The sequence below is a fragment of the Pseudoalteromonas luteoviolacea genome (genome assembly GCF_021654285.1).
GTDB classification, from domain to species: domain Bacteria; phylum Pseudomonadota; class Gammaproteobacteria; order Enterobacterales; family Alteromonadaceae; genus Pseudoalteromonas; species Pseudoalteromonas luteoviolacea_J.
The window spans coordinates 1-57,671 of sequence record NZ_JAKFZS010000002.1 but is presented as its reverse complement, the minus strand read 5'-3'; the positions used below and the strand labels follow the sequence as shown (position 1 = coordinate 57,671).

Sequence of the window (57,671 nt, the reverse complement as noted above, 5' to 3'; positions counted from 1 at the left end):
GCAGCGTAACATGACGGTCAAACCGATCCCCTTTATTGATAAAAGTATTAATGTACGTGCTTTCTTTTCACAAAACTTCGATTACGATGATAAGCTTATCGAAAGCTTGACGGCGACCAGCAATAGTCAATATGTTTTGCTCAGCCAAATCACAGACTTGGCCAATACACAAAAGTTAAATAGTGAATATGCTTTTTGGCAAGATGATGAATATGTGAGAAGCTTTAAGATTGACTTTGCTGCATTTGATGCAATCAGTAAAGACAAAGTATGGCAGCAACATTATAGTGTTTCGGGTATTTGGCCTTATGAGAAAACCAAAATAGTCGACGTATACAGTGATACTTTTTGGCATACAGATTATGGAAAACGCATTCAAGGCGTTTTCAATAGCCTCGCTCAAGATCTAAATCAAGCATTTGCATGTTTACCTACACGAGGACGCATACTCCATAAAGATCAAGACCAGTTGGTGATCAACTTAGGGCGAGCACATGGTCTTAAGGTAGGACAAGTGCTGAGTATTGCACATCGTAGCGATGTCGCTGGCGGAAGAAATCAGTTCTTTACTCGCAGTATTCAAACCATCAATCGTGTCAAAGTCACACAAGTTAATGCACAAAATGCCATCGCGACAAATATTCAAAATAGGCCAATGAATAACATTCAAATTAATGACATTGTGGAGCTTATCATCACACCTGCTGAGGAATATGCTTTATAGCAGGCTGGTAATTTCGTATTGAAGAAGCATTATGGCGTCCCCGGTAGGAATCGAACCTACATCAAAGCCTTAGGAGGGCCCCGTTTTATCCATTAAACTACGGGGACACATACTTGTGTCAAAACACCATAAGCATTTGTTTATGAATTATATTTATAACAGTGTCATGGTATCAATGACAAGTCATTTTAGAAAATAGATGTAACAGTCATTAGATATTTAATTTGATCACCCTCAGGTGAAAACAGGCTAGCTGATGGCCACAACTGCGACCATCGTTGTCATTTGTAAGTGACTGTCGCACTTGGATGAAGAATAAAATAAGGAATAGTGACATTGCTACTGGCAACCACTAACCGATTGTCAAAATCAAGCAGCCTAGTATTTACCTCTACACCTCGATCACGGTAGATCATTGTTCCCGTTAACACATGGCTCGGTGACGGGCTTTTTGGCAGCCTTTTTGCGTCACGAGATAAAACGAAGTCGCCATTGACTGTCACCGCAATCCCACGATGGGACTTAAAATCAAGCGCTGGGTAGCCCATTTTTTGAAATTGGTGGATCATGGACTCAGCCAGTTGATTACCGAGCTGATTACTCCTTCTGAGGCTTCTATCAAAGCTAACAAAACTCGTTATCGCTACGGCTCTAGGTGAAATCCCAGTCATAGAATCTGTTAACTCTAATGCGATTTGACCCGCATAATTAGATAGCTGTTTATTATGCTCGTAGGTAACAAACCCTGGATCTGAATAGACAACATCCGGCTGTGAATCTAACTCATTAGCCAAAGCTGCCAACTGCTGCGCTTGCTGATCTTTTACTGATTGCTGACCTTGGGGAACAATTTGTGCGTGCCGAGAGCTTTCACACCCCGCCATAAGCGCTATACAGCCCAGTATCAATATACTCGTTCTCATCACCACTACCTACTTGCTCTTTCCAAGCGAATCCCATCGTGACCAATCCCATCACGCAGTGCATTGACAACCGATTGCGGTAAAAAACCTTGTGCAGTCCCAACAACAGCCTTGCTTTTTACCCCCACGATACGTGCATTCACCAGCACACCACCTTGATGATTTGCCAACGTGCCGGCAAGCACATAATTGAAAGTATGCTCATCAGAGAGCTCTAAAAAGTCACGACTAAAAATGAAATCGCCCTGTTTAGTCACACGCATAAAATCCGTGGTTTTAAAATCAACGACGGGGACCCCAAAGTTATGTAATTCATGGACAAAGCTCTCAGATAACTGATTCCCGAGTAAAGACCCATAGTTATAGTCTTCATCAAGAAAAACAAAAGTCGCAACCGCAATAGGCGTTCTATCGTTTACATAACGCAGATTCCCTATCATATCTTGCATCAAGTTTTGTACATAGTGGGTCACATTGCGACTCGCCATTTGTTGTGAGACAGTCATTCCATGCATTCCGCCTGGGTGAACTTGAAACTGACTCTCAGAGCTCGCAAATGCGTTTTTATCCACCATAACCGCATTGCCCGCATATTGCTCACTGTCCGTATTCATACAGCCAAATAACATAGGCAATAAAAGTGATAACGCATACTTTTTCATATCTTTCTCCGTTAATATTGGCTGCGATGCAGTAAGCCATCGCGCATTTGCACTTGCTCCTCTCCCCAGAGCGTTTCTTTGGGTAGGCTTATAGAAGCGGCAGATACAGTTTTACTACTGACCATATCTATTAATCTTGCATGTATCGTAAAGGAATCTATGTTTTCACTTACGCTACCAGTAAGGATCAGGTCAAACTTGTGTCGCTGTTTAAGTTTATCAATGTCGCGACTTAAAATAGTGTCAGCTTCTTCGGATAAATTAATCGATTTTTGCATCCGAAATTCAACCACCTGTAACCCCATTTGTGTCAGATAGGTGATAAAACTTTCTTGCACCTGATTGCTTAGACCCGCGCCTTGATTACTTAAGGTATCGGCGCCTAATTCATTATCTTTAAAAAAGCTTGTGACTGCGACTGAAGCACCAGGCTTTAGAGGTCGACTATACTGACTAAGCTGCGTAGCCATCTCTCCCACATAGCTGTGGACACTGCGCGCTGGGGGGGCTTGTTTTTCAACCTTTTCTGATTCTGGTTGTAGCCAGGCGCTCGTACTGCAGCCTGCTAACAAGCAAATAAACACCAAGATTAGAAATCGCATATTATCATACCTCTGAGTTAGTCCTCGATATCATGCAAAAATCGAACCACTTGATGACTATATAAGCAAAGAAGCACTTTATTATTCTAGCGAGTCATAGGTTGTTTATTCTTTTAGCTAACTTGATGCTTTCTATTGAACAACCGATATAGGCTCAACGTTACATGAGATTTGAGTACGCTGTAAATTAAGGCAAGCGCTTGCCGCCTGACCTTCTTGTTCAGAATAACCATAACCAAGTAGATATTTGTTACGCTTTTTATCATGCATAAAAAAAGTTTGATTGGATAAATCTGGCGGTATTTTTTTGGTAACAATCGTCGCGTAAGCTTTCAAGATAGTCAGTGAATCAAATTGTCCAAGCACAGCAACATAGCCGGTTAAGTTAGGCAAGTGTTCAACCATCATATCCACTTCAAGCAATACATCCCCTCGGCTTGAGAATGCCACTTCAACTTTTTCAGTTTGCTTAAATTGATCCGATGTATGCTTTTTGACTCTGGTCTCATAGTTACCAGGTCTGATCCCGCTAAATACATAATACCCATCATAAGCTGTCTTCACTGTATCTATCACTTGCTGGTACTCATTAACTAGCTCTATTTCAGCATAAGGCAATGGCACCTCATTGCCTTCAAGATCCTTCTGATATGCGATTCCCTCAAGCTCACCTGCATGTACAACTGGGTATTCTAAGTAGGCTATAAACCCTTTTCGCGGCGTAATTGAACGGCCATCATGGGCCGAGATATAAAAAGGGTCAGGCAGAGAATCCGCATCAAGCACGATGTCTGTTTGACGGTTTAAAGGCATATTTCCTAGCAAAGCAGTGCCTTTACTATCAGTAAACGCTTGCGCAAATCCTTGTAAAGACTTAATCCGAACGCCTTCAAGCATGACATCATTGCCATCGAACTTCGCATTATTGTTTTGATCTAAGTACACTTTTACCAACACTGAGCCTGAGCTCGCTAATCGCCTATCACTGATAAAAAACTCATTACTATAGCTCTCATAGCCAAGGCTAAACTGACCTGTTAGCCCAAATTGCCAATCATTATTTTGAAAGTAACTAAATTGACCTGTCAGCCTAAATTTGTCGTTATGCCAGTTTAGGCCAGCTTCAATTTCATAATTATCATCTAACAAAGATTTGGTATAATCTAAATCCATGCCTAGCTGGCTATTTATGACTCGACTCAGTTGTATATGGTAATCCGTTAATTGACTATCTGGCTGTGACATATAGCCAACTCCGACACGGCCATACGTACTCCCCACTCTCCCCTGCCAGCGTGCAATGCCGCGTATATTGGAAGCTTGCTCACCGTCAGGCTGAGTATAATCTAATTGATGGCTAAGCGTACCAAACCTCGTTGCCACCGAAAGCAAGTTAGATGCAATAAAATCACTGCCATAAAGGTTTTTTCGCCAATTAAGCGTATTTTGATAATTCAGTCGAATGTCGCTATTTTGGTACAAGCGACCTGATACGCGAAGCGCCAAATCTTGCACTCTATTGTATTGTGCATTTTCATTCTCAGTTCGGCTTTTTTTATCTGATACCACAGCGCTTATTGCATGTTGATTTATCTGAGTACGCCCTTGTAGTTGGTATATGCGTTCACCGCGCTCATCATGGCTGTAGTCAAAGTTAATGATGCCTTTTTTCCATACATCAAAAACTAACCCAGTATTCAACTGATATGCATTTTCTTGCCCCTCTAGCGCAATACGAGTACCTGAATAAAAAGATAAAGCATCACTAACTCCATAATCATAGCGACTGAGGAGATTCCAGCCTGTATAACTGTCAGTGCTTATACCTGTCCCTAATAAAGTTTTCCCCACATCTACAAGGGATGCATCAAAATAACCGTTACCTGCTGAGATACGACTGCCGGCCACATAGTATGAGCGACTATCTCGCAGAACTTGCCCTTGGGGCCCATACATGATCAACTCAAACTCATTGCTTCCAAAATAGAGTTCTATATGTTCAAAGTCATATAAACCAGATTGGACGCTTAACCTTTGATCAATCATCAAGCCATTATGGTACAGCTCGACGTCCCACCCCACCTGTATTGCACCACTTATTCTCACGGCTTGCGTATCAATCTCCTGAAAAAGCGGTCTATCCGAGATCCTTAAACCACGTGCATGTGTTGATACAAACTCTCCCCCTATACGCGTACCAAGAATATCCCCAGCTTCTACTTTATTTATTGTCAGCGGGCCAAGTGCAATACCTTCTTTCTCTTCTCTGGTTATATTCACTCGTCCTTCATCTAACAAATTGCCATTGCGACCACTTAAAAAGTAATTCGCATTCCAATAAGCAAGGTCTTGACTCCCTAACATAGAGACTGAAAGACGTGTGTCACTTTCATTCGTGGTATTCAGTGACGCTTGTATATCAAACAGTGGAGGGCTCCACACTTGATATGGCGTCTCTTTCCAAGGCAATACAGAAGATTGCCTCACAGACTTAGCTGCAAAGCGACGATCCTGTCTTGCTAAACGCATTTCAATGGGAAGCTTTTGCTCGCTAAAAACTTTCAGCTTGAGATCTTGGTAATTGATGTTGAAATGTAATTTGAACCACTTGGCCAGTAAGGTTGCATCGACATACACTTCGCCTTGGGTTTCCATGATGTCTTGTGCGTTTAATTGCTCCTCAGCCTGTCCAGTACGGACGCGAAGGGTCGTCAAATTTAAAGAGAAGACTTGTGCCTGTTCAATATACCACCCGGAATAACGTTTGCCGTCATCGTCAGATGTTATGGCAAAATCCAATGCAGAGAAAAAACTTTGTAGTTCTAGTAAAACGCCATTGTCACTCTTGATTGCAAACACTTCTGACAGGTAATATTTATCAACATACAGTGATAAAAAAAGTACTTCACCGCTTTGAATGCGGTTGCTCCCATAACTGAGCACCCTCTCATTGTGCGCATTACTGTCATCTTGGTTGGCAAAAGTAACCAGCGTCATTGCCGCACATATACTCAGTAGTGCGACAATACAAAGCCTATTTAGCACGATTTTATTGAGCAATCACATTGAAAATACGCTGTGAGAAAACCGTATCTCGATATTCCTCTTGACCGGTATACATCAGCTTTAATTGACCTGAACCACGAATAGCCTGACCTTGTAAAATATTCAACTCAACACTGGCTTCGTCTACCTCAGGATAAATTGCATAGTTATTGGCTATAGCGACTTTAGTCCACTCTTTTTTACCGTTCGGCTGCCAATGCGCTGTCAACTTCCCCAATGCGCTTGCTGCGCCACTTCTTTTTAATTTAACCGCGATAACTGGTTTCCCGTGAATGTTCGAAGTATATTGCGCAGAGCTAACGGTTACCTGCGGTACATCAACCCCTTTTCGATACATAACCGGAATACTGTAGCTCAATATCATATTGAGGCTAATCCCTATCGCTACTGATTGGTCTGGATTTTCTGTTGGCAATGCTTGAAACAGCAAGTGTGAGCGGTATTCGCCATCACGCATCCCTTGTTTACGCCTTAATGCTAACTTCACAACTTGTCGCTCACCAGGCGCTAAATAAACTTGTCTTGGCGTCATTCTCATTAACTCGCTGAGCTTCCAAGGCCCTGCTTGTTCAGGCGCTAGATCTTGATAACCACCTTTCGCCAGTGCGCGCTTCTCTTTCCAACCCAAGCGGTAAGTTTTTGCTTCAGAGCCATTATTTATTAAGAACACTTTCGCTGTGCGCTGCCGTTCATCAAACACAACACGGGTAGGTGAAATCATCAAAGAGGCATTTACTACCTGACTAAAAACTGACATCGCCATAACAGCAATACAAAAAATATATTTTTTCATAAGAGGTAATTAATAATTCAATTCAATATTTGCCCAGACGCGATATGTGCCATCTGGGAATTGGGAAGGCTGTGCACTCACTTCAATTGTACCACCAATTTTGAGGGCAGCATTTCCTTGCGAATCGCTGACAACACTGTTGATATGTTCTAACTGCACCAGGTTTATACCGGGGACATATAAGTTAGAATGCGACAGTAAAGGTGTAACAATGCTGGTTGACACAGAGATTTGATGCAAAGGAGGTAACGAAGATAAAGCAAGCTCCGCAGCATTGCCGCCAGAGACTAAATGAACCGCTCCGCTTGTCGTATTTTGCCCATTTACACCGATTTTAACACGACTCGTCTGGCTGTGATCTGAAATTAAAATAGTGCCAAAATCTAAAGGCGTAAGTACATCTATCCTACCAAGTACAGGAAGACTGACTATCAAGCATAACCCAAATACGGCGGCTCGTGATTTTATGCTCTGAACCGCTTTATATTTGGATTCTTTCAACATTTACTTACCAAGAAGTTAATAACTAACTTCGAGTGTAAAAGTGCCAACATAGTTACCATCTAAATAATTCGCAGCGTTATTATTTGTGGTCGACAACGTTGCACCTAAATTAAATACGGCATCGCCTAAAGCATCAACCTGAATCTTATTACCTACCACAGGCGTTGAGTTAGAAGCGCCCGTCTCAACAAAGTATGTGTATGAGCCCAAAGTAAAGCCTGCCGCCGAACCACTGGTCGTTAAAGAAATATTGGTCTCGACTGGGTCTGTGATTGTGAGTGTGGCAAAAGGAACAACCCCTGAAATTTTAAATTGCGCAGGACTACCTGCACTTAAAATCGCAATCTCAGCTGTACTTGGATTCGTTGTAAAAGGTGTTGGAGCCATAGTCTTATCTGCAGGAATAACCAGAGTCGCTTTATCTGTACCCACGTTATCCGCCAGAGCACGAATAGTACCGAAGTCTAAATCTTGCTGTTTTTGCAACGAGAATGCATTTTTTACTTCAACCTTAGCCTCAAATGTTGCCTGCTCACCCGCCATTGTCGTTAACGGTAATGCTGTAATAGTTGCCGCAAGGCCGAAATATTTAAACTTATTTTTCATAAAATTATCCTTTATAAATCACCGTAAGTAATTAAGAGTGATTTAAACTACTGCTCTCGCGATCGATGTAATAAGAGTCTAAGCTCTAAAACACATGCGCAAATTCCTTTGATGGACAAAAGCTTGTACCTATATATATACATTTATATATTATTTTGCAATTCAGCGCAACGCTTCGTCACACCCGACATCGCCTTACAAAAAACCCCAGCTTCTTGGTAAGATGAAAAGCCAGAAGCGATAACGTAAAATAGTGTGCGATTTGGATCTGGCTCCACAATTCGCGTATCCACAGAATTAAAAACCAGTGGATAGTTATGCCTTATCATATCAATACGAAACTGAATGGCCTGTATTTGTGAAAGTGCTGTGTGTTGCCTCAAATGCATACCTAATACAAAATCAGGTACTAATGAGCTCGCCTTTTGTTGTGATACTTTAACGTTATCCTTATCATTGATTTCTTGCGTTTCAATAGGCTCATGCGGGGTCACTTCAGCCTTATGTTGAACAACAGTTTGCTGTGGCTGCATATGGCTATGAATATCTGGCACTTCAGTTTGAACAGCGAGTAAGCTCAGTAATTGAGTCAAATCACCTTCCATTTTTGCTAACCGCTCAATACTGGCCTTATTCTTCGTATAAGACTCCACCATGACCTTATGCGCATGGATTTTTTCTTGATGGGCTATTTTTTCATTCAATGTTAGGTCTGAACTGGCACAGCCAGCCAAGCACACTATGATAAAAACTAATATAAAAGTTGATATTTGTAACTTGAAAGGCATACAACACATTCCACCTTAACCCAACCAAATAAACGCCACTTCCCTTAAGCTAGGTCATTAGACTGACTAAAAAAGACTGGTTTGTCCACTGAAACAAGACAAAAAGCATTTACTTTGAATACTTTATAGCCAGAATAAACAAATTGGGTAAAAATAGGAACAATACTAAAAGGTGATAAACAAAGGTGTGAGGAAAAGGTGAGACAAAATCATCTCACCGTATATAATTCATAGTTTTAAACAGAGAAAGGATACTGGATCGCTTCATGGTGTTGATAATTTGTCACTTCAAAGTCATCCAAAGTCACCCAAGTCTCTAAGTCTTCAAACGTTTTAATCTCAGGGTTGATATGAAGCTGAGGTGATTCAAAAGGCGTGCGCTTTAACTGCACATCACGCATCAATTCAAGCTGATCTTCATAAATATGCGCATTAACAATTTTATGGAATGCTTTACCTGCTTGAAGCCCCGTGATCTGTGCCACTAGCTTCAATAAAGTAAAGACTTGTATGGCGTTAAAGTTACCACCAAGTGGTACATCCTGACTGCGCTGGTAACTATTCAAATACAATACACCATCTAAAATAGAAAACTGATGTTGGAACATACATGGGCGCAAGCAGCCTAAATGAAACGATCCAGGGTGATAAAATGTGATGATTTCGCCTCGATTATCAATACCCTTTGATAGGTCATCGATCACTTGCTTGATTAAGTCAACGCTACCGCCATCTGGTTTTGGGAAATTTCTGGCAACCGCACCATAAACAAACCCCATATCATCTTCACCTTTACGGTTTGGATTATTTAACCAGTCTTGGTTTTCGTTTGCATTGGCATTCCAAGTATTACAGCCAATTTCTCTAAACTGGGCCGCACTGTCATATCCACGCAAATAGCCCAGCAGTTCAGCAATTGCCGCTTTCCAGAAGCTCTTTCGGGTAGTATCAAGTGGAAATTCATTTTTATCAACGTGATAGGTTAAATCCGCATTGATTACCGTGAGGCATCTTTTTCCTGTTCTTTTATTCTCAACCCATTTACCCTCATCAACAATGCGCTGACATAAGTCTAAATATTGGCTCATTACCCAACCCTATCACTCTACAAATTTCAACTGCGCCCTATCATACACTGCATATGGAAGCTAAACCATCATTGCTAGGGTGATAATAAATTGGTATCTGAACAGCAGCGCCTAGGGAATACACAAGATATCTAAATGTATTAGGGTCTAGCATTCATTATTTACTTTAACATTCAATTATTGCTAGATTAGTTATGATTTAGTTGAAAAAATAATAAATAAGGAAAATCATGAAACTGAAAATCAAGAAAAACTCACTCAAAAAATTATCTAACAGCAAAGTCCTACAGCCAAAATTAACAAACTTAGTCGCTGGTGGTGAGCCTGATTTATGCCCTACTGACGGTCAAAATGCGTGTTTCCAACTACAGTAATCAGCCGCTATTAATAAAATTGCTCCATAGTGAGTAAATTACGCAAAAGAAGTAATGCTTGCTAAGCATTACTTCTTGTTTAGATTAGCCTCGGCTAGGCACATCCATTTCAATCTCCTTATTTAACCTCGTCACCTCTTTGCGCTTTATTAAGGAATACAGAGCAGGCAAAACGATTAAAGTTAACACCACAGCACTCGTCATGCCACCAACCAAAGGCGCTGCAATTCGGCTCATCACTTCAGAGCCAGCACCGGCACCGTATAAAATGGGTAGTAACCCGACAATAATGGTCGTCACTGTCATCATAACGGGCCTCACTCTAAGGCCAGCGCCATGTAACAGCGCATTTTGATACTCTTCTAGCGAAATTGAAGCGCCGGTCTGCGAAGCGCGCTCTTTGAGAGAGTGGAGAGCTTGGTTTAAATACACCAGCATAATCACCCCAATCTCCACCGCGACACCTGCTAACGCTATAAACCCAACGCCAACAGCCACGGAAAAGTTAAACCCTTCAAAATACATCAACCATATCCCACCAATCATGGCCATAGGGAGCGTCACCATAATCATCAAAACTTCTGTCATGGCTCTGAAATTCAGATATAGCAAAATGACAATGATTGCCAATGTTAAAGGCAACACATAAGATAATTTCTCTTGTGCCCTTTGCATATATTCATATTGACCAGCCCAAGAAAGGGAATATCCGGTTGGTAAGTCTAACTCTTGCTCTAAAAAAGCGCGTGCGTTGTTCACATAAGAACCGATATCAACACCTTCGATATCAATGTAAGTCCAGCCATTGAGCCGCGCATTTTCACTTTTTATGCTAGCCGGCCCCGTATCAATATAAATACGAGCAACATCTCCAAGGGTGATTTGAGCGCCTGATGGTGTCACCATAGGCAACTTGGCTAAAGATCCAGGTGAGTCTCTGTACTCCTGAGGGTAGCGAATATTCACTGGATATCGCTCTTGACCTTCTATAGTTTGGGTAACAGTTGCTCCACCTATGGCGCTAGCCACGACCTGCTGAATATCAGAAATATTGAGCCCAAAGCGACTGGCCTGTATGCGAGAAATGTCGACTTTAATATAACGGCCTCCAGCAACGCGCTCAGAGTAAACGGAAGCGGTTCCCTCAAGTGCAGGTAAAATTGCCTCAATTTGCTGGCCGATCTCTTGAATGACGTCCAAGTCAGGACCTGCGACCTTTATACCCACAGGCGTTTTGATCCCCGTTGCTAGCATATCTATGCGCGTTTTTATCGGCATGACCCAAGCATTCGTTAAGCCGGGGAATTTAACCAAGCTATCCAATTCCGCCTTTAAACTTTCTGTTGTAACCCCCTCTCGCCATTGAGATTTTGGCTTTAATTGAATGAAGGTCTCAATCATAGTCAATGGCGCTGGATCGGTTGCCGTTTCTGCACGTCCCACCTTGCCAAATACATTGTTAACCTCAGGCACAGTACGGATTAGCTTATCAGTTTGCTGTAAGAGCTCGCGGGCTTTTGCAATAGAAATGCCGGGGTACGTAGTAGGCATGTACATCAAGTCGCCTTCATCCAGTGGCGGCATAAATTCACTACCAATCTTATTGATCGGATAAAAACCAGCAACCGTAATGAACACAGCCAATAAAATCGTAATTTTAGGAAAACGCATTACTTGCTTTAAGACAGGCATATACACTGCCGTTAAAACGCGGTTTAACGGGTTTTTCTTCTCGGATATCACCTTGCCACGAATAAAGTACCCCATCAATACAGGCACCAAAGTAATGGCTAAACCGGCGGATGCCGCCATGGCGTAAGTTTTAGTGTAAGCAAGAGGTTCAAACATCCTGCCTTCTTGTGCTTCTAAAATAAACACAGGTAAAAATGATACAGTGATGATAAGAAGGCTAAAAAATAATGCAGGCCCGACTTCACAAGCTGCTTTAGTCACAATTTCCCAGCGATTTTCATCCGTCAGTGGCGTTTTTTCCATATGCTTGTGCATATTTTCAATCATCACAATCGCCCCATCTGTCATTGCACCAATGGCTATCGCAATACCGCCTAACGACATGATATTGGCGTTTATTCCCTGTAAGTGCATGATGATGAATGAGGCTAAAATGCCAAGCGGTAATGAAACGACAGCCACCACCGAAGACCTCAAATGAAATAAAAACACAACACAGATCACAGCCACCACTAACAGTTCTTCAGCCAACTTTTGCCATAAGTTATCCACCGCGGCTTCGATTAACTGAGCGCGGTCGTATACCGGTACGACCTCAACGCCTTCAGGTAAAGCTCCCTTCAAAGAAGCAAGCTTTTCCTTTACTCCTTCAATGGTTGCCTGCGCATTTTCACCGGAGCGCATCACCACTATACCGCCGACCACTTCCCCTTCGCCGTTAAGTTCAGCGATACCACGGCGCATTTGCGGCCCCAAACGCACATCAGCCACGTTTGCAATGGTCAAAGGCACACCATTTTCACTCACCCCGAGCGGGATCTGAGCAATATCAGAGAGCTTATTTATGTAGCCTGTCGCCGTTACCATATATTCAGCTTCAGCCATTTCAATTACTGAGGCGCCCATTTCTTGATTACCTTGCTTCAAAGCAATTTCAATCAAGCTTAAAGGAATGCCATAAGCTCTCAGCTTGTCAGGGTCAACTTCCACTTGATACTGTTTAACCATGCCCCCGACGGTAGCCACTTCTGACACGCCGGATACCGTCTGCAATTCGTACTTCAAAAACCAATCTTGAAGACTTCGCAGCTGACTCAGGTCATGGCGGCCCGTTTTATCTGTCAATGCGTAGATATAAATCCAACCTACGCCAGTAGCGTCCGGTCCAAGCTGCGGCTTTGCAGAACTAGGTAAGTCACTGGCAGCCTGACTCAAATACTCAAGCACGCGGCTGCGTGCCCAGTACATATCTGTATCATCATCAAAAATAATGTAGACGTAAGAGTCACCAAAAAACGAAAATCCGCGCACCGTTTTTGCCCCGGGCACTGACAGCATAGCGGTACTCAATGGAAAAGTGACTTGATCTTGCACCACTTGAGGCGCTTGCCCTGGGTAACTTGTTTTTATAATTACCTGTACATCTGATAAATCGGGAATGGCGTCCACTGGGGTTTGCTTTAATGAATACAAGCCACCAAAAGTTAAAATAACCGTCAGCAACAGTACTAAAAACCGATTGCTCACCGACCACTTGATAATTGATTCAATCACATCGAACTCCTATCAATGGCCTGCATGAGCGTCATGCTCACCGCTGTTAACGTCTTTTATGTCAACGATGACTAAATCGTCTCTGACCTCAAAAGTAAACGTAATTTCCTGAGCAACTTTAATATCTGCTAGTGGTATTGATCCGTCCACCACAAAGTCCATAGTTGCAGCAGCTCTGTTCCACTTCTCAATCGCCTCGCGACTGATATTTACCGTACGATCACGGTGAGAAACATGATTAATTACGCCTTTGACAGTTGCCGTAGGAATTTGCGGTTCCGCCATAATGTGTATTCCTGTCACCAGGTAACTACCAGATCCAAGCTGTGTCACCTCAAAATGCAGTGTTTGGCCCGCTTTTAATACACCGAAATCAACCTCTTGTCCAACTTCAAAATCCATCGTCATCTCTGGCCAATTCCAAGCATCAACAGCTCCATGTGTCACATTTATCTGTCTGCTTTGCTCTGTTACGCTATGCACTTCCCCTTTCATCCACACTGATTTTGGTTTTTCATCGAACGTCATACGCTTAAAATCAGAGCTTTTACTTGACTCTGAATCAATCAAAAACTGAGCGGATGTGACCACCGTCTCGTCTTCATTTAGCCCTGATAAAATTTCAATATGCGTATCATCAATGCGACCAATTTCGACTGCAATCGACTTAAATTGTCCTTCTCCCAATGCTAATACCACACGATTTTGTGAACCGGTTCTAATTACAGACTCTTTTGGGACCAGAAGTGCATGTTGAGTACTCTCAGACTGAATCTGGACTCGAGCAAACATATTGGGCTTGAGGGCTTTATCCGTATTCGTAAATTTGAGCCGCACGCGCAAGGTGCGGTTTGACGCATCCAAACTAGGGTATACATAATCGACCTGCCCTCGCCACGACCTACTCGGTAAATAATCTAACGTCATCACAACCGGCAGCCCGACTCTGATAAGACTTGCTTCGCGTTCAAATACTTCAACCTCCACCCAAACATGGTCAAGCTGACCTATGCTCATCATCGTCGTACCAGGCTGAACATAGTAACCTTCACGGATCTTGAGGTTTTTAACGACACCAGATTGCGGTGTATAAAAGGTGACGGTTTGGCGGACTTGCTTGGTTTTTATCAACTGTTCAATAAAATCGGTCGACATTTTTAGCGCGCGTAACCGCTTCGTGGCTGCCTCAATCAATTGTTGATCAGCTTGATTTAACGCGACTAACATCTCTTTTTGTGCATTAACCAACTCAGGTGAATACAAATCATAAAGGGCCTGTCCTTGTTCAACCTCATCACCTACAGCCTTCACATATAGATTGTCTACCCAGCCATCTACACGAGGGTGAATGTGTACTAATCTATGTTCATCATATTGCACATAACCCACAGTGTTAATATTTTGTTGCAATGCGCCTAATGTCACTTTGGCTGTTCTAACCCCAAGGTTATTGACAACATGAGGAGAGATTTTTACCACCCCAGGGCCAAACTTGTCCTCACCTTGAGACTCTTCATAAACGGGAACAAGATCCATGCCCATTGGCGATTTACCTGGCTGGTCGCGTCGATAATTCGCATCCATTGGCGCAACCCAGTAAAGCGGCTTTTTTTCATCAGCTGCGTTTTCATGGGCATCGACCATCGTATGTTGACTATCGCGCAATGTAACAGCTCCTGCGCCAATCACAATACCTACTATTAGAACCGTTATTATTTTTACAACTGGCGTACTCATAATGATTTCCTCCAATCCATCATAGGCATTACTTCATCTGGCTGAAAATTTTTGAATACACCAGCAGTCGTTAACTGAACAATTAAAACCCGCATTAAAATTGCTCCTCATATTTACTAATTTCAGCAAATACTTGGCTGCTGCCGTCAGCCATCAACACCAATACTTGATATGGGTGAAAACGCTGACCGACTTCCATGCCCGGGGAACCAAGGGGCATAGCAGGCACTGATAAACCGATCGCACCTTTCAACGGTGTAGCTAAAAATTGCTTGATGAATTTAGCGGGTACATGACCCTCAAACACATAACCACCGCTGCTCACACCAGTATGGCAAGACTGATAACGCGGCTTAATGCTTAATTGACTTTTCACATCACCCAAATCCGGCAAGTCATATACTTGATGGGTGATACCTTGTTGAGACAAATGACTTAACCATTTAACACAACACCCACATGTCGGCGTTTTGTATACCTTGAGCTGAGGCTGCTCAATAACTTGTTGTGCTTGAGCTAAATTATGAAAGTTGCATATTGCAACGATGAATAACACGTACGTGACAAACTTAAATTTAAACATTCTGGAACTCATTTTTATTTGAAAAATGCCATCGCTGGTGTTTCAAAAGTAATTGAAAATACTTTTCGCACCATAAAACGCAATACAGCGGGATGGCTGAATATTAAAAAGCTATTTTTTGGGCACAATAACCCTAGAGTTAGGCCAGAATGGGGGGCTTATAGACCGTGTTTATTAACTGATTAGGTGAACCAGAATAGGCAGATAAAGGCTTTTCTGTTAACTGTTTAAACGTGGTAAATACGGAAGATTCACTCATAAAAAGAGAAAATGGCGCACATAAGCTTGTAGGACATGCGCACTCTGTTTCACAGCAATCCATTTCGTGGTGAGATGGCATAGTATGATTCATATTACTGTGCTGATGGTGGTTATCAGAGGCATCATGACTAGGCAAATGCATAGACATCGCAGCTTTTGCCCCTGGCATATCGTGATCACAGATCATCTCTGCTTGCGCAACAGGCTGAAACACAGACATCACAAATACAATAGCAACGAGCAAAAGTTGCAAGGCACTGTATGTTTTTTTTGATGCGGATGAGTAATTCAAGTGTTTCAACTTCATTTAGCGTAACTACTATTACTATAACGCTAAATTGACCATTAATAAATTGCTGTTTGTGTTTAGCGAAGAAGCTTCTTCGCTAAACACCCAGTTTTACTATGCTGTTTTTGTCGCTTCACGTCGGTGTGCCCACACCATCAAACCCAGACCACCGATGATCATTGGTAGTGATAAGATTTGACCTTGAGAAATCACACCTGCATACAAGCCAATATGCGAATCTGGTTCACGGAAGTATTCAATAGCAAATCTAAATGTACCATAACCCAGCAAGAACAGGCCTGCGATGCTGCCTGCTGGTCGAGGCTGATTGCGATACCAGACTAAAATCAAAAATAAGACCAATCCTTCAAATAAAGCTTCGTATAGCTGGGACGGATGTCTAGGTACACCACCAGCATCCGTGCCCGGGAAAATAACTGCCCACGGTACATCAGTTGGACGACCCCAAAGCTCACCATTAATGAAGTTACCAATTCGACCTGCTAAAAGCCCAATAGGCACCATAGGCACAACAAAGTCCCCCACAGCCAAAGGCGATTTATTAGTGCGCCATGCAAAAATGAAAATTGCGGTTATTACGCCTAATGCTCCACCATGGAAAGACATCCCTCCTTCCCATACTTTAAACAGCATGATCGGGTCAGATAAAAAGGCAGAAAATTTATAAAACAGCACATAACCAACGCGGCCACCTAAAATAACCCCCAACATACCGTAAAAAAGCAGGTCACTTACTTGGTCTTTGGTCCATCCCGAATTGGGTTTTTCCGCTTCTTTATTTGCCCACCACATTGCAAATGCAAAGCCGATTAAGTACATAAGGCCGTACCAACGGACACTTAAAGGCCCGACTGAAAAAATAATCGGATCGATTTCCGGAAACTGCAAAGCCATCGCTTTCCCTCAATAAAATAACGTTTTGCTTGTATTCATACTTGAGTTGAACACAAACACCTTTTTTTAATTGTTGCTACTGGTCAATTATGTGTGGCTTTCACACTCTGCCATGTTCAAAGCCAAGAAGTCAGTACCATACCAAATAAATCAGTTAAGTAAACATACCTTAAAAGGCTCTTATTAAAAGTTAACTTTTCACTACTGGGCATTTTGACAAAAATAAGCCACAAATCTCTCTTTTAAATTAAATCTTTTAGAATATCAATATCTCTGGGTTAGCAATAGCGCGTGCCGTATCTACTTTCAAAGCGGTTACTGGCAAAAGGTATGTAAGTGGTTACTTTGCTAAAATATGACAGCATTGTGAGAAGGCATTGAGTTGAGCTTACCAAAAGACTGTAATTGGCAATAAATAAAAGACTATACCATGATAAGTTATAATCTGAGCGTGAATAACCATCGTGACAGGTTAGAGATTATCAGCTCCGCTTTGGGTATAAATAATTTCGCTTAGGCCTTGCTCAACGATAAAATCTCTTAAATAGCGGTGTACTTGGATTGCATTAGATGCTTGCAAGCATTGCTCAAGCAATTCCTCCATATCCTTTACCTTCAATCTTCTAAGAACCCATTTAACTTTATTTAATGCTGATATATTCATACTTAACTTGCGATACCCCATCGCGATGAGCAAAATAGTCCCCTCAGGCTCAGAGCCCAACTCCCCGCACAAGCTAAACGGTAGCTCCAATGCTTGGCACTCTTTTGCAATGCGATTTAACGCCCTTAACACGCTGGGGTGATAAGGCTCAAATAATTTAGCCACCCGTGAATTCGCTCTATCTACCGCCAGTAAGTATTGAGTCAGATCATTACTTCCAACAGAACAAAAATCGACTTTATTGGCCCACTCAGGTAACAAAAATATACTGGAGGGGACCTCAATCATGACCCCGACTTCAGGTTTATCTATTTGATAAAACTGATCTGCCCACTCTTCTTGCAGTTCAAAGTAGGCTTGTTCCAGCAGTGCTAACGCTTCATCAACTTCTTCTGTGTGGCTGATCATCGGCAACATGATCCGTAAGTTACCTAAACCAGCATTCGCTTTAATCATGGCCTTCAATTGATCAAGGAAAAGTTCAGGGTGGTCTAAAGTAATGCGAACACCACGCCAACCTAAAAATGGATTCTCCTCTTCAATATCAAAGTAATCTAAAACTTTATCACCACCAATATCCAGTGTTCTCATCACAACAGGTTCAGGGTGATATGAAGACAGTACCTCTCTATAACATTGCTCCTGCTCAGCTTGAGATGGGAATTGTCCGCGCTGCATAAACCAAGACTCTGTCCGATATAGACCCACACCATCACTAAATTTAGCACTGGCATGCTCTGTAGAAAGATCAAGACCAGCATTTAACAATAAACTGATCCGCTCTCCGTCGAGAGTAACGGGAGGTAAATCATGCTCAGCATCAAACTTATCATGTAACTGGCTCTCTTTTTGCCGAAGCGCCTCATACTCTTTTTTCAATACTTTAGAGGGAGAGATATATACCTTGCCAGCATAAGCATCCAGAATGATGTGTTTATCTTCAAATTGTAAGAGCGGCAGATTTTCGATACCCCAAATCGCGGGTATCCCCATCGCGCGAGTCAAAATCGAAGCATGGGAATTTGCTGAACCGTGAACACTGACCACTCCCACTAAGTTTTCTTTAGGAACTTGTGCTAGCATCGCTGGGGTCAGTGTTTCAGCCACTAAGATAGTTTGTTCATGGTAATACTTTGAAACCGACTCTGTGCTTACAAGGTGATGAAGTACCCGCAGCCCTAAATCTTTTACATCTACAGCCCGCTCTTTTATATAGGGATCCTGCATTGCTTCAAATTGTGTGACTAAATCTTCTATCACATGTTTCAGTGCCGATTTAGCATCCCACCCAAGTTCCATTTCCTTTGTTACTTGCTGGCCTAGACTACGTGCATCTAACAGCTGTTGGTATACTTCAAATACCGCTAACGCCTCTTTGGGTAGCGTTAAAGAGAGTCGGTTAGCTAAAACATGAAATTCATGACGCGTTGCCTCAACAGCCTGCTTAAACAGCTTTTTTTGCTCCGAGAAATTGTCGCTCTGAGTAGATTCAATACTGGTGAAATCAAGTTTAGGAAGCATGACATAAGCTTTACCCAGTGCAATACCAGGCGTACTTGCGACGCCTTTTAATACCGATGTCTTATGATTACTGGCATCTTGTTTAAGTAATGTTTGCAGCTCAACATGAGCGAGTTGTGAAGCGAGCTGAGCAGATAAAGTGATCAAAAAAGACTCTTCGTCGTTACTAAATACTCGGGTATTTTTTTGTTGAACAACAATGACCCCTAAGACCTTACGCTGGTGGATCACAGGCACTGACAAAAAGGCATTATACCCTTCTTCTTGCACCTCAGGTGAATGCTTAAAGCGAGGATGAATTTGCGCCTGGGCAATGTTAATCGTTTCTTCGCGCTGGGCTACAAGGCCAACTAAACCTTCGGTAAAACCAATACGAAATTTTCCCACCGCATCTGGATTAAGGCCATCGCTGGCCATTAAAACAAAATTATCTTGACTGTAATCTGCAAAATAAATCGAGCAACAATCTGTTTGCATTGCGCTTTTGACCATTGCAACGAAAAGGTTTAACGCGTCACTTAAGTTGTCTTGCTGAGAGACCGATTGAGCTATTGACCTTAACGTTGCTAGCACTTTGATACCCTATTTACCGTCTTCGCCAATGATCTTTATGATTATGTTCTTTTCGGTTAAAAGGCATAGCAAAAGGCGCAAATTCCTTCATTACTCGACGATACACATCTCTTTTAAACGAAACAACTTGACGTACTGGATACCAATAACTCACCCAACGCCAATCATCAAACTCTGGATGATGCGTTCTGAGTAGATCTACCTCTTCATCTTTGCACCTTAACTTGAGTAGAAACCACTTCTGCTTTTGCCCAATACAAACTGGACTTGAGTCTTTGCGGATCAATCTCTTAGGTAGCTTATATCTCAACCAATGCTTTGAGCTCGCGACAATTTCTACGTCCTCAGGCCTAAGCCCTACTTCTTCATGAAGCTCTCTATACATGGTTTGTTCAGGGGTTTCACCTTCGTCCACGCCCCCTTGGGGAAACTGCCATGAGTGCTGACCGTAGCGCCTTGCCCAAAAAACTTGCCCTTGGTTGTTACATATGACAATTCCCACATTGGCACGAAATCCTTCGGCATCAATCACCTTAGCGCCTCATTCTTATGTCTATTTTATTTGATTGTTCCATATCTCGATGGCATCAGCAAATATTATTCCCGCTTTTACTCAAGTTACTCACAGCTTGTGCATAAGTCAGTGTAAACAAGTCGATTTTACAAACAAATCCACAAATCCAGTACCAAAAAGCCAACTTCTCCACAGAAACTGTGGATAATATTGTTTATATATCTGTATTTATCCAATTTATTACCAAAAAGGTGATATCTAAAACCATACAAAAACACATAAAACATATATATATCAAGCAATTAAAGTATTCACATTGCTTTTTTTGTTGGGTGAAATAGCAGCAACACACATCAGTACAAAAAACACCCAACCTAAGTTAATCCACAGTTCCTGTGAATTCTGATAAAATCTGTACATCAAAATCACTATAAGATCCTAATTATGCTTCGACCCTCTCCCCCAACAAGCATCGCTGAATTACTGCTCCGCGTTGAGGCTATCGCAGGGTTAACACTGGGAGAGCTTGCTGCTCAGTACCACTTTAAAAGCCCAGATGATTTACTCAGAGAAAAGGGCTGGCCAGGTCAGCTGATTGAGTATGTCTTAGGTGCCAGTGCTGGATCAAAGCCAGTGCCGGACTTTGAGCATATCGGTGTAGAACTCAAAACACTCCCTCTCAGTTATGCCGGTAAACCATTAGAGACCACTTATGTATCAGTTGTACCGCTGACGAATTTAACCGGGCTTACTTGGCAAAACTCCAGTGTGAAAAAAAAGCTTAACCACGTATTGTGGCTACCAATATTAGCTGAACGTGATATCGCTCCCGTAGACAGAACTGTGGGCAGCGGCTTTTTGTGGCAACCAAATTCAGTGCAAGAAGCCCAGCTGCAACGAGACTGGGAAGAGCAAATTGAATTAATTGCACTTGGTCGGGTAGATGAAATATCAGGTCACCTTGGAGAAGTCATGCAGATCCGACCAAAAGCAGCCAACAGTAAAGCTCTAACAGACGCTATTGGTCCACAAGGCGGGTTAATCAAAACACTCCCTAGAGGGTTTTATTTAAAAACTCAATTTACCCAAAACATACTGGCACAGCACTTTAATCATTAATTTGTGTCATTAAACAAGCATAAAAAAAGCCATGCAATTGCATGGCTTTTTAAATTCAAATAAAAGTCGATTATTGACCTTTGATCTCTGAACGGCCTTTGTAAACAGCCTTATCACCTAGTGCTTCTTCAATACGTAGTAGCTGGTTGTACTTAGCTACACGATCTGAACGACATAGTGAACCCGTTTTGATTTGACCTGCAGCGGTACCTACAGCAAGATCTGCGATTGTTGCATCTTCAGTTTCACCTGAACGGTGAGAGATAACAGCTGTGAAACCAGCGTCTTGTGCCATTTTAATCGCATCAAGCGTCTCAGAAAGAGAACCGATTTGGTTGAACTTGATCAAAATAGAGTTACCGATTTGCTCATCGATACCACGCTTTAAGATTTTCGTGTTAGTTACGAATAAATCGTCGCCTACAAGCTGTACTTTGTCGCCGATTTTATCCGTTAGGATTTTCCAACCATCCCAATCGCTCTCATCTAATCCGTCTTCGATAGATACGATAGGGTAACGTGCAGCAAGATCTGCTAGGAAGTCTGCAAAGCCTTCTGAATCGAACGCTTTACCTTCACCACTTAGGTCATATTTGCCATCTTTATAGAACTCTGAAGACGCACAGTCTAAAGCAAGCGTTACGTCTTTGTTCATTTCGTAGCCGGCCGCTGCAACCGCTTCGACAATAACTTCTAGTGCTTCTTCATTTGACTTAAGATCCGGTGCAAAACCACCTTCATCACCTACTGCAGTGTTTAAGCCACGCGCGCTCAGAACTTTTTTCAAGCTGTGGAAGATCTCAGCACCCATACGTAGTGCTTCACGGAAACTTGATGCGCCAACAGGCTGAACCATGAACTCTTGAATATCAACATTGTTGTCAGCATGCTCACCACCATTGATGATGTTCATCATAGGTACTGGCATAGAGAATTGACCTGCAGTACCGTTAATGTCTGCAATGTGCTCATATAAAGCAACGCCTTTCTCTTGTGCAGCCGCTTTAGCTGTTGCAAGTGATACGGCTAAAATTGCGTTTGCACCTAGCTTTTCTTTGTTTTCTGTACCATCTAGGTCAAGCATAATTTGGTCAACTGCACGTTGCTCTAGTGCATTTTGGCCCTCTAGCGCTTGTGCAATTTCTTTATTTACGAAGTTTACTGCGGTTAGTACACCTTTACCCAAGTAACGAGACTTATCACCATCACGTAATTCAAGTGCTTCGCGAGTTCCTGTTGACGCACCTGATGGTGCACATGCGCGGCCCCAAGCACCCGAGTCTAAATGAACATCGGCTTCAACGGTTGGGTTACCACGTGAGTCCATAACTTCACGGCCAATCACTTTTACGATTTTTGACATCTTGATTCCTCTTTTCCCAAAGTGGTGAGTGTTTTATTTCTGCTTAATTCGCATTGCTATGCAACCGTGTTTGTGTGTTTCAGTCGCATAGCAATACCATAGGTATTAAAACAAAAAAGCCGTGCACTCGTGCACGGCTTTTTCTTTTATGAGTTTTCTTTTTGGTAGCTGAATGCTGCACCAACAAACCCTTCAAATAATGGGTGTCCATCACGCGGGGTAGAGGTAAACTCAGGGTGGAACTGAGCCGCAATAAACCAAGGGTGATCCTTATTCTCAATGATCTCCACCAGCTTTTTATCTTCAGATAAGCCAGTGAATGCCAAACCAGCTTGCTCTAGTTTCTCAACAAAGTTGTTGTTCACTTCGTAGCGATGACGATGACGTTCAGTTATTTCTGCATTACCGTATACTTCACGAACCTTTGAACCTTCAGCTAAGTGACAAAGCTGCGCACCAAGGCGCATTGTGCCGCCTAAATCAGACTGCTCGGTACGTGTTTCAACATTACCGTCAGCATCAAGCCACTCAGTGATCAAACCAACAACTGGGTTAGGTGTATTTACATCAAACTCTGTTGAGTTTGCGTTTTCAAGACCTGCAACATTACGTGCATACTCGATAAGCGCAACTTGCATACCTAAGCATATGCCTAAATATGGTACCTTGTTTTCACGCGCATATTTAGCAGCTAGGATCTTCCCTTCAACACCACGGTTACCAAATCCACCAGGGACTAGGATCGCATCTAGGTGTTCAAGAAGCTCTGTGCCTTTGCTTTCAATATCTTGAGAATCAACGTATTCGATATTTACCGTTACGCGGTTTTTCAAACCTGCATGCTTTAACGCTTCGTTGACTGATTTATATGCATCTGGCAGTTCAATGTATTTACCAACCATACCAATCGTCACTTCACCCGTAGGGTTAGACTCTTGATACAATACCTGCTCCCACTCAGATAAATCTGCTTCAGGACACTCTAGGTAGAAACGGCGACAAACTAAGTTATCTAGCTCTTGTGATTTTAATAATGCAGGGATCTTATAGATACTATCTACATCTTGCAGAGAGATAACTGCTTTTTCTTCTACGTTAGTGAAAAGCGCAATTTTTGCTCTTTCATTTGCAGGCAACTTACAGTTTGAACGACAAACAAGAATATCTGGCTGGATACCGATTGAACGCAGTTCTTTAACTGAGTGCTGAGTCGGTTTAGTTTTCACTTCACCTGCAGCACCAAGGAAAGGTACTAATGTTAGGTGCATAAACAAAGCGTGCTCGCGACCAAGCTCTGTGCCTAACTGACGAATTGCTTCAAGGAATGGCTGTGATTCAATATCACCAACCGTACCACCGATCTCTACGATAGCAATATCGTAGCCTTCAGCGCCTTCAACAACGCGACGCTTAATGTCATTGGTGATATGAGGAATAACTTGGATTGTTGCGCCTAGGTATTCACCTTTACGCTCACGACGTAACACGTCTTCAAATACACGACCTTGCGTAAAGTTATTACGACTCGTCATTTTGGTGCGAATGAAACGCTCATAGTGACCAAGGTCTAGGTCAGTTTCCGCCCCGTCTTCGGTTACGAAAACTTCACCATGCTGAATTGGGCTCATTGTGCCCGGGTCAACATTGATATAAGGATCCAGCTTAAGAATAGTCACGTTAAGGCCACGTGCCTCTAAAATCGCAGCTAATGATGCAGCTGCAATACCTTTACCCAAGGAGGAAACAACTCCGCCCGTTACGAAGATAAATTTTGTACTCATGCGAACCCTAGAATATCAAGGAAAATGGAATTTAAATAAGAATCAAGACGGGGCGATAGTATAGCAAAAACGTGATTAGCAATCCAGCACAAATTGTCTACTCAAGCAGCGGATTTACTTTGCACGCTTTTTTATCAGTTCCCAAGCCTCATCCATCTGTGCAAGGCTTGCCTCTTCTAAGGTTAAGTTTTGCTTAGCCAACACCCCTTCAATTTGCACAAAGCGATTGCTAAATTTTCGTGTTGCTTGGCGTAACAGTTGCTCAGGGTCGCGTTTCGTATGACGAATAACATTCACCGTTGCAAATAATAAATCACCTAGCTCTTCTGCACTGTGCTCAGAATAGGGATCATGCGCTAAGGCTTCTTTCACTTCATCGACCTCTTCTTCAACCTTGTCTAACGCACCTTGATAGTCTGACCAATCAAACCCTAATGACGCCGCACGCTTTTGAATTTTTTTTGCACGTGTGAGTGCCGGCAGACCTTGGATCACATCAGCACCAAATTCGGGCTTTTCTTTGCGCTCTGACTGTTTAATCGCTTCCCACTGGGCATCCAGCTCCTGCTCAGTCAATGCCGCTTTTTTATCGAAGACATGGGGATGGCGCCTAACCAACTTGTCATTGAGCCCAGCGACGATAGACTCAAAATCAAATAACCCTGCTTCATTACCAAGCTGGGCATAGAAGATCACTTGAAATAGCAGATCTCCCAGTTCATCTTTAAGCGCGACATAATCTTGCTGCTCAATGGCATCAGCTACTTCATGCGCCTCTTCGAGGGTATGAGGCACAATAGAGCTAAAGTTTTGCTGCTTATCCCAATCACACCCTTTCTGTGGGTCGCGAAGCGTGGCCATAATCTCTAGCAATCGATGTATATTTTCACTCATTGTTTACTCTCAATGTTGTCGCTTCGCTTCAAACACACCTTCGGTTTGCAGCAATTTAGTCAGTAAGCGATTCGTTGCAGATAAATCACCCACTTCAATTTTCATTGTAAAAATGGCAACCCCTTTTTCATGCTGTGTTTGCACATTCATATTGAGCACATTGACTTTTTCATTCGCTAAAATGGCACTGATATCACGAATAAGGCCCTGCCTGTCATTAGCTTCGATGCGAATGGTTATCTCATAAAATGATTGCACATCTTCAGACCAACTCACGGCAATTTCTCGCTCAGGATGCTGCTGCGTAATATGTGCAAATGAGTCACAATCAGCACGGTGTACCGCGATACCTCGGCCTTGCGTAATGTAGCCCACTATCTCATCACCCGGTACAGGCTGACAACATTTAGCAACATGGCTCAGTAAGCTGCCCACACCTTCAACAACAATCCCGTTTTTATCGCCTTTATGTTTTTTACGTGTGCTGAGCTTTAATTTAGGCTCAACCTCAGGCTTATCTTGTATAAAGTTTAAGAACTGATTGATACGCACATCGCCCGCACCAATCGCCACCATCAAGTCATCTAGCTCTCTAAAGTTAAAGCGCTCAATGGCTGGCTCTAATTCTTTATAACTGATATCCAGCTTTTGTAAGTGACTATCAAGGATCTCCTTCCCCGCTTGCAGATTTTTATCTCTGTCTTGCTGTTTAAACCAATGATGGATTTTGCTGCGAGCCCGCGAAGAGTATATATAACCCAATGACGGATTGAGCCAATCACGACTTGGAGATGGATTCTTCTGCGTTAAGATCTCTATTTGATCGCCTGTAGACAGCTTATACGTAAACGGGACAATTTTGCCAAACACCTTAGCACCAATGCAGCGATGTCCGACATTTGAGTGAATATAATAAGCAAAATCCAGCGGTGTTGAGCCCAATGGCAAATCAAAAATATCTCCTCGTGGTGTAAATACATACACACGGTCTTCCACGACTTGGTTTTTGAGCTCCTCGGCAAACTCGCTACCATCGACTACTTCTTCTTGCCATTGCAGGAGTTTTCTTAGCCAACTAATTTTTTGCTCATAACCCGAGCCGCGCCCAGGCAGTGCACCTTCTTTATACATCCAGTGTGCCGCGACCCCCATCTCAGCATCTTTATGCATATCATGAGTACGGATCTGGATTTCGACTGTCTTGCCTTCAGGTCCAAACACAACAGTGTGAATAGACTGATAGCCATTTGGCTTAGGCGTTGCGACATAATCATCGAACTCTTTATTCAGATGGCGCCAGTTTGTATGCACAATACCAAGAGCAGCGTAACAATCCTGCAATTGGTCAACCACGATACGCATAGCGCGGATATCAAATAACTGCTCGAACTCATAATTTTTTTGCGACATCTTTTTATAAATACTAAAGATGTGCTTTGGACGACCATACACCTCTGCTTTTACATTAGCGTCAGCCAGCTTTTGCTGCACAGCTGAGACCATGTCGCTCATATACGCTTCTCGTGCAAGGCGTTTATCAGCCAGCTTTTTAGCAATGGTTTTATAGCTGTCAGGATGTAAATAACGAAACGAGAGATCTTCAAGTTCCCACTTTAGTTGGCCAATACCCAGACGATTGGCCAGTGGGGCAAAAATATTGGCGGTTGTTTTTGCTGCAACCACACGCTCTTCTTCAGACGCGTCTTTCACACTTCGGAGGTAGCAGATCTGCTCCGCAAGCTTGATCACCACCGCGCGCACATCTTCTACCATCGCCAATAGCATGCGACGAATTTTATCAATTTGGACATTCCCTTTGCTCTGATGAGCCAAGGTGCTGATTGACGCCATTTGCTCAACGCCTTTGAGCAACAGGGCAATGTTTTCACCAAGCGCTTTTTCAACCGCTTCAATATCAAGTTGCTGAGCAATAAAATAAGGGGTTAAAAATGCCCCCGCGAGGGATTCTGAGTCAAAATTCAGCTCAGCCAAGATCTCAACCATCTCAATGGCTTTTTCTAACAGATCTTCATTGGTTTCTGCGGGGCACAAAGCATATGCCTCACTGAGTCGATCGGTTTTATCCTCTGACAGCTTTAACAACGCTAATCGCGCGTCAAAATCTGCTGGCAAAGTGGTATGGTGAGATTGGCGAGTCGCTACCATTATTGACTACCTCCTTTGGAACAACGCCATTGTTTCAATATGTCCGGTGTGTGGGAACATATCCATCAGTGCAACCTTGCTTGCAGTAAATCCAGCCTGCAAAATTAACGCGCTATCTCGAGCCAAAGTAACGGGATCGCATGACACATAGAGCACTTGATTAAATTGCCCCAATGGCAATTGCTTTAATACATCGTATGCGCCTGTACGAGAAGGGTCTAATACCAAAGTGTCTAGCTCTTGACTAAACCACTGTGCAGAAGCCATTTCTTGCGTCAAATCAAACTGGAAAAACTGTGCATTGTCGATGTTGTTAGTGTGCGCATTTTGCGTCGCCATTGCAACCGAAGAAGCCACTCCCTCGACACCAATTACTTGCTTAGCTTGTTTTGCGAACAATAACGAAAAATTACCAATGCCACAAAACAGATCAAGGACCTTTTCCTGCCCTGTTAACTCTAGCCAATTCAGCGCTTGATCTAGCATGGCTGAGTTAACAGCAGCATTCACTTGAATAAAGTTATTCAGTCTAAACTGAAATTCCGTGCCACCAACTTGATACTCAGGTAAGGCTGAATAATATGGCTCTTCATTGCCATCATCCCAAACGACTCGCCACCCTTTTTGCTCAAACTGAGTATGTACGCCTTGCTTAACTTCATCGTCAATTGCTTTGGTATGACGCAAAAGGACGTACGGGGCGTTGTCAGCTTCACATAATTGAATATGGCTGACACTTCTTAGCTGTGAATGGCTATTCAATATCTCTCTGAGGTCAACAAAAACGGATTGGTACACCTGAGTTAATACGCCACAGTCAACCACATCGACCAACTTCTTTGATTTTGCTGCTCGAAAGCCAAGCTTGAGTACTTTTTCTTTTTTATCAAAATACGTCGCGATGCGGGCAGCTCGACGATAATGCCTACCGTCGCTTTTAATTGGGTTAGCCCATGGCAGTACATCAGTACCTGAAAACTTGGAAAACAACTTTTCTACTGCTAATTGCTTGTGCCCTAGCTGCGCTGATTTGTCTAAATGCTGCAATGAACAGCCGCCACATTGCTGATAGTGAGGGCAAAATGCATCAACGCGCTGCTCGCTTGCGGTGATCACTTTTTCAACCACACCTTCAAAGAGTTTCGCTTTTTGTTGAGATACCCTGATTTTAACTCGCTCACCAGGCAAAGCGCCTTCAATAAAACCAACTTTACCTTTGTATTTTGCTACACCTCGCCCTTGATGATCGAGTGAGTCAATACCCACTTCCATCACCTCACCTTTACCAGATGTTTTTTTAGCACGGAAAATTTGTGCCATGTACCGCCCCTTATACATTGCTAAACACCTATGAACTCGCTACTCTAGAGTTCATAATTATCAAAGTTTTATATCGCTCAATATGTCTAAATTAAGCTTACGCGATAGCGTTTTATTGCTTACCCTGATCCCGACGGTGTTAATCGGTTTAATACTTGGGGGCTATTTTACTATAAATCGCTACGTAGAGCTTGAACAAATCCTCAAACAGCAAGGCACCAGTATTGCCAATTCACTGGCGATGACAGTAGAACAGCCCTTAGACTCTAAAGATAAAGCCAAACTCCATAGCATCATTACCAAAGCACACAATCAACACGCATCGCTCGTTAACAGCATTGCGGTATTTGACTTGCATAATCAGCTCATCATGACCAGTAACTACCATAGTGAATTTAATGATTTGCACTATCGAGGAAATGTTGCTGCACTGCATGCCACGGAAGCCCAAAAATTACGTAACAACTATGTGATTTTTGCACCAGTTAAGTACTATGGCACCGGTGAAACTTGGCAAGATGCCCATGCAAAAACAATCGCGGTATTAATGGTTGAAATCAGCCAAGATCAAGCCATTATCGGGCAACAAAAAGCATTATTACTCAGTGGCACGATAATTCTTGGCGCCTTATTTTTAAGTGTATTCCTGTCCACTCGCTTAAGTCGCATGTTCTCCACCCCGCTCTCCCAATTACAGCTTGCAACAGACAAGCTCATTGAAGGTAAAACGGATATCGGGGTCAGTGAGCAAATGCAAGGCGAGTTTGACATGATGCGACAAGGTCTTGTCACCATCAGTGAGAAAATGGTCGGACAAAGAGATGAAATGCAAAAGCATATTGATCAAGCCACTAGTGACTACCGAGAAACCTTAGAACAGTATGAAACACAAAATATTCAGCTCAATATTGCAAAAAAAGAAGCACAAGTTGCTAACCGCGTTAAGTCAGACTTTTTAGCAAAAATGAGTCATGAACTCAGAACCCCGCTGAACGGCGTAATTGGTTTTACAAGGCAGCTTTATAAAACACCGCTTAACAAACATCAAAAAGACTACTTGGATACCATCGAGCTCTCTGCAAACAGTCTACTTACTATCATCAGTGATATTCTGGACTTCTCTAAACTTGAAGCCGATGCGATGGAGCTGGAAAACATCCAATTCCAACTGCGCGATGCAGTTAATGAAGTGATGACATTGCTTGCACCAAGCGCTTATGAGAAACAATTAGAGTTATCAATTGCCGTCAATCGCCAAGTACCTGACAATCTAGTCGGTGATCCCACTCGCTTTAAACAGGTACTTATTAATTTAATCAGTAATGCAATTAAGTTTACTGAAAAGGGCTCAGTTAAAGTTGATATCAGCCACCGCTTAAAGGGAGACTCACAAACCTCTTTACTCGTTTCAGTCAGTGATACTGGCCTCGGTATCGCGCAAGAAAAGCAAGACACCCTATTTACGCCTTTCGCACAAGCAGACACCAGTATCACTCGTAAGTTTGGTGGTACGGGCCTTGGCCTAATTATTACTAAGCATATCGTTGAGGTCATGCAAGGCAGGATCACGCTAAACTCAGCCTTAGGTAACGGCTCATGCTTCACATTTAATGCTATTTTTAATCTGCCAAGCCGTTTATTTAATGATGATTTGCCATGTCGACCTTTAGAAAACAAACGTGTTTTGTATTTTGAACCGCAAGAACACACGCGAAATGCTGTCATCGCGCAAATTGAAAGCTGGCATATGCAAGTGACAGTGTGTGATAGCGATGAAGCTTTCTTTACAGCTTTGGAGCAAGAGTTTAGCTATGATATTTGTCTCGTTGGTAATATGGCTACCGTCGACGATATGCAAACCGTTAAAAACTATATCAATCGAGCTCGAGAAAAAGCAGATTATTTATATCTGATGGTCAATACCATTTCTCACAACATGCGTGAATCTTTGATTGGCAGTGGCGCTGACGCCTGCATCAGTAAACCACTGCATCACAGAAAGTTATGTGAAATGCTGGCAGCCCCTTATCGCTTAGACCACCCGGATCTGTCTATAGAAACGAGTAACGCAACTCACTTGCCGCTAAAAGTGCTCATTGCAGATGACAATGATGCCAACTTAAAGTTGCTATATACCCTTTTAGAAGAGCAAGTTGAAACCATTGAAACAGCACACAATGGTGCGCAGGCTGTTGGGCTGTGCAAAACCCATAAATATGATTTGATATTCATGGATATTCAAATGCCAATTATGGATGGCATAACTGCGTGTAAAAGCATCAAAGAGTCATCCATGAATGATGATACGCCCATCATTGCAGTAACAGCCCATGCACTCGCAGGAGAGAAAGAGCAGCTAGTCAAAGATGGGTTTAGCGGCTATATGACAAAACCCATCGATGAAGATATGTTGAAACAGATCATTTGTGACCACAGCGCAACTTCCCCCCTAGAGCGAGAGCAAAAGGAAGAACAAATGGTCAGCAGTGTGGCCCCTTTTGAGAGTCACTTGCTTGATTGGAATCTCGCTCTACAGCGCTCTGGTAACAAACCCCATTTAGCACTTGAAATGCTGAATATGTTACTGCAAAGCGTGCCTGAGACCATCGACCATTTAAACGAAGCCAGTGAACAAGAAGACCCTGAACAGCTATTAAAAATTGTGCACAAGTTCCATGGTGCCTGTTGCTATACAGGAGTACCTAAACTAAAAACTCTGGCTGAGACCATTGAAACTGCATTGAAACAAGACAAAGGGTTTGACTTTGTCGAACCAGAGGTACTGGATCTGATCGATGAGCTCTCGAATCTAAACCGTGACGCTGAAATAACCGCTTCTTCAAGCTTATAAACAATAAAGGAAACAGATTGCCTTCTGTTTCCTTTGGGCAATAAAAAAGGCGCACATGGCGCCCTTAACATTCCGAAATAAACTCTTATAGTGCTGCGAAAACTTCGTCGGTTTTTGATGCACAGATAAAGTCATTTTTGTGAAGACCTTTAATTGAATGGCTCCACCAAGTCACAGTCACTTTACCCCACTCAGTTAACAAACCTGGATGGTGACCTTCATCTTCAGCCATATCACCCACTTTATTTGTAAACTCAAGTGCTTGTTTAAAGTTTTTGAACTTATAAACTCTTTCTAATTGCATGATACCGTCACGCACTTCAGGTACCCAATCAGGGATCTGCTTAATTAATACTGCTAACTCTTCATCTGACACTTTTGGCGCATCCGCACGACACGCTTCACATTTTTGTGCACTTAAATCAGACATCGGTGGTTCCTTAACTTGCTAATTTGTTTTTAGGTGGAAATTTTGGCTCAAACAGCCCTAACTCTTTTGCTTTTTCTACTAATGCCATGATATCCATTTGAGAAATATCAAACAGATCATCTATCGAATTAATGGTGTAGTACAAAGGCTGCATGATATCAATACGATATGGTGTACGCAGTACATCTAAAACTTCAAGTTTGTTGATCTCTGGTGTATCTGAATACACGTATTGAGTTTCACCTGGGCTAGATAAAATACCGCCGCCGTAAATACGCAAACCGTTATCAGTCTGCATTAGGCCAAACTCAACTGTGAACCAGTATAAACGCGCAAGATATACACGGTCTTTTTTCTCTGCTGCGTAACCTAGTTGACCATATTTATGTGTAAACTCAGCAAACGCGGGGTTTGTTAACATGGCACAGTGGCCAAATATTTCATGGAAAATATCAGGCTCTTGAAGGTAGTCAAATTCTTCACGAGATCGAATAAACGTGGCTACTGGGAATTGCTTGTTGGCAAGTAATCTAAAAAACTCATCAAAATCGATTAATGCAGGTACTGGTGCAACTTGCCATCCAGTCTCTCTTTCAAGTACAGCGTTAATTTCGTGCAGTTGAGGGATTCGATCGTGAGGTAGGTTGATCTTCTTCAGACCTTCCATGTATTCATCACATGCCTTGCCTTCGATACATTTAAGCTGTCTTGCAACCAGCTCAGACCAAATTTTATTTTCTTCTTCACTCCACTCAATGATGCCTTGCTCATTAGGCTGCTTGGAAGTGTATTTACTAGATTTAGCCATAGTAACCTTCTTTATCTTGATCTCCACTTCTGGTGGTGGAGCGTTCAAACCTGTTATCTCGATACTATGTAAAAGTGAGCAAAATATTAATAGGTAGACCTAAAATGGCCTACCTGAATAACCCAAAAATCGTAAATATATAATTACACTTTTGAACACAAAATAATACACACCTTATTTATATAGCCATGCAGGACATTTTAATGTAAACAATCAAATACACTCAAATGCACTTTTTAGGTCCAAGATGATATCTTCCACTGCTTCGAGACCGACAGAAATACGAATAAGCCCGTCAGAGATCCCAGCGGATAAGCGCTCTTCTTGTGTATAAGGTGAATGCGTCATCGATGCAGGGTGCTGTATTAAAGTTTCAGGGTCGCCCAAACTAACCGCTAAGGTACACAGCGAAGTAGCATTGATAAAGGCTTCGCCATCCGCCAAAGTGCCCTTAATTTCAAAAGCAATGACACCACCTGCACCTTGCATTTGCTCGCCTAGGTATTTATGACCAGGATGAGATGCTAGTCCCGGATAGTACACCTTTTCTACTTTTGCATGGTCCTCTAAAAATTCAGCGACTTTTTGGGCACTTTGACAGTGACGTTCAATGCGAACATGCAGCGTTTTTAAACCGCGATTGATCAGCCAAGCATCATGCGGGCTGATCGTCGCACCAATGTCCTTCAATACGGTCAGCTTGATGGTTTCAATATGTTCTTTACTGCCACATACTATCCCTGCCACCACATCACCATGGCCATTTAAGTATTTAGTGGCACTGTGGATCACAATATCAATGCCATAACGCTTTGGCTTTTGCAGCAGTGGCGTCATAAAAGTATTATCAACTACGCTTATTAAATTATGCCTTTTAGCAAACTGGCCCAGCATAGATAAATCCAATACTGTCATATTTGGATTGATCGGTGTTTCTGCAAATAACATTTTACTATTTGGCTGAATGGCATTTTTCAGTGCAGCTTCATCCGTCATATCGACAAAACTGACCTCAATGCCAAATTTAGGAAGCATATGAGCAAATAAAGCAAAGCTGCAACCGTATAACGCACTAGAGGCGATTAAGTGGTCACCTTGCTGTAAAAAGCTTAGTACCGATGCAGACACGGCCCCCATCCCTGTAGCGGTTGCCGCCGCATCTTCCATTTCTTCTAGTTGTGCGAGCTTTTCTTCAAGCTCTCGCGTTGTTGGATTACCAAGGCGCGTATAAATATAACCCGCTTCCTCTCCTGCAAATCTTGCTGCGCCCTGTGCTGCATTCTCAAATTTAAATGTCGAGGTTTGGTACAAAGGTGCGGTTAAGGCACCATGTGGATCATTTGCGTGATTTGGACCGTGTATACAATTAGTATGATCATGTAACTTATTCATTGCTTGCCTGTTGTTATTATTCAAAATGTTTATATCTTATGTAATTAGATATTCCATGATGGATAAATGTACAAGCATGCTGGAAGTTCAGAAGTCTAAGTGAGAAACATTAATAAGCTTTGGCTGTACACATATGTTGTCACTTAAAATGCAACTTCATATGTGTGCCATGGAGTTTAGTTTTGTTTAATTAGCTGACTTGTCAGTTTTTTTGCAAAGTCAGATAAGAAGCTGGTTTTATTTTCCAACTGCGGAATTGGCCTACACAGTGCCATTGCTTTATAGCCAAGTCTCGCAGTAAAAACACCTGCACTGAGCCCTTGAGCCGAACGGGCAGACAGCTTACCAAGCAGCTCTGCACCTAAGCTCGTCGCGGCAAGATCGCTGAGTAATTCAGATGCGCCCACAAAAACAATTTGCTGAGCGAGCAATTTATATAATTTAATACGACTGCGGTAGCCTAATGTGATCCCATAGTGCGCACTTAACTTTTCAATCAAACTCACACCGCGCCATAACACAGCAAGCATATCTGTAATTGCCATCGGGCTGAGTGCGACCATTAACGCTGAGGTTGTCGCATAATCCGTGATCATTTTTCTGGCCTGCTCGTCTTGCGTTTGCAACACCGTCACTTCATATAGCTGCAGTACTTCTTGATCTGTGTAATGGCTTTTCAAGCTTTGCTGAAATTTTTCCACTGCCTCCTCAGGCTGCTTTGCTAATACTGGCGCCAACCAAGCTTGTGCCTCACCAATTTGATTACTATTTAATAGCCTTTGAGCTTGCTCTCGGCGCTGCTCTAATTGCTTAAGTGTTCGCAGCGCTCTTGCTTCGCTTATTAAAAACTTTCCGCACCAACCAACAATGGAAACCAACAAAAGTAAGTACACACTTGCTAGTATAACACTTTGTTGAAAAGCACTGTAAATTGTCAGTACCAACTCAACCGGGATCAATACCGCCAGACTAATGAATAAACAATGGCGCCAACCAAACTTTGATTTGCTCGGCTGTAACCCCTGATCAACAGACTCATCATCAGAGAAAGGTTCAAACGATTGCTCTGTGCTGGCAGGTACCAAGTCACACTCAATACGCTCTCCCACCCTGGACTCAGGAAGTATAGCGTCCTCGTTTCTCTCTAGCGTTTCTATACGCCTACCTGCGTATCTTTTTTGCGGTTCTGTCACGTGAGCTTATCTCCAATTAAAAACTGTAAAGTATGATCTAAGCGGATATGCTCCAGCTGCCCCTGATAAGCTGGATATGGGTAAAAAGAAAGGAAATTAAACCCATTTTCTGGCCATTGAGCATCCGAAAGAACATGGTCCGGCGGCTCTGGGGGAAGGTAAGTAATATATTCAGATTCAGTCAAAGGGCGACCATAAACACAGTGCAAGAGGTTTCCTGATTCATTAACTTGCTTAGGTTGACAGCTCTTTACCGAAGAAATCGTCATGGTATCGACGGTCACGCCTGAAAACTTCAATTCATTTTCTTGTTCACATAAAAGCGCATGTAATAGGCGTGTCAGGCTATCTTGCTCAGATAAAGCAACTGCGTCGCACTTATTAGCCGCAAACAATACCTTGTCTATTTTGGGTTTAAATAAACGCTGTAACAGACCACTTTTGCCATGCTCAAACATGTCCACAGTCTCTTTTAAGGCCAGTTTGGTTTGTGCGAGCGTATCGGGGCCATCATTTAACGCACCTAAAATATCAACCAGCACAAGTTGCCTATCAAACGCACAAAAGTAATCTTTATAAAAAGGTGTGATAACCTGCTTTTTATAGGCTTCAAAACGGCTTTCTAGTTGTGCGTATTGACTGTCTTGATGCTGCTGCCCATGCGTCAATAAAGGAAAAAACTGGATTACCGGTGCACCCGCTAAATCACCTGGGATCAACATCCTGCCAGGCTGCAGCTGCGACAGCTTGGTATATTTTTTTAACTTCGTTAATGTTGCTTGATAAAGCTCAGCAAGCTTATTTAGCGTAGACATGTCGACTGGCGCCGTGGCATCAAAGTGGTTTAATTCAGATAGAAAAGCGGCACAATGCTCACTATATGCCGGTGTCGATAATACAGCTAACTGCGTTTTGCACCACTGCTCATACGTCATATTTAATAGCGGTAAGTCCATCAACCACTCACCCGGGTAATCAATTAACTCCAAATACAAAGTATGATCGCTAGCCACATGCTGACGTAGCCCGCTATGACTACGAAACTTTAAAGCAAGGGTCAGTGTATTTATGCGCTCGGTAGAAGGCGGCCAACGAGGTGGGTTATCTAATAAGTGGGCTGATGCAGACGCATAATCAAAAGTTGGCATATCGAGCGCTTTTTGTGGCACTTGCTTACAAGCAATTAAGCGCTGCTCTCTCACCACATCAAAAAACGGCAGGTTTTGACTGTTTGCTTGCGTTGTTAAATGCTTGACGAGGGCCGTTATGAATGCAGTTTTACCACTACCACTAAATCCTGTCACCGCTAATTTGACATGTTGATCTAAGGAGCGCTGCAGTGTTTTTTGCGCTTTGCTTTGTAGTTTTTCAAGGGCTTTGTGAGTAACCCGTTTCACACTCATGCTGATTGTAAATCCCTATTAGAAGTGGCGTGGCGAAGGCTCGCCACGTACCATTATAATTTGTTAATTTCCCTTTTTACTGTGAATTCAGGAGAAGTAACATAGCGTTCCATAGACTGAATGCGGTCATCTAACTTGCCCAAACGGTCTTTTAAGTCAAATAAAGCTTGGCGTGGCGGTTCGCCTTTTTGCCATACTTTAAACTTCACTGAGACAGGATCTATATCATGGCTACTAGATGACTGATCGTGTTCAATTGTTTTACGGTCTAAGATAAACCAGCAGGCAATATAAATAACCACAAATAATGGGCCGCCCGATAGTAAAGCAGCCGTCACGAATAGAATGCGAACCAGCCACAGCTCCATGTTAAAATAATCACTTAAGCCTGCACATACTCCAGCTAACTTACCGCGTTTTGGGTCTCGGTATAACTCTCTGCGCTTATGACTCATACTCTGCGCCTCCAGTCCGGTGATTCTTGATCTAACAGCGCCTCCAATGTTTCAACGCGCTCAGCCATTTTTTCTGCTTTATTTGCCAGCTCAATTAGCTGACGATGTTCGTGTTCGCTTAAGCCCTGACTCACCTGTTTTTTACTTTTGTAATGAAGAATGAGCCACAGCGGAGCCACCACGATCATAAAAACCATAATTGGGGCTACTAGTATCTCTGCGTCAAACATAATCTTCTCCTGTTTATTTAGTCTTGGCAGCGTATTTGTGTATTGCACCTACTGTAACAGTAGGTGCCATTATGTTCATTTATTTGCAAGCTTCTTTTTTAAAGCTTCAAGCTCATCATCTACTTTCTCATTTTTTTGCAGATCTGCGATTTCATCTGCTAACGATTTTTTACCCAAATCATATGATTCAACTTGAGCTTCTAAACCATCAATTTTATTTTCGTAGCGCTCAAAACGATTCAATGCATCTTCAACTTTAGTGCTGTCTAATGCCTTTTTCACATCTAAGCGAGACTCTGCTGAACGTTGACGTAGCACAATCGCTTGTTGTCGTGCTTTCGCATCGGCTAGTTTCTCTTGTAATGTAGTCACTTCTTGTTGCAGCTTCTCGATATGAGACTCTACATGGCTTAACTCTTGCTCAACACTTTGTGCCGCATCAGACGCTTTTTGCTTTTCAAGTAGCGCCGCTCTTGCAAGATCTTCGCGTTCTTTGATTAAAGCCAATTCCGCTTTTTCTTGCCAATCATTAGCTTGACCATTTAACTGCTCAACACGTCTTTCTAACTCTTTCTTCTCTGCCAGTGTTTTCGCAGACGTAGAGCGCACCTCTACAAGTGTGTCTTCCATTTCTTGGATGATCAACTTGACCATTTTTTCTGGATCTTCCGCTTTATCCAAGATTGCATTAATATTAGAATTTACGATGTCAGCAAAACGTGAAAAAATTCCCATAATCTTTTACCTCATTGGTTGTGATTTATATTGCTGATAAATATGTATCAATAAGCTTGCCAACTTTAAAAAGAAAAATAAACAATAAATTTCAATAACTTATAATTATAATAAAAAACTATCCATCCCGTTTTTTTTCAAATAAACTAGATGTTAGTCAAAAAAACTAAGAGTTAGTCAAATATGAGTCAATTCCGTCAACAGGATAACTTACTCGGCCAGTCTGATAGCTTTTTAGCTGTATTAGATCAGGTCTCTCAACTTGCTCCATTGGAAAAACCCGTGCTTATCATTGGGGAGCGCGGTACCGGTAAAGAGCTCATTGCTGCGCGGTTGCACTTTTTATCCGAGCGCTGGGATCAAAACTACGTAAAACTCAACTGTGCAGCACTAAATGAAAATTTACTTGAAAGTGAGCTATTCGGTCACGAATCAGGCGCATTTACTGGCGCCAGTAAGCGGCATGAGGGGCGCTTTGAGCGTGCCAATGGCGGCACTTTGTTTTTAGATGAACTCGCCAACACTTCAGCCATGGTGCAAGAAAAGTTACTACGCGTGATCGAATATGGGGAATTTGAACGTGTTGGTGGCAAGCAAACGGTCAAGGTAGATACACGCTTAGTGTGTGCAACCAATGAAGATTTACCTAGTCTTGCCGAAAACGGTGAGTTTAGGCATGACTTACTAGATAGACTCGCATTTGACGTGATTACACTCCCGCCACTACGCGCTCGACAAGAAGATATCTTATTGCTTGCAGAGCACTTCGCCATAAATATGGCCAGAGATCTAGGGTGGTCACTGTTTAGCGGCTTTACTCGCAAAGCAACCGAGGCACTGCTTACATATGATTGGCCGGGCAATATTCGTGAGTTAAAAAATGTCATAGAGCGAAGCTTATACCGACATGGTAATGAGCACCTTCCTGTTCATCACATTACTTTTGATCCTTTTGAAAGCCCTTACCGACCTCAGCAAAGAATAAAAGCGCAAAAATTAGAGCCGATAGCCCCAGTGACTCAGTCAAAGAGCGATACAAATGAAGTAATTGAGGTTGCCGAGGTTCAATCTTTAACAGTGACAACACAAAGCTTTCCATGTGACTTAAAAACACTCTCAAGTGACTACGAAATCGAGTTACTAAAAAAAGCATTAGAGTTTAGTCAATTTAACCAAAAGAAAACTGCACAAAACCTTGGATTGACGTATCATCAGCTAAGGGGATATTTGAAAAAATACAATTTGTTAGACTCACAACAAGAGGCTTAACTGTGGTCGCCAAAATGACTGACCTTTTACATATCTGTCAAAAATATAAAGAGGCCGTTTTTGCCGCAGCTACAACCATGTTTGTATCTGCGTGTGGAGACGTGCCGGATGCGAAACAGACAAATAAAACCCAAGGCATCGTCTATTGCGCTGAAGCAAATCCAGTCTCCTTTAACCCACAAGTCACAACAACTGGCTCAACCATAGATATCATCGCTAACCAACTATATAACTCTTTAATCAGTATCGACCCTGTCACAGCAGAATTTAAGCCTGAATTGGCAACAGAGTGGTTGATCAGCGATGACGGTAAAAAAATTACTTTCAAACTTAGAAAAGACGTACAATTTCACAGCACTGATTATTTTACTCCCACTCGTACCATGAATGCGGACGATGTGATCTTCTCTTTCAGTCGCCTATTTGACGTCTACAACCCTTATCACTTTGTGCAAGATGCCAATTACCCTTACTTTCAAAGTGTGGGGATGGACCAGTTGATCAGAAAAATTGTCAAAGTAGATGATTATAGTGTCCGGTTTGAGCTCTTCAGTGCTGAAAGTAGCCTACTATCGAATATTGCCACTGATTTTGCCGTGATCTTATCTGAAGAGTATGCAATGTTGCGGGCATCCCAAGACAAGAAGCATTTATTTGATTCCTTACCTATTGGGACAGGTCCGTATAAATATAAGCACTTTTTAAGAGATAACTTGGTACGCTTCCACAAACACGACGGCTATTGGAAACACGATTATGCCGTCGATCAGCTGGTTTATGACATCACCACTAACAATACAACACGCATAGCCAAAATGCTCACCAAAGAATGTGATATTACCTCGCATCCAAGTGCAACACAGCTAGAAGCATTATCTCAAAGGCAAGATATTGTGGTTGATCAGGCCGTAAACTTAAATGTGGGTTACTGGGCATTTAATACTGAAAAGCCGCCTTTTGATAATGTGCTGGTTAGAAAAGCGCTCGCGCACAGTATCGACTTTGATAAAATCATGCAGGCCGTTTTTTATGGGAATGGTATTGCTGCACAGTCTATTCTTCCTCCCTCTTCATGGGCGTTTACTGAACAAGCGATGCCTTATTACAACCCAAAAGTAGCTAAACAATATTTATCGGAAGCGGGTTACCCTGATGGGTTCGAAATGACACTCTGGGCCATGCCTGTATCGCGTATATATAACCCCAATGCACGAAAAATGGCCGAGCTCATTCAAAGCGATCTTCGCCAAATCGGGATCAGAACACGTATTGTTGAGTATGAGTGGAATACATTTATTGAACGGATTGGTCAACATGAACATGACAGCGTTTTATTAGGATGGGCTGCTGATACGCCAGATCCTGACAACTTTTTTAGCCCACTATTGAGCTGTACAGCCACATTTACGGGTAAGAACCCAGCCAACTGGTGTAACCCCGAATTCGACCTTTTATTAACTCAAGCGTTAGATACCAACGACCTCAAAATGCGTAAATTTTATTATCAGCAAGCTCAAGAAATGTTAATAGAAGAGCTCCCATTAGTCCCAATTGCCCATGGGGTTAGATTTCAGGCGCGTAGTGCTGAAATCGCAGGTGCTGAGTTAAGGCCTTTCGGCGGTGTTTCACTAGCCAATGTCAGAAAGGAAGTTAAATAATGTTGGATTATCTTTTCAGACGTTTAAGCCTATTACTCTTTATGCTGTTTGCGCTTACTGCGTTTACATTTAGCTTGAACTATTTGTTTCCAGGTGATCTGCTCACCAATTTTAGTGGCCAAGTCAATACCAGTTTTAGTCAATCACAAATGCTTGAAGAGAAATATCATATTGATGACAATGTCCTTGTGCAGTATGGCGCTTTTGTTAGCCGCTTATTTCAAGGTGACTGGGGAGTATCACTTTCTTCAGGGCAAACTGTCGCTTCACATGTTGCACTGCTGCTGCCTGCAACACTAGAATTATGCTTTTATGCTTTGGTAGTCGCCATTTTACTTGGGATTCCAGCAGGGATCATTACCAGCGCTTATCATAAAAAATGGCCGGACAAAGTTATTAGTACACTCACACTGCTTGGCTTTTCTATCCCTGTGTTTTGGCTGGCGCTATTGCTCATCATGGTATTTTGTCTTGGTTTTGGCTGGTTCCCAATGTCGGGTCGCATTGGCTTACTATATGAAATTCCAGCCGTTACTAATTTTATTCTATTAGATATCTGGTTACTTGGCTTTCCATACGGCGGACAGGCTTTTCTTGATGCACTTCATCACCTTGCATTACCAACAGTCGTACTAGCGATGTATCCTACAACTGTACTGACCAGGTTTACCAGAGACTCGATGCTCAATGTACTAGAACAAAATTATATAAAGACAGCCAGAGCAAAAGGGCTGAACCGCAGACAAATTATATTAGATCATGCGCTACGTAATGCGCTCTTACCTGTTATTAAACAGATTGGTTTGCAATTTAGTACGCTCATTACGCTCGCTATGGTGACCGAAGTCATTTTTTCTTGGCCCGGTGTTGGACGTTGGTTGATAGACAGTATTTATCAACGCGATTACCCTGCAATTCAGGGCGGTTTACTCGCAGTCTCCATGTTCGTTATTTTTGCCAATATGCTCGCTGATTTAACCCATTCCTTACTCGACCCTGTATCTAGGAACCAATCTCATGGCAAAGTTTAGCTTATACAGTGAAGAGTCAAACCGCTCACCACTCTCAAGGCTGTGGAGAAATTTCAAAGCTAATCATCTTGCCTTGCTCGGATTATGGATGTTTATTGGTTTAACCTTGTTAGCTACAACAGCGCCGTTACTAGCACCTTATGGTATAGATCAACAGCACAGTAATGCGCTGCTTTTACCTCCATCATGGCACGATGACGGAGATGTACATTTTATTTTAGGTACGGATGATTTAGGGCGTGATGTCCTTTCACGGCTGATGAATGGCGCAACTTATACGTTTGGATTGTCCATTGTTGCGGCGCTAGTTACAACGATATTTGGGGTTATACTAGGTACTTTAGCTGGGATCAATAAAGGGTTTAAATCGAGTATATTAAACCACTTACTTGATATTACGCTCGCCATTCCTTCACTACTACTCGCAATAATTATCATCGCCATCTTGGGACCAGGCTTACTCAATACGGTATGGGCTATTATTCTAGCGCTGCTACCACAGCATATTCACTCTATTAGAAACCTCGTCGTTGAGGAGCTAAATAAAGATTATATCGGCGCATATAGGCTAGATGGTGCCAGCCGAGGTCAAATTTTATTTAGAGGAGTATTTCCAAATATTTACGAACATATCGTGGTGATTTTCACTTTGGCATTATCAACTGCTATTTTGGATATCGCAGCACTGGGTTTTTTGAAGCTAGGCGCCCAACCGCCAACGACTGAATGGGGCGCCATGTTGGCTGAAAATTTAGGGCTTATTTACCTCGCGCCATGGACTGTTGGCCTGCCTGGTGCGCTATTGTTTTTATCAGTATTAGCCACTAATCTTGTAGGTGATGGGCTAAGAAAAGCACTCCAAGCAAGAAAGGCAACCTAATGCAACTACTTGATATTAAAAACCTCACGATAGAGCTGCCTACTGAAGATGGAGTCATTCGTGCTGTAGACAAGGTTAACCTGAGCCTTAAAGAAGGTGAGGTGCATGCACTTGTCGGTGAGTCGGGTTCAGGGAAAAGCTTAATTGCAAAAGCAATTGTCGGTGTCCTCAACGAACGCTGGCGGATCACAGCTGACCGAATGCACTGGCGTGGCGTTGACTTAATGCGCTTAAGCCCTGAAAAGCGACGCAAAGTTGTTGGCCGAGATATGGCAATGATTTATCAAGAGCCTAGAAGAAGTCTAGATCCGACCGCTAAAATCTTTGAACAGGTCGCCGAGTCGCTGCCCGATGAGTGTTTCAAAGCAGGCTTTTTTGGTCGTAAAAAAGAGCGCAAAGTTAAAGTTAAAGCCTTATTACACAAAGTTGGTATTCGAGATGATGAGCGAATATCTAGTAGTTACCCTCATGAATTATCAGAAGGTGTGTGTCAAAAAGTCATGATAGCCATGGCCATTGCTAGAAACCCTCAATTGCTTATCGCAGATGAACCAACTACTGCACTTGAAAGTACCACGCGCGCACAAGTATTTAGGCTGCTAAAAAGTCTGAATCAACTTAAAAACATGTCTATATTAATGATTTCCCACGAATTAGAAGAAATCACACAATGGTCTCATGCTATTCATGTTCTGTACTGTGGGCAAATGGTGGAAGCCGGACCGACAAAAAAAGTGTTTACCGACCCTTACCACCCCTATACCCAGGCGCTGGTAAAATCACTCCCTGATTATGCACATGGACTAGGACACAAAGCTCCCTTTTACGCACTAAAAGGCACAATCCCTCCTTTGCAACATCTACCTATAGGGTGCAGGTTAGGGCCTCGTTGTCCACAAGCACAAAGAGAATGTGTGGCAACCCCTGTGCTAGTGAAATCACATGGACACTCTTATGCATGTCACTTTCCACTCAATAGAGAGAAGAAAAAATGCAACCCGTGCTAAAAGTACAAGCACTTAGCAAAACGTTTAAAACTCGTTCAGGTATTTTTAAACGAGATAAAGTAAAAGTCTTAAAGAATATTTCATTTGCGGTATTACCTGGACAAACATTGGCTGTCATTGGTGAAACGGGCTCAGGTAAAAGTACCCTTGCCAAGGTACTGGCGGGCGCAGAAGAGGCTGACTCTGGGCAGATCCTATTAAACGGAGATATGATTGTCGACGATGGCGCATCAAAACGGGAATGCCATCATATTCGACTTATTTTCCAAGACCCGACTCGTTCTCTCAACCCGGGTCTCACTATTGGTGAAATGCTGGATGATTGCTTGCGCTTTAATACCAAGCTCACCCAGACACAACGAGACAAAAAGATTGAACTCACTTTATCCCGTGTAGGGCTGCTCTCAGAGCACTATGAATATTACCCACATATGTTTAGCGGCGGTCAGCTGCAGCGCGTTGCGCTTGCCAGAGCCCTCATTTTAGACCCAAAAGTCGTTGTGTTAGATGAAGCATTATCATCACTAGACCCCTCTGTCCGAGCGCAAATTGTAAACCTGTTATTAAAGCTTCAAGAAGAAACAGATTTAACCTATGTATTAATCACTCACCATCTAAGTTTAGTAAAGCATATGAGTGATAAATTACTGGTACTAAATAATGGCGAGGCCGTGGAGTATGGTTGCTGCGATACCATCTTTAAGCGTCCACAGTCTAAGGAAATGAAAAAGCTACTTGCTGTATAAGTAAAACCGCCATAGCGATAGATATAAAAAAACCACCAAAAGGTGGTTTTTTATATCTCAAAAGTAAAATCTTAATTTTCTTCTGTGACTTCAAAAGAGCTTGGCTTTACAATTTCAGCAGTACCTTCTAACGCACTTAGTAACGCAAGGTAGTTTTTATTCACCTGCGCACGCGTCACGCTTTGTTTCTGCTGAGGTTCAAGCTCATCAGTGACTTCTGCAAGGTTAACCGCTTTAACTACTAGTAATGCAGCATCACCGTTATTCAGCTCAACCATTGCTTTAGACGAAGCGCCTTCATCCGGGTGAGGCATTTTAAATGCTTTACTAACAAGCGCTGGTGAAACAGCATAAGTTTGACGCGCAAGGGCAGCCTCTGATTTCACTTCAAGCGACTCTGACGCAGCAATATCAGAAAGAGATTGACCTTCCTCTAACTGTGCAAACAACGTATGTGCTTTGTCTTTTGCTAGCTCAGATGCTTTATCATTTTCTAAACGCGCTGTAATTTGCTCTGTTACTTCTTCAAGTGACTTAACAGCAGCAGGCCTGTGCTCAACCACACGAACAACAACAACGTGTTCAGGTGCAACTTCTATAACTTCTGAGTTTACGCCGTCTTCAAGCAGCTCTGGTGTAAAAATAACACGAGAAACAGCTGGCTGATTTAGAGGTGCTGGAAGTAAGTTACGTGCAACCAACTCAGTCGTTTTAACTTCAAGATTTGCTGCAACTGCTGCATCATCAAGCGTATCTGCCACTTCAAATGCCAACTCACGTACTTCTTCTTGCTTACCATAGAATGCATCAATTTTTGCATTTTGCTCCAGCTCAGCACGCAGCTCTGCAGCCATTTCTTCAAATGCTGTTACTTCCTGTGCTTGAAGATCTGTTAATTGGATAATATGAAAACCGAATTCAGACTCAACCACTTCTGAGTAATCACCCACATTTGCTAGTGCAAATGCAGCAGCTTCAAACTCGGGGTCCATCATATCGCGCTCGATCCAATCTAGGTCACCACCTAATTCGCCACTGGCTACGTCATCTGAATGCTCTTGAGCAAGTTCCGCGAAATCAGCACCGCTCTGTAGTTGCGAGTATAAATCTTGTGCTTTTGCTTTTGCAGCCTCTGCATCCTCGATGCCTTCAACTAGAATATGTGAAACACGGCGTCTCTCTTCTTCTAAGTACTGAGCTTGGTTTTCATCGTAGTAAGCTCGTACTTGCTCATCTGTCACAGGGTCAACCAGCTCCATATCTGATGCTTTTAGCTCAATATAATTCAGTGCAACCTGTTCAGGTGACATGAATTGGTCTTGGTTTAAGTCGTAGTAATCTTTGATCTCTGACTCTGTTACAGTGACTTGTGACTTAAGTTTCTCTTTGTCTAAGACGATATAATCTACGTCTCTTGTCTGCTGCTGTAGAATCAAGGTTTGCTTTACTTCGCTATCAAGTGCAAAGTCAGATCCTGCAATCGCTGAAACGAGCTGATCACGCGTCATTTCTTCACGAAGGTACTCACGGAAGTCATCAGGTTGGAAATTCATCTGTCTGATCAACTGTAAGTAACGGTCGTTACTAAATTGACCACCGATCTGGAAGTAAGGCATATCGAATATCGCTTGCTTGATTTGTGCGTCACTAACACGAAGCCCAAGTTCAATTGCAAGCTGATTTTGTAATTCTTGCTGTACTAAGCGGTCAACCACGCCTTGGCGGATCTGCGCCATATATGTTGGATCAGAAGCGATTTGTTCGAAGTATTCTCCAAACTGCTGCTCTAATCTACCACGCTCGTTTTCGAACGCTCTCGCAAAGTCTAATTGCGAAATTTTAACACCATTGACTTCTGCAACTGGTTGCTCTGTGGTTTGACCTAGGTAACCACCGATCCCTGCCAGCGCAAAAGACAAGATAACCGCACCAAGAACGATCTTGGCAGCAAGGCCCTGAGAGCCCTCTCTAATCTTTTCAAGCATTTGTTCTATCTCTTATCTAAGTCAAAGCACCAAGGTACTTTGCATCAGTTAGCTCATGTAAAAAAAGCGTATCTTACCAGATACGCTTTTTATTCTGAAGCTTATGCGTCCAATTACATCTACTTAACAATAGTGTAAGTGTAAAATATAAGCTCTATCTTAGTTAACCGCGTCTTTTAGAGCTTTACCAGCTTTAAAAGCAGGGATGTTAGCAGCAGCAATATCAATTGCAGCACCCGTTTGAGGGTTGCGGCCTGTGCGTGCAGCGCGTTCACGAACAGAAAAAGTACCAAAGCCTACAAGAGCAACTGAGTCGCCTTCTTTTAGCGCAGCGGTTACTGACTCAATGAATGAATCCAGTGCACGACCAGCAGCGGCCTTAGAAATATCAGCATCAGCTGCGATTTGATCGATTAATTGAGATTTATTCACAATATCATCCTCTTACATTGTTATTATCAAGAGCGATGGTGTTTTAAAACTAACATCACTTTTGTTGTTAACTACGAAAAATCTTTCGATTCTCTATTGCTTAAATGTATTACAGCCTAGAAACTACGGGGCTTCCCGTGCCCTAGGCCTAAATCCAGTGCTTAACTTAGCACACCAACGGGATTTGAAAACCCTTTTTATCGACTTTTTTAAGCTTTCACAGCAGTTTTTTGCGTTTCAACAGAAAAACTGTCCACTGGTTGAGCAAGTGCAATTGATAAAACGTCTTCAATCCAAGTAACTGGGTGGATTTCGAGCCCTTCTAAAACATTATCAGGGATCTCTTTTAAGTCGCGTTCATTCTTTTTAGGAATGACCACCGTCTTAATACCACCACGATGCGCAGCCAATAGTTTTTCTTTCAAACCGCCAATTGGCAATACTTCACCACGTAAAGTGATCTCACCAGTCATAGCTACATCACTTCTTACTGGGTTGCCAGTGAGACTTGAAACTAAACCTGTGACCATCGCAATACCGGCACTTGGACCATCTTTTGGTGTCGCCCCCTCAGGCACGTGCACATGGATATCACGCTTTTCGTAGAAATCATCGTTAATGCGCAGCTTATCAGCACGGTTTCTCACTACGGTCATTGCTGCCTGGATAGACTCTTGCATCACATCACCAAGTGATCCCGTATAAGATAACTTGCCTTTACCTGGCACAGCTGCACTTTCAATTGTCAGTAGATCGCCGCCCACTTCTGTCCATGCTAAGCCAGTCACTTGACCGACACGGTCGCCATCTTCTGCTTTACCGTAATCAAAACGCTGCACACCAAGGAAACTTTCCAAATTGTCTGCGTTAATCACAACCTGTTTTTGGTCTTTGTCTAACAGAATGGTTTTTACTGCTTTACGACACAACTTAGACATTTCACGCTCTAGATTACGTACACCCGCTTCACGTGTGTAGTATCTAATAGTATTAATAATAGCGCTGTCTTCTATTTCAATTTCACCCGCTTTTAAGCCATTGCGCTTAATTTGCTTGGGAATTAGGTGCTGCTTAGAAATATTCAGCTTTTCATCTTCGGTGTAACCAGATAGACGAATAACTTCCATACGGTCTAATAGTGGACCTGGGATGTTAAAGCTATTGGATGTTGCAACGAACATCACGTCAGATAAGTCGTATTCAACTTCAAGGTAATGATCAGCAAAACTACTGTTTTGCTCAGGGTCTAATACTTCTAATAATGCAGAAGCTGGATCGCCGCGCATATCCGAAGACATTTTGTCGATTTCATCAAGTAAGAATAATGGGTTTTTAACACCCACCTTACTCATGCTCTGGATCAATTTACCCGGCATCGAGCCAATATACGTACGACGGTGACCGCGGATTTCAGCTTCATCACGTACGCCACCCAAGGCCATACGCACATATTTACGACCCGTAGAGCGTGCAATAGACTGACCAAGACTGGTTTTACCAACACCAGGAGGACCAACTAAACACAAAATAGGGCCTTTAAGTTTATTGGTACGTTGCTGAACTGCCAAATACTCAATAATGCGCTCTTTGACTTTGTCTAAGCCATAATGATCCGAGTCTAAAATTTTCTGTGCATTCGCTAAGTCTTTTTTCACTTTAGAACGCTTTTTCCAAGGCACATTGATGAGCGTGTCAATATAAGAGCGGACCACAGTGGCCTCAGCCGACATTGGCGACATCATTTTAAGTTTATTTAACTCTGAAGTAGCTTTTTCTTCTGCTTCTTTTGGCATCTGAGCTTCGCTGATGCGGTTTTTGAGTGTCTCAAACTCATCAGGCACATCATCTAGTTCGCCAAGCTCTTTTTGAATGGCTTTCATCTGCTCGTTGAGGTAATACTCACGCTGTGACTTTTCCATTTGCTTTTTCACACGAGAGCGAATTTTCTTCTCAACTTGAAGTAAGTCTATTTCACCTTCCATCAATGCCATTAAGTATTCAAGGCGTTCAGTGACGTTGTATAGCTCAAGTACTTTTTGCTTTTCAGGCACTTTTATCGGCATATGCGCAGCCATAGTATCAGCCAAACGTGCCGTTTCATCTATACCAGATACAGAGGTCAGTACTTCAGGCGGGATTTTTTTATTGAGTTTTACATACCCTTCAAACTGACTCACTGCACTGCGAATAAAAATGTCTTGTTCTTGCTCAGCAATATTCTCAGATGCGATAAATTGCGCATTCGCTAAGAAATATTCATCAGTCACCAAAAACTCATCGATTCTTGCTCTTTGCGTGCCTTCAACAAGCACCTTTACAGTGCCATCTGGCAGCTTCAGCAGTTGTAATACTGTAGCAACGGTACCAACATCATAAATATCGTCTGTACTTGGATCATCGATGGAGGCTTCTTTTTGAGCCACTAAAAAAATTTGCTTGTCATTTTCCATTGCAGCTTCAAGACATCTAATAGATTTCTCTCTGCCAACGAATAGCGGGATCACCATATGAGGGTAAACCACTACATCACGCAGTGCTAACACTGGAATTTCGACTCGATCCGTTCTCTCAAGCGTCATTATGTTCTCTTTGCACTTCATTTATTTTTAAGATTACAGAGGTATATGGGGATGCCCTCTATAAAGTTCAACTCTTGGACAAAAAAAGGAGCACTAGGCTCCTTTTCTAACTTACTGACATATCATTCAGATGCAGCTTTATCTTGGCCACTATTTTCGTAAATTAAAATGGGATCTGACTCCCCTTTAATAACGGTTTCGTCAATAACAACCTTGCTAACATCTTCAACTGAAGGTAACTCGTACATGGTTTCTAAAAGCACAGCTTCCACAATCGAGCGTAGTCCACGGGCACCTGTTTTACGCTCCATTGCTTTATGTGCAATGGCCTTTAGTGCATCTTCACGGAATTCAAGTTCAACGCCTTCCATTTTAAACAAGGCACCGTATTGTTTTGTCAACGCGTTCTTCGGCTCATTTAAAATCTGTATCAACGCGTCTTCGTCAAGTTCAGTTAAAGTAGCAACAACAGGTAGACGTCCGATAAACTCTGGAATTAAGCCATATTTTACTAAATCCTCAGGTTCAACGTCTTTAAATGTTTCGCTTAGCGTACGCTCGCTGTCAGAACTTTTCACTTCTGCACCAAAACCAATACCCGTGTTAGTATGGCTGCGCTGCTCAATAACTTTATCAAGACCCGCAAACGCCCCCCCACAGATAAATAAGATTTTAGATGTATCGACTTGCAAAAACTCTTGCTGTGGATGCTTACGACCACCTTGTGGTGGCACTGATGCCACAGTACCTTCAATCAGCTTAAGTAACGCTTGCTGAACACCTTCACCCGAGACGTCTCTAGTAATAGATGGGTTATCAGACTTACGTGAAATTTTATCTATTTCATCGATATAAACGATACCGCGTTGTGCTTTCTCGACATCATAATCACACTTTTGCAAGAGCTTTTGAATGATGTTTTCAACGTCTTCGCCTACATAACCCGCTTCAGTTAACGTCGTTGCATCAGCCATAGTAAATGGCACGTCAAGCAATCTAGCCAGTGTTTCTGCTAGTAATGTTTTACCACTACCAGTAGGGCCGATTAACAAGATATTACTTTTACCAAGCTCTACATCGGCTTTGATACCTTGATTTTTTAAACGTTTATAATGGTTATAAACTGCAACAGACAATACTTTCTTTGCATGTTCTTGACCGATAACATAGTCATCTAAGTGATTACGGATCTCTTTAGGCACCGGCAGTTTATCAGACGCATCATGCTGCGGCGCGATATCCTTGATCTCTTCTCTAATGATGTCGTTACACAGTTCGACGCATTCATCGCAAATGTATACTGATGGACCAGCAATTAATTTACGTACTTCGTGCTGACTCTTACCACAAAATGAGCAGTACAAGAGTTTGCTATTCTTGTCGCCGTCTGTAGGAGTGTCTGACATTCAACTACCTCTTAAATTTGGTGAGTTATCTTTTGATTTGATAACACAATACATGCTTTAACTATACCAAATAAACTTTCAGTTGGCATAACTAAGCTAAAGCAAAGTGTCGCTGTTCGGTCAAAAGCAGCGGCATTACACCTAAAGTAAGTCACTTGGACATCCTTAAGATATAGATCCAAGTTTCATTATTTCAAGGTGTAATTATTCACCTTTCTTTAGCTTTTAATTTTTATCGGCTCGTATGAACCGCATCAACCAAACCGTAATCGACTGCTTCTTGTGCATTCATAAAGTTATCACGGTCAGTATCATTGGCAAGCACCTCATAAGGTTGCCCTGTATGCTCAGCCATTAACCTGTTCAATTTCTCTTTAATTGTTAGAATTTCTTTGGCATGAATTTCAAAGTCAGATGCTTGACCTTGGAAACCACCTAGCGGTTGGTGGATCATCACACGCGAGTTTGGCAGACAGTAACGTTTGCCTTTTGCACCGCCAGACAGCAAAAATGCGCCCATACTGGCAGCTTGTCCTACACAGACAGTGCTCACATCAGGTTTGATAAAGTTCATTGTGTCGTAAATTGACATACCCGCGGTTACAGAACCACCTGGTGAGTTAATGTATAAGAAAATATCTTTATCAGGGCTTTCTGATTCTAAAAACAGCATCTGCGCCACAATTAAATTGGCCATATGGTCTTCAACTTGACCAGTTAAGAAAATAATTCTTTCTTTTAACAGGCGCGAGTAAATATCGTAAGAGCGCTCGCCTTTTGCTGTTTGTTCAACAACCATAGGCACTAAGGCGTTTAGAGGATCTATCATACCGTCATTCATATTATTGGTTCCTTTATATGCGAGGCAGGCTTGCCGCGATATTCAAGCATCGCTACTTGAACGGGCCTTAAATTATTATCGCTAATAACGAAAAAGGCTCGCAGCGCTGCATTTAACAGAGCATTACGAGCCATTTAAGCGTTAGCTTAGCTGTAAGTCAATGCTTTCCTCAAAGACGAGGTAAGAAACTTACTCTGCAGCTTGCTGTGGGTTCATGATGTCGTCGAAAGATTTCTCAACATCAGTAACCGTTGCGCTTGAAAGTACAGCTTCAACAGCTTGCTCTTCCATTGCAACATTACGCATTTGCTGCATTAATTGATCATTTTCTTTGTAGTAGTTAACTACTTCTGAAGGATCTTCGTATGCAGAAGCAACAGTTTCAATTAGAGACTCAACTTTTGCATCATCAACTTTGATGTCGTTTGCCTTGATCACTTCACCAAGAAGCAGACCAGTCTTAACACGTGTTACAGCTTGCTCATGGAAAAGCTCAGCTGGAAGCTCAGGCATGTTTTTAGCATCGCCGCCAAAACGCTGTGCAGCTTGTTGACGAAGTGCATCGATTTCTTGATCGATAAGTGCTTTAGGCACTTCAACTTCATTTGTGTCTAAAAGGCCTTTGATCGCTTGCTCTTTAACCTGAGCTTTAACAGCTTGGTCAAGTTCACGAGTCATGTTCTTCTTAACTTCTTCTTTAAGTGCGTCAACGCCACCTTCAGCAACACCAAACTTAGTAGCAAACTCATCGCTTAGCTCAGGCAGCTCTTGAGCTTCAACTTTCTTCACAGTGATAGTGAATTGAGCTGGCTTACCTTTTAGGTTTTCAGCGTGGTACTCTTCAGGGAAAGTTACATCAGCAACCACTTCTTCGCCTGCTTTTTTACCTACGATGCCATCTTCAAAACCAGGGATCATACGACCTTGACCAAGTTCTAGAGGGAAGTCTTCAGCTTTACCGCCTTCAAACTCTTCACCGTCAACAGTACCTAGGAAGTCAACAGTTACGCGATCATTTTCGCCTGCAGCTGCATCTACTTCAGTCCAAGTAGCGTGCTGCTTACGAAGTGTCTCAAGCATGTTAGCAAGATCACCTTCAGTTACTTCAACAACTGGCTTTTCAACAGCTACTTTATCTAGGTCTTTAATTTCTACTTCTGGGTAAACTTCAAAAGTCGCTTCAAATTCTAGATCTTTACCAGCTTCAAGTGATTTAGGAGCAAAGCTCGGTGCACCTGCTGGGTTAATTTTTTCAGAAACGATTGCTTCAATGTAGTTACGCTGCATAAGGTCGCCAGCAACTTCTTGACGTACTGCCGCACCGTAGCGCTTGTTGATCACAGAAACTGGTACTTTACCAGGACGGAAACCGTCAATACGTTGTGTTTTAGACAGTTGTTGTAAGCGTTTTTTTACTTCAGTCTCAACGTTCTCTGCAGGAACGGTGATAGTCAGACGGCGCTCAAGGCCTTGAGTCGTCTCAACAGAAACTTGCATGATATACCTCAATTTTCATTTTTGGCGGCAACGCGCCTTCCTTCACAAACAAGTCGATATTAACGTGCAATCGGAAGTAATGCATATGCTGCATTTACTGACAACCAATTACATATCGAACTTGCTGCCTGCCCCATCAGGGCACTATGTTAAACAATAGACGCGGCATTATAACCTATAAAACGGGAGAGTCGAGCAATCAGAACAAATAAATAATAGGAAAACGAACAGTGATTAAGATAGGTAAAAAAATAAGATAAATTAGAAGGGGAGATGGTCGGCGATGCAGGATTTGAACCTGCGACCCCTTGGACCCAAACCAAGTGCGCTACCAAGCTGCGCTAATCGCCGATAATATATATTTTAAGAAAAGTGGTCGGCGATGCAGGATTTGAACCTGCGACCCCTTGGACCCAAACCAAGTGCGCTACCAAGCTGCGCTAATCGCCGATGTATTTTATGAGTAGTAGATGGGGCGACTGATGGGGCTCGAACCCACGACAACCGGAATCACAATCCAGGGCTCTACCAACTGAGCTACAGCCGCCACTACATACTTGTGGACTTTATTTAAATGGCGCACCCGGAAGGATTCGAACCTTCGACCCACGGCTTAGAAGGCCGTTGCTCTATCCAGCTGAGCTACGGGCGCAACACAAACAACACTTGTGTGCTATCCACCCACTTTCTCAAGGAGAAAGTGGTCGGCGATGCAGGATTTGAACCTGCGACCCCTTGGACCCAAACCAAGTGCGCTACCAAGCTGCGCTAATCGCCGATTTTGTTACTTAACTTAAAGTGTTTTGTTTAACACCCCTCGTTGGCAACGGGGTGCATAATAGGGTTTTGAGTTGTTGAGGTCAAACATTTTTTTTATAAATTCGTTCAACTGCCTATTTTTGACACAAAAGGACTAAAAAGCAGCTAAAAAAGACAAAAAACACTCAACACTGACCATGACTTATATTAATGCACGCATATATTCACGCAATCTTGCTTGGCTAATTAGCTCAAGTTTGCGAAAATATAGACAATACAGTAGGCCAGCCAAATAAAAGCGACGTTATCGTTGCTAACTACAGCAGCCACTGTGCATATTATTACTAGAGTAACCCCATTTAGGCTCTATAATCGTTCAAGTTAATAACCCCTATATATAAAGGTCACCCATGACGGCAAACATCATTGATGGCAAAGCAATTGCGAAACAGGTTCGCAGCACAGTCGCAACACGTGTTGAACAGCGCGTATCACAAGGACTCAGAGCACCAGGATTAGCAGTAGTACTTGTCGGACAAGACCCTGCTAGCCAAGTATATGTTGGCTCAAAGCGCAAGGCATGTGAAGAAGTCGGCTTTGTTTCTAAATCATACGACTTGCCAAGTGACGCAAGTGAAACACAGTTACTTGATTTAGTAGATAATCTTAATGCAGACCCAGAAGTTGATGGCATTTTAGTGCAACTTCCTTTACCTGCAGGACTTGATGCAGAGAAAATCCTTGAACGTATTCATCCTCATAAAGATGTCGATGGCTTTCACCCTTATAATGTAGGAAGACTTGCACAAAGAATGCCTGCACTGAGACCTTGTACGCCAAAAGGCATTATTACTTTACTAGACTCAACCGGTGTTCGTTACAAAGGCATGCATGCCGTTGTTGTTGGTGCCTCAAATATTGTTGGCAGGCCTATGTCCTTAGAGCTACTGCTTGCAGGCTGTACCACAACGGTTTGTCATAAATTTACACAAGATCTTGAGTCACATGTTCGCCGCGCCGATCTACTCGTTGTTGCGGTAGGCAAACCTGAATTCATTCCTGGTGAGTGGGTAAAAGAAGGTGCAATTGTTATTGACGTAGGTATTAACCGCTTAGAATCAGGAAAACTTGTTGGTGACGTGCAATACGATGTTGCAGAGCAAAAAGCCAGCTTTATTACACCAGTACCAGGCGGTGTCGGTCCAATGACTGTGGCGAGCCTAATTGAAAATACATTGGAAGCGTGCGAAAACTATCACAGCTAATGTATTGGGGCACTCACACTTAAGGGTGCTCCACTTTCACTCCTTCTTCATCTTCTTCACCCCCTCCTCGTCTATACTCTTTCGCTAACATCTCTTGCAAAGCGGACATTTGCTTTTCAAATTCTTTTTGATCAATTTCACCAGACTCAAGCCTTGCCATCAACTCTTGCATTTTTGACTCTATTTCTTTGATCTTATCTTCATTCACCCCGATACGATTAAACATCATTGATTGACGAGCTTTTGCTAAGAAGCTGTCATTTAATCGAGAGACTGAAAGATCTTTTTGTCTTAATGATTGAGATAATTCCGAGCCTGTACTGTGGCTAGTCATTTCTTTAGCAAACTCTTGAGGTTCGCCCTCTTTTGATTTGGGCCCTTTTGCTTGCGTGAATTCGGTGGGAGTAACTGAGGCGCTTTTATGTAATAACATTGTCTTCTCCTTAAATTGTGGCAAATATACTCCTCTACCACAAATTAAAAGCAAGCAACGCGCCAAGTTGAGGGTAGTAAACAACTTGGCCTGTCACATTTAGCGCCTGGAACCTAAATTATCTACACGTAGACTTAATAATTTCTTGCTGTGCTTCTTGTGCCTTTATATCGCTATTTGTAATAGCAACAGCATGATCGACTTTGGCATTTTTACACTTTTCTGTTAGCTCTTTATTCATCAAATAAACTTTATCTTTTTGCGACTGCACAACCCCTTCAACACCTTGGTATTCTGTACGTTCTTCTGGGGCTGCACCTTTATCAAAAGACTCACCTTCATTAACCTTACATCCGGTTAAAAGCAGTGCAATTAAACCAATACCAAAAGCAAATTTCATTATCTTCAACTCCTTATTTATTGCTTGGAACGCAAAAATAACATGCACTCTAAGATTAACAAAGCGTTAAACAGATAAACAAAACGAGGAACAAGCCGAACATTTAATACTGCCGATATTATCTTGGTATTGCCGCCATACACTCCACTTCTACTCGAGCACCTAATGCTAGCCCACTGGTTGCAAAAGCACTTCGCGCTGGATAAGGTTTTGAAAAGTACTTTGTATATACCGCATTGAATTTAGGCCACTCACTTATATCAGCAAGCATAATCGTACACTTCACAATATTTTGCATCGATAAACCATGCGCTTCTAAGCTTGCTTGAATGTTTTCCATGGTTTGCTTACTTTCACCGGTAATACCACCTTTCACCAGCTGCGTTGTCCCGGGTTGAATGCCAATTTGACCAGATAAGTACACCATATCATTTACCCGTACCGCCTCTGAAAATGGCAAATTATGACCTGCGGGTAAAACAGCATAAGAGTTTAAGTGCTCAACCTGCTTGTTAGGTTTAGCGATGCCATGGCCCGCTGCAGCCAAAAAAGTTAAAGCAATTATTTTTTCCTTCATCACACTCTTCCGTCTAAAACACAATACCTCAAAAATACCACTGTTCATAAAAAAACCAAGAAAATATTTCTGAGTAAATACAGCGATTAACTCACTCTACATAGTCAAATTATCATCGCTTAAGAACGAAAGGAGACTTAACAAAGGAACACGTTATAAATATCAATATAAAGATAGGAACTTAAGTCACTAAAACATCGCACGCTCTCATGCTCAAACACCGGAATAATACAGCTAGTTATCGTACTAAAAAAGGATAGAGCATCACGAAATATATCACGCCAACCACCTGACCATACGTATTGCTACAAACAAAAAAGGAGCACTCAGTGC

At 42.5% G+C, this 57,671-nt stretch carries 49 protein-coding genes and 6 tRNA genes (1 of these 55 running past the window's edge); 11 read left to right on the top strand and 44 right to left on the bottom strand.

What is annotated here, in order from left to right; genetic code table 11:
• Window positions 1–724, top strand: the 3' portion of a protein-coding gene (locus L1077_RS01560) for a flagellar assembly protein T N-terminal domain-containing protein (RefSeq protein WP_237135311.1). It extends 467 nt beyond the left edge of the window; the window shows 724 of its 1,191 coding nt (coding positions 468–1,191); its start codon lies beyond the left edge, outside the window; the stop codon is at window positions 722–724.
• Window positions 725–756: 32 nt separating this feature from the next.
• On the opposite strand, the gene L1077_RS01555 is transcribed toward L1077_RS01560, so the two are convergent.
• From L1077_RS01555 to L1077_RS01510, 10 genes are all read right to left on the bottom strand, one after another.
• Window positions 757–831, bottom strand: a tRNA-Arg gene (locus L1077_RS01555).
• Between the two features lie 174 nt (window positions 832–1,005).
• Window positions 1,006–1,647 carry a FlgO family outer membrane protein gene (locus tag L1077_RS01550; RefSeq protein WP_237135310.1) on the bottom strand — a complete coding sequence of 214 codons (642 nt, stop codon included), beginning with the start codon at window positions 1,645–1,647 and terminating at the stop codon, window positions 1,006–1,008.
• A 5-nt stretch (window positions 1,648–1,652) separates the two neighbouring features.
• Window positions 1,653–2,309, bottom strand: coding sequence for a FlgO family outer membrane protein (locus tag L1077_RS01545; protein WP_237135309.1), 657 nt, complete (start codon window positions 2,307–2,309; stop codon window positions 1,653–1,655).
• 11 nt (window positions 2,310–2,320) lie between these two features.
• Entirely contained in the window at window positions 2,321–2,911 is a 591-nt protein-coding gene (locus L1077_RS01540) for a FlgO family outer membrane protein (protein WP_237135308.1), read from the bottom strand.
• A gap of 132 nt (window positions 2,912–3,043) precedes the next feature.
• Complete coding sequence (locus tag L1077_RS01535) at window positions 3,044–5,908, bottom strand: hypothetical protein (RefSeq protein ID WP_237135307.1); 2,865 nt, start codon at window positions 5,906–5,908, stop codon at window positions 3,044–3,046.
• A 52-nt stretch (window positions 5,909–5,960) separates the two neighbouring features.
• Window positions 5,961–6,770 carry a fimbrial biogenesis chaperone gene (locus tag L1077_RS01530; RefSeq protein ID WP_237135306.1) on the bottom strand — a complete coding sequence of 270 codons (810 nt, stop codon included), beginning with the start codon at window positions 6,768–6,770 and terminating at the stop codon, window positions 5,961–5,963.
• Window positions 6,771–6,779: 9 nt separating this feature from the next.
• Window positions 6,780–7,274 carry a DUF4402 domain-containing protein gene (locus L1077_RS01525; RefSeq protein ID WP_237135305.1) on the bottom strand — a complete coding sequence of 165 codons (495 nt, stop codon included), beginning with the start codon at window positions 7,272–7,274 and terminating at the stop codon, window positions 6,780–6,782.
• Window positions 7,275–7,289: 15 nt separating this feature from the next.
• Window positions 7,290–7,880 (bottom strand): DUF4402 domain-containing protein, encoded by a 591-nt coding sequence (locus L1077_RS01520; protein ID WP_237135304.1) that lies wholly within the window; start codon window positions 7,878–7,880, stop codon window positions 7,290–7,292.
• Window positions 7,881–8,023: 143 nt separating this feature from the next.
• Window positions 8,024–8,668 (bottom strand): hypothetical protein, encoded by a 645-nt coding sequence (locus L1077_RS01515; RefSeq protein WP_237135303.1) that lies wholly within the window; start codon window positions 8,666–8,668, stop codon window positions 8,024–8,026.
• A gap of 236 nt (window positions 8,669–8,904) precedes the next feature.
• Window positions 8,905–9,756 (bottom strand): thymidylate synthase, encoded by an 852-nt coding sequence (locus L1077_RS01510; RefSeq protein ID WP_237135302.1) that lies wholly within the window; start codon window positions 9,754–9,756, stop codon window positions 8,905–8,907.
• 230 nt (window positions 9,757–9,986) lie between these two features.
• Here L1077_RS01510 and L1077_RS01505 point away from each other — a divergent pair, with 230 nt between their 5' ends.
• On the top strand, window positions 9,987–10,130 hold the full coding sequence (locus L1077_RS01505; protein WP_237135301.1) for a hypothetical protein: 144 nt from the start codon (window positions 9,987–9,989) through the stop codon (window positions 10,128–10,130).
• Window positions 10,131–10,214: 84 nt separating this feature from the next.
• On the opposite strand, the gene L1077_RS01500 is transcribed toward L1077_RS01505, so the two are convergent.
• From L1077_RS01500 to rppH, 7 genes are all read right to left on the bottom strand, one after another.
• Window positions 10,215–13,376, bottom strand: coding sequence for an efflux RND transporter permease subunit (locus L1077_RS01500; protein ID WP_237135300.1), 3,162 nt, complete (start codon window positions 13,374–13,376; stop codon window positions 10,215–10,217).
• A gap of 12 nt (window positions 13,377–13,388) precedes the next feature.
• Window positions 13,389–15,113 carry an efflux RND transporter periplasmic adaptor subunit gene (locus tag L1077_RS01495; protein ID WP_237135299.1) on the bottom strand — a complete coding sequence of 575 codons (1,725 nt, stop codon included), beginning with the start codon at window positions 15,111–15,113 and terminating at the stop codon, window positions 13,389–13,391.
• Between the two features lie 94 nt (window positions 15,114–15,207).
• Window positions 15,208–15,708 carry a DUF411 domain-containing protein gene (locus L1077_RS01490; protein WP_440589527.1) on the bottom strand — a complete coding sequence of 167 codons (501 nt, stop codon included), beginning with the start codon at window positions 15,706–15,708 and terminating at the stop codon, window positions 15,208–15,210.
• A 127-nt stretch (window positions 15,709–15,835) separates the two neighbouring features.
• A complete protein-coding gene (locus L1077_RS01485; RefSeq protein ID WP_237135297.1) occupies window positions 15,836–16,264 on the bottom strand; it encodes a hypothetical protein in 429 nt (142 codons plus the stop codon).
• A 96-nt stretch (window positions 16,265–16,360) separates the two neighbouring features.
• On the bottom strand, window positions 16,361–17,161 hold the full coding sequence (gene lgt / locus L1077_RS01480; protein ID WP_237135296.1) for a prolipoprotein diacylglyceryl transferase: 801 nt from the start codon (window positions 17,159–17,161) through the stop codon (window positions 16,361–16,363).
• Between the two features lie 472 nt (window positions 17,162–17,633).
• Window positions 17,634–19,919, bottom strand: a complete 2,286-nt coding sequence (gene ptsP, locus L1077_RS01475; protein WP_237135295.1) for a phosphoenolpyruvate--protein phosphotransferase — start codon at window positions 19,917–19,919, stop codon at window positions 17,634–17,636.
• 13 nt (window positions 19,920–19,932) lie between these two features.
• Window positions 19,933–20,451 (bottom strand): RNA pyrophosphohydrolase, encoded by a 519-nt coding sequence (gene rppH / locus L1077_RS01470; RefSeq protein WP_063360376.1) that lies wholly within the window; start codon window positions 20,449–20,451, stop codon window positions 19,933–19,935.
• Between the two features lie 426 nt (window positions 20,452–20,877).
• Here rppH and mutH point away from each other — a divergent pair, with 426 nt between their 5' ends.
• Window positions 20,878–21,552, top strand: a complete 675-nt coding sequence (gene mutH, locus L1077_RS01465; protein WP_237135294.1) for a DNA mismatch repair endonuclease MutH — start codon at window positions 20,878–20,880, stop codon at window positions 21,550–21,552.
• A gap of 70 nt (window positions 21,553–21,622) precedes the next feature.
• On the opposite strand, the gene eno is transcribed toward mutH, so the two are convergent.
• The 5 genes from eno to rlmD all read right to left on the bottom strand — a co-directional run bounded on the left by eno (window position 21,623) and on the right by rlmD (window position 29,076).
• The gene (eno, locus tag L1077_RS01460; protein ID WP_039608512.1) at window positions 21,623–22,915 is read right to left on the bottom strand and encodes a phosphopyruvate hydratase; all 1,293 of its coding nucleotides are present in this window, start codon (window positions 22,913–22,915) and stop codon (window positions 21,623–21,625) included.
• Between the two features lie 146 nt (window positions 22,916–23,061).
• The gene (locus L1077_RS01455) at window positions 23,062–24,696 is read right to left on the bottom strand and encodes a CTP synthase (protein ID WP_237135293.1); all 1,635 of its coding nucleotides are present in this window, start codon (window positions 24,694–24,696) and stop codon (window positions 23,062–23,064) included.
• A 114-nt stretch (window positions 24,697–24,810) separates the two neighbouring features.
• Window positions 24,811–25,590, bottom strand: a complete 780-nt coding sequence (gene mazG, locus L1077_RS01450) for a nucleoside triphosphate pyrophosphohydrolase (protein ID WP_237135292.1) — start codon at window positions 25,588–25,590, stop codon at window positions 24,811–24,813.
• Window positions 25,591–25,599: 9 nt separating this feature from the next.
• Window positions 25,600–27,756: a GTP diphosphokinase gene (gene relA / locus L1077_RS01445; protein WP_237135291.1), complete on the bottom strand. Its 2,157-nt coding sequence runs from the start codon at window positions 27,754–27,756 to the stop codon at window positions 25,600–25,602.
• Between the two features lie 6 nt (window positions 27,757–27,762).
• Window positions 27,763–29,076 (bottom strand): 23S rRNA (uracil(1939)-C(5))-methyltransferase RlmD, encoded by a 1,314-nt coding sequence (gene rlmD, locus L1077_RS01440; RefSeq protein WP_237135290.1) that lies wholly within the window; start codon window positions 29,074–29,076, stop codon window positions 27,763–27,765.
• Between the two features lie 82 nt (window positions 29,077–29,158).
• Between rlmD and barA the strand changes: the two genes are divergently transcribed.
• Window positions 29,159–31,927, top strand: coding sequence for a two-component sensor histidine kinase BarA (gene barA, locus L1077_RS01435; RefSeq protein ID WP_237135289.1), 2,769 nt, complete (start codon window positions 29,159–29,161; stop codon window positions 31,925–31,927).
• Window positions 31,928–32,012: 85 nt separating this feature from the next.
• On the opposite strand, the gene L1077_RS01430 is transcribed toward barA, so the two are convergent.
• The 8 genes from L1077_RS01430 to pspA form a co-directional block, all read right to left on the bottom strand.
• Window positions 32,013–32,357, bottom strand: a complete 345-nt coding sequence (locus tag L1077_RS01430) for a 4a-hydroxytetrahydrobiopterin dehydratase (protein ID WP_063360383.1) — start codon at window positions 32,355–32,357, stop codon at window positions 32,013–32,015.
• A 10-nt stretch (window positions 32,358–32,367) separates the two neighbouring features.
• Window positions 32,368–33,165 (bottom strand): phenylalanine 4-monooxygenase, encoded by a 798-nt coding sequence (gene phhA, locus L1077_RS01425; protein WP_237135288.1) that lies wholly within the window; start codon window positions 33,163–33,165, stop codon window positions 32,368–32,370.
• Window positions 33,166–33,378: 213 nt separating this feature from the next.
• Complete coding sequence (locus L1077_RS01420) at window positions 33,379–34,557, bottom strand: trans-sulfuration enzyme family protein (protein ID WP_237135287.1); 1,179 nt, start codon at window positions 34,555–34,557, stop codon at window positions 33,379–33,381.
• Between the two features lie 176 nt (window positions 34,558–34,733).
• Complete coding sequence (locus L1077_RS01415) at window positions 34,734–35,750, bottom strand: TIGR01620 family protein (protein ID WP_237135286.1); 1,017 nt, start codon at window positions 35,748–35,750, stop codon at window positions 34,734–34,736.
• Complete coding sequence (locus tag L1077_RS01410) at window positions 35,747–37,153, bottom strand: YcjX family protein (RefSeq protein WP_237135285.1); 1,407 nt, start codon at window positions 37,151–37,153, stop codon at window positions 35,747–35,749. The genes L1077_RS01415 and L1077_RS01410 overlap by 4 nt, the downstream gene beginning before the upstream one ends.
• A 53-nt stretch (window positions 37,154–37,206) precedes the next feature.
• On the bottom strand, window positions 37,207–37,608 hold the full coding sequence (gene pspC, locus L1077_RS01405; protein WP_237135284.1) for an envelope stress response membrane protein PspC: 402 nt from the start codon (window positions 37,606–37,608) through the stop codon (window positions 37,207–37,209).
• Window positions 37,605–37,838, bottom strand: a complete 234-nt coding sequence (pspB, locus tag L1077_RS01400) for an envelope stress response membrane protein PspB (RefSeq protein ID WP_237135283.1) — start codon at window positions 37,836–37,838, stop codon at window positions 37,605–37,607. The genes pspC and pspB overlap by 4 nt, the downstream gene beginning before the upstream one ends.
• Before the next feature lie 75 nt (window positions 37,839–37,913).
• Window positions 37,914–38,573, bottom strand: coding sequence for a phage shock protein PspA (gene pspA / locus L1077_RS01395; protein WP_237135282.1), 660 nt, complete (start codon window positions 38,571–38,573; stop codon window positions 37,914–37,916).
• Between the two features lie 183 nt (window positions 38,574–38,756).
• On the opposite strand from pspA, the gene pspF reads away from it, so the two are divergent.
• The 6 genes from pspF (at window position 38,757) to L1077_RS01365 (ending at window position 45,164) form a co-directional block, all read left to right on the top strand.
• The gene (pspF, locus tag L1077_RS01390; RefSeq protein ID WP_237135281.1) at window positions 38,757–39,842 is read left to right on the top strand and encodes a phage shock protein operon transcriptional activator; all 1,086 of its coding nucleotides are present in this window, start codon (window positions 38,757–38,759) and stop codon (window positions 39,840–39,842) included.
• A 77-nt stretch (window positions 39,843–39,919) separates the two neighbouring features.
• Entirely contained in the window at window positions 39,920–41,500 is a 1,581-nt protein-coding gene (locus L1077_RS01385; protein WP_237135502.1) for an ABC transporter substrate-binding protein, read from the top strand.
• Window positions 41,497–42,531, top strand: coding sequence for an ABC transporter permease (locus L1077_RS01380; RefSeq protein ID WP_237135501.1), 1,035 nt, complete (start codon window positions 41,497–41,499; stop codon window positions 42,529–42,531). Before L1077_RS01385 ends, L1077_RS01380 begins: the two co-directional genes overlap by 4 nt.
• Entirely contained in the window at window positions 42,518–43,411 is an 894-nt protein-coding gene (locus L1077_RS01375; protein ID WP_237135280.1) for an ABC transporter permease subunit, read from the top strand. The genes L1077_RS01380 and L1077_RS01375 overlap by 14 nt, the downstream gene beginning before the upstream one ends.
• Entirely contained in the window at window positions 43,411–44,418 is a 1,008-nt protein-coding gene (locus L1077_RS01370) for a peptide ABC transporter ATP-binding protein (protein ID WP_237135279.1), read from the top strand. Before L1077_RS01375 ends, L1077_RS01370 begins: the two co-directional genes overlap by 1 nt.
• Window positions 44,403–45,164 carry an ATP-binding cassette domain-containing protein gene (locus tag L1077_RS01365; RefSeq protein ID WP_237135278.1) on the top strand — a complete coding sequence of 254 codons (762 nt, stop codon included), beginning with the start codon at window positions 44,403–44,405 and terminating at the stop codon, window positions 45,162–45,164. Before L1077_RS01370 ends, L1077_RS01365 begins: the two co-directional genes overlap by 16 nt.
• A gap of 71 nt (window positions 45,165–45,235) precedes the next feature.
• Here the strand turns inward: L1077_RS01365 and L1077_RS01360 are convergent, their stop codons facing one another.
• The 11 genes from L1077_RS01360 to L1077_RS01310 form a co-directional block, all read right to left on the bottom strand.
• Complete coding sequence (locus L1077_RS01360) at window positions 45,236–47,149, bottom strand: SurA N-terminal domain-containing protein (protein WP_237135277.1); 1,914 nt, start codon at window positions 47,147–47,149, stop codon at window positions 45,236–45,238.
• Window positions 47,150–47,308: 159 nt separating this feature from the next.
• Window positions 47,309–47,581, bottom strand: coding sequence for a nucleoid-associated protein HU-beta (hupB, locus tag L1077_RS01355; protein WP_039608493.1), 273 nt, complete (start codon window positions 47,579–47,581; stop codon window positions 47,309–47,311).
• 209 nt (window positions 47,582–47,790) lie between these two features.
• Window positions 47,791–50,160, bottom strand: a complete 2,370-nt coding sequence (gene lon, locus L1077_RS01350; protein ID WP_237135276.1) for an endopeptidase La — start codon at window positions 50,158–50,160, stop codon at window positions 47,791–47,793.
• A 122-nt stretch (window positions 50,161–50,282) separates the two neighbouring features.
• On the bottom strand, window positions 50,283–51,566 hold the full coding sequence (gene clpX, locus L1077_RS01345; protein WP_237135275.1) for an ATP-dependent protease ATP-binding subunit ClpX: 1,284 nt from the start codon (window positions 51,564–51,566) through the stop codon (window positions 50,283–50,285).
• 232 nt (window positions 51,567–51,798) lie between these two features.
• Window positions 51,799–52,407 (bottom strand): ATP-dependent Clp endopeptidase proteolytic subunit ClpP, encoded by a 609-nt coding sequence (gene clpP, locus L1077_RS01340; protein WP_063360399.1) that lies wholly within the window; start codon window positions 52,405–52,407, stop codon window positions 51,799–51,801.
• A gap of 189 nt (window positions 52,408–52,596) precedes the next feature.
• Complete coding sequence (gene tig, locus L1077_RS01335; RefSeq protein ID WP_237135274.1) at window positions 52,597–53,904, bottom strand: trigger factor; 1,308 nt, start codon at window positions 53,902–53,904, stop codon at window positions 52,597–52,599.
• Between the two features lie 274 nt (window positions 53,905–54,178).
• Window positions 54,179–54,255 (bottom strand) — tRNA-Pro (locus L1077_RS01330).
• A 22-nt stretch (window positions 54,256–54,277) separates the two neighbouring features.
• Window positions 54,278–54,354, bottom strand: a tRNA-Pro gene (locus tag L1077_RS01325).
• A gap of 21 nt (window positions 54,355–54,375) precedes the next feature.
• Window positions 54,376–54,451 (bottom strand) — tRNA-His (locus L1077_RS01320).
• Between the two features lie 28 nt (window positions 54,452–54,479).
• A tRNA-Arg gene (locus L1077_RS01315) sits at window positions 54,480–54,556 on the bottom strand.
• Between the two features lie 49 nt (window positions 54,557–54,605).
• Window positions 54,606–54,682, bottom strand: a tRNA-Pro gene (locus L1077_RS01310).
• Window positions 54,683–55,073: 391 nt separating this feature from the next.
• Here L1077_RS01310 and folD point away from each other — a divergent pair.
• Complete coding sequence (folD, locus tag L1077_RS01305) at window positions 55,074–55,928, top strand: bifunctional methylenetetrahydrofolate dehydrogenase/methenyltetrahydrofolate cyclohydrolase FolD (RefSeq protein ID WP_237135273.1); 855 nt, start codon at window positions 55,074–55,076, stop codon at window positions 55,926–55,928.
• A gap of 19 nt (window positions 55,929–55,947) precedes the next feature.
• Here folD and L1077_RS01300 read toward each other — a convergent pair whose 3' ends face one another.
• The 3 genes from L1077_RS01300 to L1077_RS01290 form a co-directional block, all read right to left on the bottom strand.
• Window positions 55,948–56,361, bottom strand: coding sequence for a hypothetical protein (locus L1077_RS01300; RefSeq protein ID WP_237135272.1), 414 nt, complete (start codon window positions 56,359–56,361; stop codon window positions 55,948–55,950).
• A 118-nt stretch (window positions 56,362–56,479) separates the two neighbouring features.
• Complete coding sequence (locus L1077_RS01295) at window positions 56,480–56,761, bottom strand: hypothetical protein (protein WP_237135271.1); 282 nt, start codon at window positions 56,759–56,761, stop codon at window positions 56,480–56,482.
• 118 nt (window positions 56,762–56,879) lie between these two features.
• Complete coding sequence (locus tag L1077_RS01290; protein ID WP_237135270.1) at window positions 56,880–57,338, bottom strand: RidA family protein; 459 nt, start codon at window positions 57,336–57,338, stop codon at window positions 56,880–56,882.
• Window positions 57,339–57,671: the final 333 nt, after the last annotated feature.

What these genes read in the sequence shown, in the direction of transcription:
- L1077_RS01550 (WP_237135310.1), bottom strand. Translation starts at nt 1,647, where the DNA reads ATGAGAACGAGTATATTGATACTGGGCTGTATAGCGCTTATGGCGGGG.
- L1077_RS01375 (WP_237135280.1), top strand. Translation starts at nt 42,518, where the DNA reads ATGGCAAAGTTTAGCTTATACAGTGAAGAGTCAAACCGCTCACCACTC.
- relA (WP_237135291.1), bottom strand. Translation starts at nt 27,756, where the DNA reads ATGGTAGCGACTCGCCAATCTCACCATACCACTTTGCCAGCAGATTTT.
- L1077_RS01495 (WP_237135299.1), bottom strand. Translation starts at nt 15,113, where the DNA reads ATGAGTACGCCAGTTGTAAAAATAATAACGGTTCTAATAGTAGGTATT.
- L1077_RS01365 (WP_237135278.1), top strand. Translation starts at nt 44,403, where the DNA reads ATGCAACCCGTGCTAAAAGTACAAGCACTTAGCAAAACGTTTAAAACT.
- L1077_RS01520 (WP_237135304.1), bottom strand. Translation starts at nt 7,880, where the DNA reads ATGAAAAATAAGTTTAAATATTTCGGCCTTGCGGCAACTATTACAGCA.
- lgt (WP_237135296.1), bottom strand. Translation starts at nt 17,161, where the DNA reads ATGGCTTTGCAGTTTCCGGAAATCGATCCGATTATTTTTTCAGTCGGG.
- clpP (WP_063360399.1), bottom strand. Translation starts at nt 52,407, where the DNA reads ATGAATGACGGTATGATAGATCCTCTAAACGCCTTAGTGCCTATGGTT.
- L1077_RS01430 (WP_063360383.1), bottom strand. Translation starts at nt 32,357, where the DNA reads ATGTCTGATTTAAGTGCACAAAAATGTGAAGCGTGTCGTGCGGATGCG.
- L1077_RS01510 (WP_237135302.1), bottom strand. Translation starts at nt 9,756, where the DNA reads ATGAGCCAATATTTAGACTTATGTCAGCGCATTGTTGATGAGGGTAAA.
- eno (WP_039608512.1), bottom strand. Translation starts at nt 22,915, where the DNA reads ATGTCAAAAATCGTAAAAGTGATTGGCCGTGAAGTTATGGACTCACGT.
- L1077_RS01530 (WP_237135306.1), bottom strand. Translation starts at nt 6,770, where the DNA reads ATGAAAAAATATATTTTTTGTATTGCTGTTATGGCGATGTCAGTTTTT.
- barA (WP_237135289.1), top strand. Translation starts at nt 29,159, where the DNA reads ATGTCTAAATTAAGCTTACGCGATAGCGTTTTATTGCTTACCCTGATC.
- pspC (WP_237135284.1), bottom strand. Translation starts at nt 37,608, where the DNA reads ATGAGTCATAAGCGCAGAGAGTTATACCGAGACCCAAAACGCGGTAAG.
- L1077_RS01370 (WP_237135279.1), top strand. Translation starts at nt 43,411, where the DNA reads ATGCAACTACTTGATATTAAAAACCTCACGATAGAGCTGCCTACTGAA.
- clpX (WP_237135275.1), bottom strand. Translation starts at nt 51,566, where the DNA reads ATGTCAGACACTCCTACAGACGGCGACAAGAATAGCAAACTCTTGTAC.
- L1077_RS01525 (WP_237135305.1), bottom strand. Translation starts at nt 7,274, where the DNA reads ATGTTGAAAGAATCCAAATATAAAGCGGTTCAGAGCATAAAATCACGA.
- pspA (WP_237135282.1), bottom strand. Translation starts at nt 38,573, where the DNA reads ATGGGAATTTTTTCACGTTTTGCTGACATCGTAAATTCTAATATTAAT.
- phhA (WP_237135288.1), bottom strand. Translation starts at nt 33,165, where the DNA reads ATGGCTAAATCTAGTAAATACACTTCCAAGCAGCCTAATGAGCAAGGC.
- L1077_RS01360 (WP_237135277.1), bottom strand. Translation starts at nt 47,149, where the DNA reads ATGCTTGAAAAGATTAGAGAGGGCTCTCAGGGCCTTGCTGCCAAGATC.
- L1077_RS01535 (WP_237135307.1), bottom strand. Translation starts at nt 5,908, where the DNA reads ATGACGCTGGTTACTTTTGCCAACCAAGATGACAGTAATGCGCACAAT.
- L1077_RS01290 (WP_237135270.1), bottom strand. Translation starts at nt 57,338, where the DNA reads ATGAAGGAAAAAATAATTGCTTTAACTTTTTTGGCTGCAGCGGGCCAT.
- L1077_RS01545 (WP_237135309.1), bottom strand. Translation starts at nt 2,309, where the DNA reads ATGAAAAAGTATGCGTTATCACTTTTATTGCCTATGTTATTTGGCTGT.
- pspB (WP_237135283.1), bottom strand. Translation starts at nt 37,838, where the DNA reads ATGTTTGACGCAGAGATACTAGTAGCCCCAATTATGGTTTTTATGATC.
- L1077_RS01420 (WP_237135287.1), bottom strand. Translation starts at nt 34,557, where the DNA reads ATGAATAAGTTACATGATCATACTAATTGTATACACGGTCCAAATCAC.
- L1077_RS01385 (WP_237135502.1), top strand. Translation starts at nt 39,920, where the DNA reads ATGTTTGTATCTGCGTGTGGAGACGTGCCGGATGCGAAACAGACAAAT.
- tig (WP_237135274.1), bottom strand. Translation starts at nt 53,904, where the DNA reads ATGCAAGTTTCTGTTGAGACGACTCAAGGCCTTGAGCGCCGTCTGACT.
- L1077_RS01455 (WP_237135293.1), bottom strand. Translation starts at nt 24,696, where the DNA reads ATGAGTACAAAATTTATCTTCGTAACGGGCGGAGTTGTTTCCTCCTTG.
- L1077_RS01410 (WP_237135285.1), bottom strand. Translation starts at nt 37,153, where the DNA reads ATGAGTGTGAAACGGGTTACTCACAAAGCCCTTGAAAAACTACAAAGC.
- L1077_RS01490 (WP_440589527.1), bottom strand. Translation starts at nt 15,708, where the DNA reads ATGAGTTCCAGAATGTTTAAATTTAAGTTTGTCACGTACGTGTTATTC.
- lon (WP_237135276.1), bottom strand. Translation starts at nt 50,160, where the DNA reads ATGACGCTTGAGAGAACGGATCGAGTCGAAATTCCAGTGTTAGCACTG.
- L1077_RS01505 (WP_237135301.1), top strand. Translation starts at nt 9,987, where the DNA reads ATGAAACTGAAAATCAAGAAAAACTCACTCAAAAAATTATCTAACAGC.
- L1077_RS01295 (WP_237135271.1), bottom strand. Translation starts at nt 56,761, where the DNA reads ATGAAATTTGCTTTTGGTATTGGTTTAATTGCACTGCTTTTAACCGGA.
- pspF (WP_237135281.1), top strand. Translation starts at nt 38,757, where the DNA reads ATGAGTCAATTCCGTCAACAGGATAACTTACTCGGCCAGTCTGATAGC.
- L1077_RS01300 (WP_237135272.1), bottom strand. Translation starts at nt 56,361, where the DNA reads ATGTTATTACATAAAAGCGCCTCAGTTACTCCCACCGAATTCACGCAA.
- mazG (WP_237135292.1), bottom strand. Translation starts at nt 25,590, where the DNA reads ATGAGTGAAAATATACATCGATTGCTAGAGATTATGGCCACGCTTCGC.
- mutH (WP_237135294.1), top strand. Translation starts at nt 20,878, where the DNA reads ATGCTTCGACCCTCTCCCCCAACAAGCATCGCTGAATTACTGCTCCGC.
- L1077_RS01515 (WP_237135303.1), bottom strand. Translation starts at nt 8,668, where the DNA reads ATGCCTTTCAAGTTACAAATATCAACTTTTATATTAGTTTTTATCATA.
- L1077_RS01540 (WP_237135308.1), bottom strand. Translation starts at nt 2,911, where the DNA reads ATGCGATTTCTAATCTTGGTGTTTATTTGCTTGTTAGCAGGCTGCAGT.
- folD (WP_237135273.1), top strand. Translation starts at nt 55,074, where the DNA reads ATGACGGCAAACATCATTGATGGCAAAGCAATTGCGAAACAGGTTCGC.
- L1077_RS01485 (WP_237135297.1), bottom strand. Translation starts at nt 16,264, where the DNA reads ATGAAGTTGAAACACTTGAATTACTCATCCGCATCAAAAAAAACATAC.
- rlmD (WP_237135290.1), bottom strand. Translation starts at nt 29,076, where the DNA reads ATGGCACAAATTTTCCGTGCTAAAAAAACATCTGGTAAAGGTGAGGTG.